Origin of the sequence: Kitasatospora sp. NBC_00240 (assembly GCF_026342405.1) — a bacterium.
Lineage (GTDB): Bacteria > Actinomycetota > Actinomycetes > Streptomycetales > Streptomycetaceae > Kitasatospora.
This window is the reverse complement of sequence record NZ_JAPEMU010000001.1, coordinates 9,337,475-9,383,457: the sequence shown is the minus strand read 5'-3', so window position 1 is coordinate 9,383,457 and position 45,983 is coordinate 9,337,475. Positions and strand designations below refer to the sequence as shown.

Below are 45,983 nucleotides of genomic sequence, written 5' to 3'. Positions count from 1 at the left end.
GCGGGCCGGGTCCGGAGGATCTGGCCGGGGTGTACCAGCAGGTGCGCCGGGCGTTCGAGGAGGCGGGCAACGAGCCGGACGCCGCGGACTTCTACTACGGCGAGATGGAGATGCGCCGCCTCGACCGCCGGCGCCCGCGGGCCGAGCGCCGGCTGCTCGGGGCGTACTGGCTGGTGTCCGGCTACGGGCTGCGGGCGTCGCGGGCACTGGCCTGGCTGCTGGCGGCGATGGCCGCCAGCCTGCTGCTGCTGGTGCTGTTCGGGCTGCCCGACGACACCCCCGACCCGCGGAGCACCGGTACCTACGCGGCCGGCAGTGTCCGGTTGACGACCAGGACCCCGGAGCCGGTGCTGACCCTCCCCTGGGAGCGGCGGGTGACCGGAGCCAGGGTGGGGAGGGCGGCCCTGGTGGTGGTGAACTCGGTGGTGTTCCGCTCCGGCGGGCAGAACCTCACCTTGCCCGGTGCCGTCGTCGAGATGGCCTCCCGGATCGGCGAGCCGGTCCTTCTCGGTCTGGCCGCCCTGGCCGTCCGGAGCCGCGTCAAACGCTGACCGCCCCGGACCGCCGGTGTGCCCGGGACGGTGTGCCCGGGACGGTGTGCCCGGGGTCGGTGTGCCGGGGTCGGGTCTACGGGCGGAAGTGGTCGCGGTGTTCGTCGAGGAAGGCGTCGAGGGTGCGGGGCGGGCGGCCGAGGATGTCGGCGACGGTGCTGGTGGGGGTTTCGGGCCGGGCGACGGCGAGTTGCTGGATCTCCGCCACGTGGGCGGCGAGCCAGGCGGGCATCCGGGCCTGACGGACGAGGTTGTCGCGCAGGTCGTCGGGGGTGAGGTCGACGTACCGGATCGGGCGGCCGGTCAGGGCGGTCAGCCGGGCGGCGAGGTCGGGGTGGGCGACGGCCTCCGGCCCGGTGAGTGTGTAGCTGCCGCCCATGACGTCGGCCCTGGTGAGCGCGGCGGCGGCGACGTCGCCGATGTCGCGGCAGTCGACGTAGTTGCAGGGCGCGTCCCTCATCGCGCCGACGACGAGGCCCTGGGCGACGGTGGGCGCCAGGCGCAGCAGGTTCTGCATGAACGCGTAGGGGCGCAGGACGGTGTGGGCGAGTCCTGAGGCGCGCAGGTGTTCCTCGACGGTGTGGTGTCCGCGGGAGACGGCGACGGGTGAGTGGGGTTCGGCGGCGGGTGCGGAGATCTTGACGATGTGTCCGATCCCGGTGCGGGCGGCGACGTCGATGACGCGGGTTTCGAGTTCGACCTGGTCGGGGCTGTTGGCCATGGCGAGGAAGAGCTGGTCGGCGCCCTGGAAGGCGGTGCGCAGGGAGTCGGGGTCGGTGGCGTCGGCGTACTCGACCTGGACGGGCCGCAGGTGTGCGCCGCCGGCGGCGGCGGGGAGCGGCCGGTGGGGGGTGCGGGTGAGGGCGCGTACGGGGGCGTCGAGTGTGCGGAGGCTGTGGAGCAGGGCGGTTCCGGTGGTGCCGGTCGCTCCGATGACAACGATCATGGTGTGTCCTCGTCGGCTGTGTTCGCCCCGGCGGCGGGTGCTGCCGGGTGGGTTCGGTCGGGTCCGGCGCCGGTGGCCCGGTGGGTGCGGTGCCGGGGGGCTGTGTCCGGGGGTGGGCGGGATGCCGGGTGGGCTATGTCCGGGGTGCGGCGAGGGTGCTGCGCCAGCGCAGGGTGATGACGGCGGTGGCGAGGGCGGCGGAGACGGGCAGGTCGATGCGCAGGCGTTGCAGCCAGAGGGCGGTGGCGAGCGGGGTGTGGGCGGGCAGCCACTGGGCGGCGAACCATCCGGCCGCGGCCGCAGTGCCGGCGGTGGCGACGACGAGCAGCGCGGTCAGGACGAGGCGTGGCAGGGCCGTGGTCCAGGGTCGTGGGCGGCCGCCGCGGCGCAGCCAGGTGCCGACCAGGAGCGCCACCACGGCCGAGGTGCCGGCGATGGAGGTGGCGGCCGCCAGGGTCAGGTCCGGTTGGCCGGTGAGGGCTCCTGCGGTGCCGGCGGTCAGTGCGGGGGCGGCGTAGGCGGTCAGTACCTCGCGCCACAGCGTGAACGGCCGGGAGGCCGCCCGGCTCGGGCGGGTCCTGTCCTTCGTTGCGGGCATGCTGGCCTCTTCTTCTCGTTCGTGTTCCGGCGGGGCGGAAAGGGCGGAAGGGTTCGGCGGGGCGGTCGTGGAGGCCGTCCCGCATATAATTAGGAGGCTAATTATTACGTCGCGAAAAAGGCCCCCACCCGTAGGACGGGAGCCGGGACCGGCCTGCGGCCGGGTCAGTCGGCGGTCAGGGCCGCGCTGCCGCGCACGACGCGGGCGAGCAGGTCCAGGAACACCGTGCGCTCCTGGACGGTGAGCCCGCCCACCATCGCCTCCAGCCGCCCGAAGTGCTCGGGCGCCATGTCGCGCAGGCGCTGCGCACCGCGCGCGGTCAGGACCGCCACCGTGCCCCGCCCGTCCTCGGCGGACGGGCGCCTGGCGATCAGGCCCTCGCGTTCGAGGCCGTCCAGGAGGCCGGTGACCGTGGCCCTGGAGACGCCGAGGTCGGCCGCCAGTTGCGAGGGGGACTTCTCCCCGCCGTGGTCCTCCAGGTCGGCGAGCAGGCGGTAGCGCCCCGTCGACAGCCCGTACCTGGCGAAGTGGACCTCGGTCGCCCGCCCGACCCGCGCACCCGCGGCGATCAGTCGCACCGCGACCAGCACCGCCTGCGGATCGGCCTCCAGGCCGTAGTGCCGCAGCTGCCGCGCGGCCTGGTCCAGCGTGGGCGTCTCGCCGTCGACCCCGTCCCTCGTCATATAACTAATATGGCGGCTAATCACTGGGGCTGTCAAGACACCCGGGCCGGCGCCGCCGGACGCCGGCCGATTCCGCCGGCGACGCGGGCGACGCGGGCGACCGAGGGCGACGCGGGCGACCGAGGGGCCGGACCGGCCGAAGCGGGGCGGGAGCGCGCGGGCGAAGCGGCCCGGGGCCCGGGGCCCGGGGCCCGGGGCCCGGGGCCCGGGGTCGAGCCATGGGGCGCACGTCGGCCACGGCAACGGGCCGGCGGTGCGGCCACCATGACTCCCGACCCGAACGACCGCGGAACCGCAAGCACCGTTCGAAGACGAACCTATGTCGTGCCTGTCGGTGTGCGACCCACTACTGATGGTAGTTTCCAGCTGCCGCCCGGCCGGGGCGGCACTGCCGACCCACCATTCGAAGGAGCGAACCATGACCCAGGTCAGCGCGACCGCCGCGGAGACCAAGAAGTCGATGGCCAGGGAGGCCGCGGCGACGAAGACCTGGCGCCACGTCATCCAGCCGGACGCGGACGCCGCAGCCAACTACCTCAACCTCGACCCCGCCCAGGGACCGGGCGAGGCGACCATCACCACCCGACCCGACGGACAGATCGACGTCCTCGTCCTGCTCTGAGGACAAACCCCCGAACACCGCCGGTACCGCGGCGCTCCCCTCGCGCCGCGGCACCGGCGCGAGCGGCCACCGCCGCCGACGGCCTCACCGGCGGCCGGAACGCCGGCCGAGTACCCTCCGGCAGATGATCCTGACGGTTCGCCGGGCGAGTCCGACCGGCCGGAGGTGACACGTCGGCTGCGGGCGTCGCGACCGTCCCCCTCACGGCAAGGCCGTCGCCATGGTCGTCGTCGGCGCCGGCGCTCTCCCGGACGTTGATCCAGCCGTGGTACTCGAACATGGGCGCAGACCACTGCCCGCCCCGGCGTCCACGACCGAAAATGGCATGTCCGCGCCCGAATATTGCCTGGTCACAAGCCTTTTCGGCGGGCTCGTGCGGGTCTAGCATTCCCGGCACGGCAGCCCCACCATCCCCACCGGACGGGCTGCCGAGCAGCCCGGCCGCTCTCCCCCGTGCGGCCGGAGCCTCCCACGGCCGGGACCCGGGCGCCCCCCTCCCGCGGTCCCGGCCGGCACTCACGACCGGCCCCGCCGGACGCCCGCCCCCTGCGCCCGGCCGTTCGCCGGCTCCCTTGCGCCGGCCCGGCGAACGGCGACACCCCGGACGTCCGGACCGGTGTCGGTCGGGACGTACGGGGTGTCACGTGTGCGGGCGCGGCTGCCGGAACTGCCGACGGCCGGCTGCGCGGCGGGTTCAGTCCAGCGAGGTGGCCAGTTCCCCGCCGGTCTCGTCGGGCACCACCACGAAGGCCGCCTCGGGCTCGGGGCGCGGGCGCAGGCCGAACCAGATCAGGGCCACGCTGACCAGGGTCACCGCGACGTTGACGCTCAGGGCGAGGTGGATGCCGGTCAGTTCGGCGCTCCGGGTGGCGGCGATCGAGCTGAGGATCGGGATACCGACGGTGATGGCCACCTGCTGGGTCATCGAGGTCAGGCCGGTGGCCAGGCCCTGCTCCTCGTTGGGCAGGCCGGAGGTGCCGGTGACCGTGTACGCCACGATGGAGGTGACGTGGCCGAAGAAGCCGATGAACAGCGCGGGGATCAGGACGGCGAGCGCGATCCGGGCGTCGCCGACGAAGACCAGCGGGAGGGTGGCCAGGCCCTGCACGGTCATGCCGACGGCCAGGACCTTGCGGCTGCCGTAGCGCCCGATGGAGCGTCCGGCGACCACGCCGGCGCCCACGGCCGCCAGGCCCGGGACGCCGAAGATGAGGCCGGTGACCAGCGGGGAGAAGTGCAGCACGTTCTGCAGGTAGAGCGTCATCAGGAAGATCATGGCGGTCTCCATGCTGAAGACCACCAGCCCGGCGTAGTTGCCCCACTTGACGGTGGGGCGCTTGAGGATGCGCACCGGGGCGAGGGGTGCGGGCGAGCGGAGCTCGATGGCCCAGAACGCGCCCAGCAGCAGGACGCCGACGACGGCGGCGGGGATGCTGCCCTCGATGACGGCGTAGACCACGGCCAGCAGGCCGCCGCTGGCGGTGACCGCGCCCGGCACGTCGAGCTTGACCCGCTCGGGCAGGGTGCTCTCGCCGATCACGTAGGGGGTGACCACCAGGATGACCAGGGCGACGGGGATGTTGATGAAGAACGCGGCCCGCCAGCTGAACAGGCTGACCAGGGAGCCGCCGACCAGTGCGCCGACGGTGAAGCCCGCGGAGAGCAGCGCGCCGTTGAGGCCGAGGATGCGGTCGCGGACCGGGCCCTCGGCGAAGGTGCTGGTGAGCAGGGCGAGCGAGGCGGGGGTGGCCATCGCGGTGGCGAAGCCCTGCAGGACGCGGGCGGTCAGCAGCATCTGGGGGTTGGAGGCGAACCCGCCGAGGAAGGAGGCCCCGATCAGCAGGGCCGCCCCGGACAGGAACATCCTGCGGCGCCCGAACAGGTCTCCCAGGCGGCCGAAGAGCAGGGTGAAGCCGGCCGCGGGCAGCGCGAACGCGGAGGCGATCCAGGGCAGTCCGGTCAGTCCCAGTCCGACACCCTCGCCGACCTTCGGCAGTGCGACGTTGAGGATGGAGAAGTCGACGGACAGCATGAACCCGGCGCCGAGCAGGAGGAAGAGGATTAACCGTTCCCTGCTGGTGATGCGTGGGGTCGGGGCGGTGTCGGTGGTCATGGGACGTTCCCTTCTTCAAGGCTCCGGTGCCGCCGGTGACCGGCGCGCCGGCCGGGCGGGCCGCCCTGCGGCGTCGCTCCTGCGGGTGCCCGCGGACACCGTCCGGGCCGCGCCGACAGCGGGACGGCGGCCGCGGCGGCCCGCGGTGCGTGACGGGCGGTACGGGCGGTACGGGCGGTACGGGCGGTACGGGGGCGGGGCGGGGGGACGGACGGGACGGAACGGTTGCGTGGGGCGGGCGGGTCCTGGGGGCCGGGGTGGGTGCCCGGACAGCTGGAGGACCGGGTGCCCGGGGTGCCGGGGCCCCGGGGGCCGGAACGCTCGTCCGTCCGGTGGCGGTGCGTCAAACTGCTCTGCGTACGGTGGCTTTGCTTCCGGCGGCCGTGCCTCCGGCGGACCGGCGGCCGGGTCACCGGCCGTGCATCTGCGCAATACGGCGGTCTTGCAGGGGAGTTGGCCGGTACGGCTGCCGGGTGGAGCCGGACGGGCGGGCCGCCGCGGGCGGCGGGCCCGGGGTGTCCCGGCCGGGCCGGTTCCCGCCGCGTGTCACGGCGGGAACCTTCGGCCGGGCTCTACCGGGAGTCGCGTTCGGCCGCCTCGGCGACGCGTTTGACGTCCGCCAGCCGGTGGTCCCAGTCGGCGGCCAGCGCGGACATCCACCGCGCCGTGGTGTCCAGCGCCGCGGGCCGCACCGCGTACCGCACCTCGCGTCCGACCCGGTTGCCGGCGACCAGTCCGGCCGCGTCCAGGACGGCGAGGTGCTTGACCACCGCCTGGCGCGAGACGGGCAGCCGTTCGGCCAGCGTCGTCGCGGTGACCTGGCCCTGGGCGGCGAGCAGGTCGAGCAGCTGACGTCGTGTCGGATCGGCCAGCGCCGCGAGGACGCTGTCGACCGCCGCGACGGAGCCGGGGCGTTCCTCCGTCACACGGACGTTTCCTCGACGCGCTTCTTGAAGGCACCCAGCACCTGCGGCCAGCCGCCGGCGTTGTCGTTCAGCGCCTTCTCGCGCACCTCCTCGGAGGCGGCCAGCTGCCCGAAGCCGCTCTCGACGACGCGCAGGCGGGTGTGGCCGCCCTCGGGGATCAGCGTGAACTCCACCAGGGTGCTGTTGTTCTCGCTCAGCTCCTCGCCGGGGAACGCGCTGGCCCAGCGGTAGGCCACGTACGTCGGCGGCTGGACCTTCTCCACCCGCACCGGGAACGAGCCGTACTCGGCGTTCTTCGCCACCATCGACTCGCCCTCCTTGGCGACGGTGCCGGCCAGGCTCGCCTCGTCGGCCACCCAGAAGCCCGGCTGGGCCACCAGCGACCAGACCCGCTCCAGGGGGGCCTCGATGAGGGTTTCGCGTTCGATCAGTTCCGCGCTCATAAGGGGACTCCTTCGCTACGGCCATTGAATGCACCCTTATGGTTGCACGTCCCTCCTCCATCCGCAACCAAAGAGTTGCACCCCGATCGGGTGAAACCCCAGCCCCGGGCCCCCGCTCCGGGCCCCCGCTCCGGGCCCCCGCTCCGGGCGCCGTCCCCCGCCGCCGCCACCGCCCTCACGCAGCCCTGTCCGGCACCCTCCGCCCCTGTTACGTGCCCCGCCCCGCGCCCCTGCCTCCCGCCCGACCGCCCGAAGCCGGGCAGCGGCGCGGGCAGCACGAAGCGGGGCGGGAGGGGGCGGGGCCCGTCCGCCCTACGGCGCGCCCCGCCCCCTCCCGCCCGCCCGGCCCGCCCCGGCCGCCTCCGGCGCCCGCACCGTCGCCCCGACGGACGGATCCCGGACCCGATCCCGGACCGGATCCCGGACGCCCGGACCCCCGAACGTCCCTGTACGGCGGGCGTGTTGTGCCGGGCCGGACGGCCGCCGCGCGGGGCCCACCCCGGCCCGCCCGGCACCGGTCCCGACCCGGCACACGGCGAGTATGCGGGCCGCGGCGGGCCCGGCGACTACCTCCGGATTGCCCCCCTCCGGTGCGGGCCGGACGGCGCCGGTACACGCGGCGGAGGCAGAAAAGGAGAGCACGATGGAAGAGGTGGCCGGACGTCAGAGCCACTGATGATGGCTCATGGTCACGGTGTGACAAGGCGGTTCACCCGCGGCCGTCCCGGGACAGATCCCCGGGGCACCGAATCGGAGCACGGCTCGGCAGACATGTCCCGGCCGCCAGGAAAGAGGAATGGGAACAGTGACCACGAACACGCCCGAGGAGGGCACGCCGGCAACGGGCGCGGCCGTCCCCACCGACGCCGAGCTCGCGCAGTCGCTGGCCGGGAACTTCCGCAGCGACCACATCACCGTGGAGGGCCTGCGCCTGCACTACGTCGCCGGCGGGGAGGGCAGGCCGCTGGTGCTGCTGCCCGGCTGGCCGCAGACCTGGTGGGAGTTCCGCAAGGTGATGCCCGCGCTCGCCGAGGCCGGCCGCCGGGTGATCGTGCTGGACCTGCCCGGCATGGGCGGCTCGGACAAGCCCGCCGGCGGATACGACAAGAAGACGATGGCCGGCGTCGTCCACGGGTTCATCCGCGCCCTGGGCTACGACCAGGTCGACATCGCCGGCCACGACGTGGGCTCGCAGGTCGCCTTCAGCTTCGCGGCCAACCACCCGCAGGCCGTCCGCAAGGTCGCGCTGCTGGACGTGCTGCACCCCGACGCCTCGCTCTACCAGATCCCGATGCTCCCGGCGCCGGGCATGCCCTTCCACCCGTGGTGGTTCGCCTTCAACTCGGTCGCCGGCCTGCCCGAGCAACTGCTCGCCGGACGCGCCCGCCACCTGGTGGACTGGGTCTTCGACGGGTTCCTGCTGGACCGCGGCGCCGTCGACGAGCAGGCCCGCGCCGTCTACACCCGCGCCTACGACACCGCGGACGGGATCCGCGGCGGCAACGGCTGGTACCAGACGTTCGGCCAGGACATCGTGGACCTCGGCACCTACGGCAAGATCGCCGCCCCGGTGCTCGGCCTGGTCTCCAACCTCGCCGACGGCCTCTTCGCCGCCCAGATGCAGGCCACCCTGCCCACCCAGGCCGGCGACGTGCGGGTCGTCGTGGTCCCCGACGCGGGCCACTACTTCGTCGAAGAGGCCCCGCAGGCCGTGATCGACGAGTTCAACACGTTCTTCGCCTGACCCGCCCGTCCCCGCCCCGGCCCCTCGCACCGGACCGACCCGCCCACCGCCACCGGCGGCAACGGCGGTGACGGCAACGGCCACCGGCAGCCGGCAACGGCACGACCGCGGCGGCGCGGTGCGGGACACCCCGGACCGGACGCCCCGCACCGGAGCGCGCACCGCGCCCGCCCGCGCCCGCCCGAACACCCCGTACCGACCCCGTACCGACCCCGGCCACGAGCGGCCGCCGACGCGGCATGCCCGCGTCCGCTCCCGGCCGGGCGGCCGCACCGGGCGGCGGGCGGGCGCCCCCGGTGCCCGGGCGGCGCGGCCCGGGTGCCGGCGCGGTGGCGGGGGGCGTGATCAGCGGATTCCGACAGATCCAGTTGTTCCGGCTAAATCCAGTAGATCCAGCCAAGGAGAAGGCATGTCCACTTTCGCCGTCCCGTCCCGGGACGACCTGCTGCGGCGGGTGTCGGAGACAGCGCCCGTGCTGCGCTCCCACGCCGCGTGGTCGGCGGAGAACCGCCGGCTGCACGAGGAGACGGTCGAGGCCCTGAGCGGGGCCGGCCTGTTCCGGATGCGGATCCCGCTGCGCTACGGCGGGTACGAGGCCGACGCGCGGACCATGGTCGACGTGGTCACCGAGGTCGCCCGCGCCGACGGGTCCGCCGGCTGGGTGCTGGCCAGCTCCCTGATCGCCGGCTGGGGCCTGGGCCTGTTCCCCGACGAGGTCCAGGACGAGGTGTTCGCCGACCCCGACGTGCGGGTCTGCGCCACCATCGGACCGGGCACCGCGACGGCCGTCCCCGTCCCCGGCGGCATCCTGGTCAACGGCTCCTGGCCGTTCATCAGCGGCGCCCTGAGCAGCCAGTGGCAGCAGAGCGCGGCGATCTTCCTCGACCCGGCCGGGCAGCCCTACCCCGTGATGGCGCCCGTCCCGATGGCGGAGCTGGAGATCGTCGACGACTGGCACACCAGCGGCCTGCGCGGCACCGGCAGCGTCACCACCACCGCCAAGGACGTGTTCATCCCCCAGGAGCGCGTCCTGCCCGCGCCCGCCGTCCTCGGCGGCCAGTCCGTCTCCAAGCTCAACGCCGACACCCCGATGTACCGCGCCCCGTTCATCGTGGTCGGCGCCGCCACCACCGTCGGCGTCGCGGTCGGCCTGGCCCACGCCGTCCAGGACGCCTTCTTCGAGCGGCTGCCCGGACGCAAGATCGCCTACACCGAGTACCCCAGCCAGAGCGAGGCCCCGGTCACCCACCTGCGGGTCGCCGAAGCCGCCATGAAGATCGACGAGGCCCAGTTCCACGCCCAGCGCCTGGCCGCCCTCGTCGACGCCAAGTGCGCCTCCGGCGACAGCTGGGAGATGACCGAACGCGCCCGCAGCCGCGCCGACGAGGGCGCAGCCGCCCGCCTCACCCTGGAGGCCGCGCAGATCCTGGCCGGCTCCAGCGGCGGCTCCTCCGCCTACACCAAGGTCCCGTTGCAGCGCATGGTCGGCGACCTCCAGACCTTCAACCTGCACGCCATGATGAACCCCGACGTCAACGCCGAGACCTACGGCCGCGTCCTGTGCGGGCTGGAGCCCAACACCTACTACATCTGAGCACCGGCCGGCCGGGCCCGGCGTCCGGGCACCGCACCTCGTAATTCCGGTGCCGGTGACCGGAGTTCGGGACCCGGGCCGGGGGCGGTGGCCGGCTTTCGACGGTGGCCGGGGCGGTGGCGGTGCCCGGCCACCGCCACCGCCGGACCGCGCCCCCGGCCGCCCCGGCCCCGCCTGCCCCGGCCCCGGCCGCCGGCCGGCGGCCGGCGGCCGGCGGGCGTCGCCCCGATCCGTCGTCCCGGCCGCCCGCACGGCCGCCCGCACGACGGGCCGCCCGCCGGCACCCCAATGACCACAAGTCCCAACCCACGAAAAGGAACCGAGACATGCCCACCCTTGGAATCATCGGCAGCGGAAGCATGGGTACGGCCATCGCGAGGCTCGCGGTCGCCGCGGACGTCAAGGTCGCGATCGCCAACTCCCGCGGCCCCGAGACCCTCACCGCGCTCGTCAGCGAGCTCGGCCCGCTGGCCGGCGCCGGCACCGTCGAGCAGATCGCCCAGGACGCCGACCTCATCGTGCTGGCCGTGCCGATCCTCGCCTACCGCAGCGTCCCGGCCGCGCCGCTGCGCGGCCACACCGTGCTCGACACCAGCAACTACTACCCGATCCGCGACGGCCGGATCCCCGAGCTGGACTCCGAGAAGCTGACCACCAGCGAACTGGTGCAGCAGCACCTGGAGGGCGCGCACCTGGTGAAGGCGTTCGGCAACATCCTCGCCCACCACATCACCCAGCTCGCCCGCCCCAGCGGCGCCCCCGATCGCACCGCCCTGCCCATCGCCGGCGACCACGCCGCGGCCAACACCGCCGCCGCGGCCCTCGTCGACCGGATCGGCTTCGACACCCTCGACACCGGCCCGCTCGCCGACAGCTGGCGCTTCGAGCCCGAGACCACCGCCTACACCTGGCTCTACATGGCCGACCAGAACACCGCCTTCGAGGACCGCTTCGAGGCCCCCGGCGCGCCCTTCCCGATCGCCTCGCTGCGCACCGCCCTGCTGGACGTCAAGCGCGTGCGGGTCGCCGAACGCACCTTCTGACCCCGCACCACCACGCACCACCGCGCACCACCGCGCACCGACACCGACCTCCCCGTCAGGGTGGGTGCGCGGCGCACCGGCGGGGCGGCGGCGGGGCAGCGGGGCGGCGGGCCACGAACGGGTGAACGCGGCGCACCCGCACCTGTCCAAGGCCGCGCCGCGCCCGTTCCCCGTCCCGCAGCACCCCGGCCGCCGGGTCCCGGCCGGCCGGGACCGAAGGACCGTACCGGGCAGGGTGGTTGGTCCACCCGGCCCGGACGTCCGCCGGCCCCGGCCGCGGGCCACGGCGCGGACCCGTCCCGCTCCGTGCGGCGCTCCCGCGGTCCGCGTGCCGCGGTGGTGCGCCCGCCGGGCGCATGACATATTGCTGGGCACACAACCGAGCCAGGTCCCGGGGGGACACACCGATGAGCGACACCGACCAGCAGCAGACCCACACCGGCGGCTGCCTCTGCGGGGGGATCAGGTTCACCGCCACCGGCGCGCCCTTCTACCCCCATGTGTGCAGCTGCGACCACTGCAAGAAGCTCTCCGGCGGCCCGATGATGACCTGGGTGGGGTTCCCCCTGAAGGGCTTCAGCTGGGACGGCGAGGGCGGCGAACCCACCTGGTACGCGGAGTTCCCCGGTGCCGGACGCGGGTTCTGCCCCACCTGCGGAAGCCGGCTGTGCGCACTGGACGACGGCTCGGACGCGGTCTTCGTCACCCTGATGAGCCTCGACCGGCACGCCCTCGTGCCGGAGAACCAGCACTTTCGCGACGACGCCGTCAGCTGGCTCCCCCAGGTGCCGCACAAGGACCCCGCCCCCACCCCCTGAGCCGGGCGCCGCGGCGGGGGCGCAGCCGACGGGGGCGGTGCCCGGTCAGGGGATCAGCAGCAGCTTGCCGATCGAGCGGCGCTCCTCGAGGTCGGCGTGCGCGGTGGCGGCCTGCGCCAGCGGGTAGGTGGCGCCGATCGGGACGGTCACGCCGTCCGTGTGCACCCAGGAGAACACCTCCTGGGCGCGGGTGAGCAGTTCCTCGCGGGTGGTGATGAAGTCGGGCAGGGTGGGGCGGATCAGCCGGATCGAGCCCCGCGCGCCCGGCCCCATGTCCAGCGGGGGGACCACGCCGCTGGGCTGTCCGTAGAGTGCCAGGGTGCCGCCGATGCGCAGGGACGCCACGCTGCCGTCGAAGGTGGCGACCCCGACACCGTCGTAGACCACGTCCACGCCGCGGCCCTGGGTCAGCCGGGCCACCTCCGCGACGAAGTCGACCTCGGTGTAGCGGATGACCTCCTGCGCGCCCGCCTTGCGGACCGCCTCCTCCTTGGCCGCGTTGGAGACCGTGCCGATCACGCGGGCGCCCAGCAGTCGCAGCACCTGGGTCAGCAGGAGGCCCACGCCGCCGGCGGCGGCGTGCACCAGGGCCGTCTCGCCCGCGCGCACCGGGTGGCTGTCCCGGGTCAGGTAGTGGACGGCGAGGCCCTGCAGGAACACCCCGGCGGCCTGCTCGGCGCTCAGTCCGGCGGGCACCGCCACGACGCGTTCGGCGGGTGCCACGACGTGCTGCGCGTAGGCGCCCGGTGCCGACACCTCCATCGTGACGACCAGGTCCCCCACCGCGACGCCGTCGACACCGGCGCCCAGGGCGGCCACCACTCCCGCACACTCCAGTCCGGGCACGAACGGAACGGGTCGTGGATAAAGTCCGCTCCGCTCGTAGAGATCGTGGTAATTCACGCCGATCGCCGCCACGTCGATCAGTACCTCGCCCGGGCCGGGAGTCGGGACGTCCCGGTCTGTCGACACCAAAGCCCCAGGACCGCCGGTCCCGTTCACCACAACAGCACGCATCTTCTTTTTCCCTCCGAAGGTCGTGACTCGAATGTATGCAGCGCCCCGGACCATCACTTCTTCCGAATTGCCCCCCACCGTCCCGGTGTTACGCCTTCGTGCGGGAAATCGGATCCCTCACCCCGTCCGGCGCTTCCACCAGACAAGCCCCACCGCTCCCACGGATGTGCCCCGCGCGCCCGCCGGCGGGCACGGACGGCGGGACGGACGGCGGGCGCGGACAGCGGGCGCTTCGGTGACGGGCGCTCAGGCGCCGGGCGCTCAGGCGCCGTACGCTCAGGCGCCGTACGCTCAGGCGCCGTACGCTCAGGCGCCGTACGCTCAGGCGCCGTACGCTCAGGCGCCGTACGCTCAGGCGCCGTACGCTCAGGCGCCGTACGCTCAGGCGCCGTACGCTCAGGCGCCGTACGCTCAGGCGCCGTACGCTCAGGCGCCGTACGCTCAGGCGCCGTACGCTCAGGCGCCGTACGCTCAGGCGCCGTACGCGAGGCGCCGGCGCCGCCCCGGGTGCCGGCACCGGCATCCCGGCGTGTGCGGGGGCGCCCGGCGCGGAACCCGCCTTCGGGAGGATGGGACGGGACGACCGGTCAGCGGGGGCGCAGCCCGTCGAGGACGACCTCGAGGATCCGCTCCCGGGCCGCCGGGTCCGCTGCGAGCTGTTCCATCGCCTTGGTCGTGCCGGTCAGCAGGGCGATCAGTTCGGGCAGGCCCAGGTCGGGGCGGACCGCTGCGGCCCGTTGTGCCCCGGCCAGCAGTTCGGTCAGCTGTTCCTTGATCACCGTGCTCGACTCCCGCAGGGCGGAGTGCGCGTCCATGCCGGCCGCGGCGAGTGCCCGGGTGAACTCGTCCTTGCCCGCGGACTGTTCGACCACCAGGCGGAAGCAGTCGAAGAAGGCGTCGGCGGGCCGGGATTCGGCGGCCAGCCGTGTGGTGCGGGCCGCCAGTGTCTCCAGCCTGCTCACCATCACCGCCTCCAGCAGGGCCTCTTTGGTCGGGAAGTGCCGGAAGAGCGTGCCGACCCCGACCCCGGCGGCCCGGGCGATCTCCTCGGTGGTGACGGCGACGCCCCGGGTGGTGAACTCCTGGGTGGCGATGTCCAGCAGTCTGGCCCGGTTGCGGGCCGCGTCCGCGCGCAGCGGGCGTTGTCGGTCGCCGGTCATGCCTGTCTTCCCTTCACGGTCGGCGGCCGGAGGGCCGCCCTGGACAACCGGATTCGCCGGTCCGTATCGTTCTTACCGGAGTCGCCAGTCCGGTTCTGGTGACGATCCTGCCGGAGGTTGATCATGTCCGAAACGCTGTCGTCGCGCGAGGTCTTCCTGGAGCTGCTCGCGGGCATCACCGCGGGACGGTTCGCCGAACTGGCCGAACTCTATGCCGAGGACGCGGTGGTGGAGACCGTCTTCCAGCCGGTGGGGCCGCGCCGGCTGGAGGGGCGGGCCGTGCTGCGGGCGCGGTTCGCGGAGGTCGCCGCGCACTCGCCGCTGGATCTGACCGCGAGGAACGTGGTGGTCCGGGAGACCGACGACCCGGAGGTGGTCGTCGCCGAGTGGGACTACCAGGTGCACCACCGGGAGAGCGGGCGGGCCTTCGAGGCCGCAAACATCCAGGTGCTGCGGGTGCGCGACGGCCTGATCGTCCACAGCCGGGACTACCACGACCACCTGGCCCTCGCGACGGCCGGCGGCAACCTGCCGCAGCTGGTGGCGGCACTGGAGGGCGAGTAGCGCGAAATAAGGGGCCCCGGGGACCGGCTGCGGGAGCCGGGAGCCGGGGGCCGGGTCGGCGGCGTGCCCGGGCCGCCGCGGGCGCTCAGAGGGGCCGGACCCGGGCCCGCAGAAGGCAGAATTCGTTGCCCTCCGGGTCGGCCAGGACGTGCCAGCTCTCGGTGCCGCTCTGCCCGACGTCGACGGGCCGCGCACCGAGGGCGAGCAGCCGCTCCAACTCCGCGTCCTGGTCCCGGTCGGTGGCGCTGACGTCGATGTGCAGCCGGAGCTTGCCGGTGCGCGGGTCGCCGCCGGGGCTGAGGACCAGGGTGGGCTGCGGGCCGCCGAACCCGGCGTCGGGCGGCCCGATCTCGATGCTCCCGTCGTCCTCCCGGCCGAGTTCCCGGTACCCGAGGACCTCGCTCCAGAACGCGGCGAGCCGCTCGGCGTCGACGCAGTCGATGACCAGCTCACTGATGCGGCATGCCATGCCCGCCAGTGTACGCAAGCCCCCGGAGGCGGCTGACGGGTCGTCCGCCGCCCGGCCGGGCCCCGGATCTCGACACCGGAGCCGGCCGGACGTGCGACGGGGCCGGCGTCGGCTCGCTACGGTGGAAGGGTGCCGTCTGCCGCTCGGGAGGTCCGATGAAGTTCCCGCGGCCGGTGAAGTTCCCGCGGCCGGTGGAGCTGCGCACCTCCCGCCTGGTGCTGCGGGCCTGGCGGCCCGCCGACGCGCAGCCGTTCGCCGAACTGAACGCCGACCCCGAGGTCATGGCGCACCTTCCGGCGCCCCTGGACCGGGCGGCCAGTGATGCCCTGGCCGACCGGGCCGCCGCCGCGCTCCGGCGGGAAGGCTGGGGGTGGTGGGCGGTGGAACTGGCCTCCACCGGCGCCTTCATCGGCTTCACCGGCCTGTCGCGGACGACGTTCGAGGCGGCCTTCACCCCGGCGGTGGAGGTCGGCTGGCGGCTCGCCAGGCCGGCCTGGGGGCACGGGTACGCCACCGAGGCGGCCACCGCGGCCGTCGGCTTCGGCTTCGAGGCGCTGGACCTGGCGGAGATCGTCTCCTTCACCGCGGTCGGCAACCTGCGCTCGCGTGCCGTCATGGAGCGCCTGGGCATGACGCACGACCCGGGCGAGGACTTCGACCATCCGCGACTGCCGGCCGGGCACCCCCTGCGCCGGCACGTGCTCCACCGACTCACCCGCCCGGCGGCCGGCCCGCGCCCTCCCGGGCACTGACCGCGTGGCGCGCACGACCCGGCACGCGGCGCGACGGCCCGGAACGGCCGTACGCGGCGGTGGGACGGCCCGCCGCCCCGGCCGGTGGTCGGGGCGGCGGGCCGTCGGTGGTCAGGAGGGCTGCGCCGGTCCGGCGGCGGTGATCACCGCGAAGGTGCCGCCCTGGGGGTCGGCGAGGACCGCCATCCGCCCGGCCGGCATGTCGAACGCCGGGGCCATGACGCTGCCGCCGGCCCGGACGGCGGCGTCCTGGACGCTGTCGACGTCGTCGACGCTGAAGTACGACAGCCAGTGCGGCGGCACCCCGGGCGGCAGGGCGGAGAGGTTCATCATCCCGGCGACCGCGCGGTCGGCGACCTTGAACTCCGTGTACCCCTCGGCGCCCGGCATCTGTGTCGGGGCCGTGGTGATCGGCAGCACGGCCGTGTAGAACGTGGCGGCGGCGTCGGTGTCGCCGGTGTTCAGCTCGTTCCAGGTCAGCGCGCCGTGCTCGTTGACGATGCCCGCGCCGTCGAAGGTCCCCGGCTGCCAGAGGCCGACGACGGCGCCGGTCGGGTCGGCGACGACCGCCATCCGTCCGAGGTCCATGACGTCCATCGGGCCCATCATGACGGTGCCGCCGGCGTCGGTGACCGTCTTGGCGGTGGCGTCGAGGCCGTCGGTGGACAGGTAGGTGGTCCACACCGTCGGCGGCATCGGGTCGGGGGTGGAGCCGTCGGGGTTGGAGGCGCGCATGATCCCGGCCACCGGCTTGCCCTTGAGGGTGCAGACCGAGTAGCCGCCGGTCTCCGGCGGGCCGATCTCCCCCTGCCAGCCGAACAGATCGCGGTAGAAGTCGAGGGCGGCCTGCTGGTCGGGGACCATCAGGTCGATCCAACAGGGGGTACCGGGCTTGTAGGGGCCGTTCATGTCGGGCACGGATGCCTCCGAGGCGATCGCTTACCGATGAGGGACGGGCGGTTGCCTCCATACCCGACCAGCGCGGGCCGAATCGGGCCATCTGGCTGATTCTGGCCCCGGTGCGGCCGGTGCGGCCCGACCACGGGCGGGAGCCGCCGGGGCGGGAACGGCCGTGGGAGACCCGCGTTCGGCTCTCCCGGTCGCGCACGACCGGGGCCGGGGGCGGCCGAACGGGCGAGCGCCGTGGCCGGGCGGACGTCCTGCCCGGCGGTGCGGGGAAGAGCCCCCGCGGTGCGGCGGAGGGCGCCGCGGGTGCCTGCGAGCCGGCCCGGGCCGATGGTGTGTCGCAGCGCCCGCGACGGTCGGCCCGGCGGCGAGGATGGGCCGCAGCGACGAAGGAGGCTGCGGTGCGGGCGAGGAATCTGCGGAGATACGAGGAGCGCGCCGCGGACCGGATGATCTTCTTCTCCGACGCCGTGGTGGCGATCGCCATCACCCTGCTGGCCCTCGAACTGCCGGTACCCGAGGGTCCGACGGTCCCGGCGTTGCGGACCGCGGTCCGCGAGAACCTCGACCACTACCTGGCCTTCCTGATCAGCTTCGCCGTGATCGCCGGCGCCTGGGGCCAGCACAACCGGATCTTCCGCTACACCGAACGCACCGACGCCAGGCTGCGTACGCTCAACGCGTGCTGGCTGCTGACGATCGTGCTCAACCCGTTCGCGACCAAACTCCTCACCACGGAGGGGGACGACACCGACACCGTGGGCCTGCGGTTCGGCTTCTACGCGCTGCTGCAGTTCCTGGCGCTCGCAGCGGTGATCGCCATGGAGCGCCGGATGACCTCGCGCCGGCTGCGCGACCCGGAGGTCCCCGCCGAACTGGTCTCGGCCGGGGAGCCGGTGCTGTACGGGATGCTGCTGGGCTTCGGGCTGTCCGTCCCGGTGTTCTTCCTGACGCCCTACGGCTGGGTCCTGTGGATCGTGCTCCCGCAGGCCGCCGGGCGGCTGTTCCGGAGCCGACCGCACCCGTCGGCCGGCGGCTGACCGGCGATCGCGCCGGTCGGCCCGTCAGGACAGCGAGCGGGTACGGGCGGTGCGGCGGGGCCGCCCCGCCCACCCGAATCCTGCGCCATCCGTCCTCGGCCCACGGCCCGGTGCCGGGGACGACCAGGTCGGGGCGCAAGCGGTCCGTCGGGAACTGCTCGGCCCGCCGGTCGCCCGCCCGGTGGTCCTCGGCCAGGTGCCGGTCGAGCGCGGCCGGCAAGGCGGTCGTGGTGAGCAGCAGCAACGGGTAGCCGTCGACCCTCCACCGGGCGGGCCCCGGCGGCGCGGATGCGGTCCGGGACGGTCCGCGCGGCTTCGGGTGACGGCCCGCACGGAAGCCCGGGCCGACGAGCACGTCGCGTTCACCTCACCGCGGCTGCCGGCCGGCTTCGAGGCCGAGGGCCGGCACCGCCCGGCCCCGGAGTTCGTCGAGGGAAGCCCGGTCGACCTCGCACCGGGCGCCTGCTGCCCGCCCGGATCGCCGCCGAGGAGCCGGTGACCGTGATCCTCCCCGGCGAGCTGCCGGTCCACGCCTTCGGCCGACCCGCCCGGGGGATCCGACGCGCGCCTGCCAAGGGCGCTTCGTGTACAACGGTAGCGTCGAGCGAGGCGGACGGAGAGGCACGTATGCGGACACGGGTACGGGGTGCGGTCGGGGTGGCCCTGATGCTGGCGGCGGTACTGACCGGCTGCGGCACGGCGGACCAGCCACCGACAACGACCAGTACGACGGACGGCGGTGGCGGCAGCGGTGGGACGGCACCGGGGGCGAACGAGTTCTCGCAGTTGCCGACACCCAACGTGAGGACCAACCCGGGCAATCCCGGGGGCGGCGGCAACCCGTCCGTCGGGGTGGGCTGCCCGCCCGTCCCCTCCCCGTCCACCGGGACCGAGCCGCCCTGTCCCTCGCCCGACCCGAGCGACGAGCCCGGCACCGGGGGGAGCAGCGAGCCGGGCGTAGGGGAGAGCAGCGAGCCGCCACCGCCCGGCACGTGACCGAGGCCCCCACCCGGCCGACGGCGGACACCGACTCGGCGACGCCCGTCGGCCTGATCAAGTCGGTGGTCGCGCAGGCCTCCTTCCTCGCGGCGCTGATGTTCTACGCCGGCGTGCTCTACGACAGCGCGTACTTCGGCTACTTCCACCTCTCGTCGCTGTCGATCGGTTTCACCTTCGCCGAACTGGTGGTCCAGAGCCTGCGGCTGATGGCCGTTCCGCTGCTCGCCCTGCTCGCGGTCGGCCTGCTGCTCATGCAGGTGCCGGACCTGGTGCGGCGACTGCCCGGCCGTTTGGCGACCATCGACGTCGGAGCCTTCGCGGCGACGGCCCGCTGCCACGCGCTGGTGCTACTGGCCGGCGTACTCATGCTGCTGTTCTGGCGGCCGCTGCAACTCCACGGCTGGGGCTGGGTCGCCCCGGTCACCATCGCGGCCGGTCTGCTGCTCGGACAGACCAGGGCGGCCAACGGCGGGCGGAGGCCGCACGGGCTGTTCCGCCACGCCGTCCCCATTTTGGCCGCCGGTGTCTTCCTGCTCTGGGCGGTCGCCCTGATCGCCGCGCTGACCGGCCACAGCGACGCCGAGGCCGACGCCCGGCGTATCGAGGATCGCCCCGCCGTGGTGGTGTTCAGCTCCAAGAGCCTCAAGCTCAGCCCGCACCCCGAACTTCACGAGCAGTGCCTGGCGGCCGAGTCCGACACCCTCTACCGCTGCCGCTACGTCGGCCTGCGCCTGCTGATCACCCGCGGCGGCCGCTACTACCTGTTCCCGGTCGGCTGGCGCCACGACACCGATCCGGTCTACGTCCTCCAGGAGGGCGGGGGCCTGCGCGTCGAACTCCTCCCCGGCACCCGCTAGCGGGCACCGGACCGATCCCTCACGGCGAGCCGGGCGGCCGGCACCTGGGCGTAGCGGTGGACCGGGCGGCGAGTCAGCGCGCCGCCGGCCCAGCCCCGCCCGCCGCCACCCGCCGCCGGACGGCGCCGGGACTGCGGCGGACGGCGCCGGACGGCGGCGGGACAGCGGCGGACGGCGGCGGGACAGCGGCGGACGGCGGCGGACGGCGGCGGGACAGCGGCGGGTGGCCGACGGCGGGCGGGGTGTCGGCGCAGGGCCCGTCCGGTCAGCCGGCGGGCGCGGGGATCGGGTTGTCCGGCGCGAAGCGGGCGGCGATCTGCGCGGCGATCAGCTCGGCCGTGTTGACGTCCGGCGAGTCGGGGCCCTTGGTGGTGGAGACGGCGATGGCCAGGTGCTCGCACGGCAGGTAGGCCTGGATCGCCGCGTACCCGGAGAAGGACGGGTTCTGGAGGATCCAGCCGTTCTCCACCAGGACGGTGAAGCCGAAGTGCAGCGCCTCGGTGTTGTGGAGGCAGACCGTCGGCGGGCAGATGTCGGTCGGCCCGCCGAGGCCGACCGTGCCCGGGTCGAGCTGGGTGCGGAAGCCCTCCGGCGAGAGCAGTTCACCGGTGCCGATGGCCTGCGCCGAGCGGGCCAGGTCGCAGATGTCGGTGGTGATCACGGCGCCCCGCGCGGTCGTCCACGACGGGTTCCAGAAGGTGGACTCCTCGTAGATGCCGCGGTCCGAGGTGAAGGCGTGCAGCACCGGGGCCGGGATCTCGGGGGTGAAGTTGTTCCGCGTGTTGCGCAGCCCGAGCGGGCCCGTCACGCGCTGCTCCAGCAGCTCGTCCAGCGGGGTGCCGGTGATCTTCTCCAGGGCCTCGCCGAGCAGCACGAAGTTGGCGTGCGAGTAGCTCCAGTTGGTGCCCGGCTCGTACCAGAGCGGGTGGCTGTAGGGGTAGGCGAGCACGTCGTCGTCGGTCCAGTGGCGGAACGGGTGGGCCTCCAGCTCGGCGAGGAAGGCCGGGTCGGTGACGTAGTCGTGCAGGCCCGAGGTGCTGGAGCCGAGCATCCGCAGCGTGATCCGGTCGGCGTGCGGCACGTCCGGCAGCCAGCGCGAGATCGGCTCGTCGAGGCCCACCACGTGCTCGTCCACCAGCTGCAGCAGCACCGTGCCCATGTACGCGATGCCCACCGAACCGGCCCGGAAGTGCATGTCCGGCTCGGCCGGCACGCCCGTCATGGACTCGCCGAGCGCGGTGGTGATCAGGTCGTGGCCGTCGACGGTGACCTTGAGGAGCACCGAGTTGAGGCCGTACTGCTCCTTGCTCTGCCGGGCGATGTCGAGCACCGCCGCGGCCGGCCCGGAGGAGGGCTCCGGGGAGCGGACGCAGGCGTGCCCGCCGTGGGCGGAGCCGGTCAGGGCGAGGGCGCCCGCGGTGCTCGGCAGGGACGTGGCGATCATGATGGCGGCGGCGAGAGCCAAGGCCGCTCTGGTGCGTGTCATTCCGCACTATCTACGGACGGATGCAACGAAACCGGGCAGGACACTCGGCGCGGTCCTCCATCCGGCTGACACCCGCCGCACCACCGCCCGCACCCGGGCGGGGCCCACCCGCCGCGAGGCCCACCCGCCGCGAGGCCTTGACCGCCTACGACGCGGGACGGCGACGCGGGACGGCGACGCGGGGCGGCGGAGGTCGGTGCCGCGGTCCGCCGGGCGGTGACGACCCCTCGGGCGGTGACGACCCCTCGGGCGGGAGCGGCCCTTCGGGCGGGAGCGGTCCTTCGGGCGGGAGCGGACGGGGTCGGGCCCGGGTGGGGCCGGGCCTGGGTGGGGTCGGGAAAGGGTGGGGTCGGGAAAGGGTGGGGTCGGGAAAGGGTGGGGTCGGCGAATTCTTGACAGCAAGGCAAGGCTTGCCTAACTTAACCTCTCATGTCTTGGAACTTCTCCGGCCCGGCGGGTCCGCCCCCGGCCGCGCACGAGCCCGCCGGTGCCACCGAGCCCCCCGCCCCGGGGCAGGGGCGCCGTGCCGGGTCCTCGCGCCCCGGCGCGGACCGGCGTCGGCCGCTCCCGCGGGTGCCGGCCGGCCGCGTGGGTGGCGGCGAACTGCCCGGCGGGAGGCGCTGACATGCTCCCCATCGATCCGCAGGCGGACATCGGCCGGCGCGCCTGGGCGCCCTGCCCGACCTGCCGCACGCACGAGACCTGCGACTCCTGCCGTGACGGGCGGAACTGCGCGGACCACTGGCGCTACCTGCTCTCCAACACCGGCAGCCTCCTGCACCTCCAGTGCCCCGGCTGCACCGACGTCTGGGACCACGAGACGGGCTTCGGGGCCACCCGATCCGGCCTCGGCCGGCTCCTGCGACGGGCCCTCGGGCCCGGGTAGCACCCGGACGTCCGCCCGCCCCGGGCCGGCCCGGGGCGCCGTGCCACCGCGCCGAGGAGCAGGCGGCGGCGCACCACCGCCGGGGGCCTCGACCCGGGTCGCCCGCGAGAAGCCCACCCCGGCCCCCGCCCCCTGCCGGAGACCGCAGCGCGGTCTCCGGTGCCGTGGGTTCGGCTGCCGTGGACTCGGCTGCCGCCGGCTCAAAGGCTGCGAGCGGTGATGTCGCCGTGGGCGGTGGTCGCGTGGACGGTCAGCTCGGCGGCGCCGCCGGTGTTCCGGAACGCGTTGTGGATCCGGCCGTAGGAGGTGCCGGCGTCCAGGGCGGCGCCGACCCCGCGGGCGGCGCCGATCGTGATGTCACCGGCCAGGGTGCGCAGTTCGACGGTGCCGCGGACCGCCTCGGTGATCGTGATGTGGCCCTGCTGGGTGCTGATCCGCGCGGGGCCGCCGAGGCGGCCGACGGTGATGTCGCCGGCCTGGAGGGTGAGGTGGGCGCCGGCGGTCTCGTCGAGCTTGACGGTGCCCTGCGCGCCCTCGAAGGTGACCTCGCCGAGGCGCCCCACGCCCCGCAGTTCGGCGGCGGCGGCCTTGGCCTCGACCCGGGAGCCGGCCGGCAGCCGGACGGTCACCTCCACCGACCCGGAGTTGCCGAGGATCCGGTTCTTCGCCGGCACGGCCCCGATCCGCAGCACGCCGTCCGCGTACTCGACGGTGATTCGCTCCGCCGCCTTCACGTCCCGCCCCTTCGAGGCGTCCGCCGCCAGGACCTCCACCGTGCTGTCCGCCCGGTCCGCGGCGATGAACCGGATCCGCCCGGCCGGGATGTCGAGGACGGTGGTGATCGAGGTGGGGGTGTCGAACTTCAGCATCGCCGTCTCCTTCGTCGGTGGCGGGCGCTCCGTCGGCCCGCTGTTTCCGATGAGGGAAAAGCTACGTTGCGTTCATAGATCTGGCAACGCATTCGTTGCGCACAGCGCCTTTCACTGCAGGCCGAGGACACTATTTCATTGCAATGGCCTCAAGGGTAACGCAACAAACCCGATCAAGACGTTGCAATGGAATGAGCGTGAACGCTATAGTCGGGGACACCACGGACGACGAAGGAGACCGCGATGCCGGGAGGCAGGCTCACCCAGCAGGAACGTCAGCAGATCGCGCTGGGACTGGCCGACGGCCTCGCCTACGCCGAGATCGCCAGACGCCTCGACCGCCCCACCTCGACGATCACGCGCGAGGTGATGCGCAACGGCGGCCCCACCGGCTACCGCGCCGACCTCGCCCACCGGGCCACCGAGCACCGCGCCCACCGGCGCAGGCAGGCAGCCCCCCGGGGGTCGGAGGCGCTCCCGCAGGCCCACGGGCGCGACGCCGAGGCCGTGCGCCAGTACGAGGAGGTCTTCACGACCGTCATGATGCAGTCGGGCATGCCCCAGATGACGGCCCGGGTGATGACCGGCCTCCTGCTCTCCGACACGGGCAGCCTCACCTCGGCCGAACTCACCCAGCGTCTCCAGGTCAGCCCGGCGTCCGTCTCCAAGTCGATCACGTTCCTCGAAGGCCAGGGCATGGCCCGCCGGGAACGCGACGAACGCCGCCGTGAGCGCTACATCGTCGACAACGACATCTGGTACCAGTCGATGATGGCCAGCGCCCGCTCCACCGCCCAGATCGTCGAGACCGCACGGCAGGGCGTCAGCGTCTTCGGCTCCGACACCCCCGCCGGCGCCCGCCTCGAAAACGTCGCCCGCTTCCTCGACTTCGTCTCCGAGAGCATCGCCCGCGCCGCGGAACAGGCCCGCGAGATCCTCCACGCGATGCCGACGACCACGGACGGCGCCGCCCCGCCGGATCCGGACGGCGCACGGACGGCCGTCCCGGACGAGGACTGACACCACGCGCCGGTCCGGGCCGCCGGCCGCCACCGGGAAGGACGGTCGCCCCCCGACCGGGCCCCGAGCGGCAGGCCCGGCACACCGGTCGGACCGGCTCGGAGCGTCGGGGGGCGGGGCGTCCGGGCGGCATCCACACCGGCGGCCACTCCCCCACCCGGTTCGTCCCCCACCGCACCGGGGCAACGGCGCCCGGGCGCAGGTCCGGCCGGCGCATCCAGGCGGCCCGCCGCTGGGCGGCCGGGTCCGGGTCGAGGACCAGGTACAGTCGCGGCCCGGCCAGGCCGGGCAGCACACCGGGGTCGTGGCGCTGCAGGCGGTACCCGTACAGGCCCGCCGCCCGGAGCTGCTGCGCCAGCTCGGCGCCCCGGCAGAAACTCCTGACCGTGACCTCGGCGCTCCTGCCGTCCAGCCGGTGGACCAGCGCGGAATGGTCCATCACCTCGCCCACCGCCCCCGGCGGCCTGCTCCGCCCGCTCCGACCGCTCCGACCGCTCCGCCCAGGAGCGGGCCGGGGCATCGCGGGGCTCGCACCGCCCGGTCCGGCGACGGCGCAGCGGGGCGCCGCGCGCCCGGGAGGGTCTGCCCCTCCCGGGCCGCGGGCCGCCGCGGATCCGGGTCAGGGCCAGGGTCAGGGTCCTGCGGTTGACCGGTCCGGTGCCGGGACGTCCCCTGCGTCACCATGCCCCCCCGGCAAGGTCGTACGGGCACCGGCCGCACCCTGGCGCGGCCATCGCCTCGTCGTCATGAGCTACGGACGTCCGCGGAGGGCGGCCGGTTGCGGCCGTGCTCCCCTGACCCGGGGCCGTACGGACCGGGGTCCGGGACCGTACGGACCGGGGTCCGGGACCGTGCGCACCGGGGTCCGGGACCGGCGCCGGCGTCGCCCGCGGCCGCCCGGTGCACCACGTCCGGGTCGTTGCGCCACCGGGTGTGGTGCTGCGCGTCCTCGGGGCGCAGCGGGCGCAGTCCTACCAGCGTTCCATCGATGATCATCACGAAGTGGTGGGCGGCGCTCCTGCGGTCGGGGTCGGGGCTACTGCTTCCCGGTGGGCGTCAGGGGGCGCTTGTAGTACCGCCAGGGGAACCAGCCGGCGCCGACGGGGATCCAGCCCTCCGCCTCCATGCGGCGGTGGCGGCCGAGGGCCGCGAGGGTGACGCGGCAGTGCTCCCAGGGGTGTTCGGAGGCTTCGACCTCGTGGTACCAGGCTCCGTAGCCGACCAGGTGCCAGCCGTCGCGGCCGGCCTCCGTGAGGGCGGCCATCTCGTTGAAGGCGGTGAGCGGGGTCAGGATGCGGCGTTCGGGGTCGTGGGGGCCGGTGGTGGCCGGGTGGGGCGGGGCGGCGTTCGCGCCCTTGTCGGTGAAGCGTTGCTGGGCGGCCTGGCGGCTGACTCCCAGGACGCGTCCGACGGTGTCCCAGCTGTGGCCGGCGGCCCGGGCGCCCTGGACCGCCTCGCGGAGCAGTCGGCTGCTCTCCTCGGCGCCGACGCGGGTGGCGTCCACCAGGCGCAGGTAGCCGGCGGGGTCGTGTTCGAGGGAGTCGGCCAGGCCTTCGGGGGCGGCGAGGACGGTGGCGGCGATGCCTTCCCGGATCCGGGTGATCTCCTCGGGGCCGAGCAGTGGTTCGTCGTTCATCGCGTGGTGCTCCCGGGGGTGGTGGGGCGCAGGGGTTCGAGGCGGTCGAGGGTCTCCTGGTCGCGTCGGGCCTGGTCGCGTCGGGCCCGGTCGGTGGCGCGCGTGCCGGTGGCGCCGGTCGTGGTCCCGGCCTTGCGGCGGGCGACCAGGGTGCCGGCGGCGGCGATGAACGCGAGGTCCGCGCCGATCAGGGCGATCGATGCCGGTGTGCCGAGCCGGTCGGCGAACAGGCCGGTGAGGGCCGGCAGGATCACCGTCAGCGGGACGAGGGCCGGCAGGGCGGGGGCAGGCACGGGGTGGGGCGTCGTCGACGGCGTCAGGATCGGCATGTGTCAAGGAAACCTTGACACCCTCACCCTTGTCAAGACTTCCTTGACAAGGGTGGGTCGGCGGGGCGGGGCCGCCCCTCGCGGGGAGCACCGGTCCGACCGGGCGGGCCGTCCGGGCAGGCTGACGGGCCGTCCGGACGTACTGACGTACTGACGTACTGACGGAGCGTCCGTCCGCCCGGGTCCGGCCCGGCGCCCCGGGAAGGACGGGGGCCGGCGGGGCGACGGCGAAGGCGGGGCGACGGTTCCTCCGGCACCGCCGCAGACGCGCGCGGCGGATCGGTGACCCACCGTCGGCGGCCCGGCCCACCGGCCCGTCCAAAGCGGCCCGGGGAGAGTCGGGAACGCCCGCTCGGGGCCCGTCCGCAGGCCGGAGGTAACGATCCGGCCACGCACCGGGACGGGACAGCGGCCCGGCCCTCTTGGATGGGCGTAACACCTCGACCCGTCCAAGCCGCCAGTCACAGGGACCCCCATGCCGCGCCGTCCGTCGCCCTCGCCACACCACCCCGGTGCCCCGGCTCCGGAACCCGCACCGGCCTCCGCACCAGCACCGCCGTCCGGACCGACACCGCCGGCCGGCCCGCAGGCGCAGCGGCCGGCCGGTGCCGAGGCGCCGGAGAGCGACGAGCGGCTCACCGCGCGGGTGCGGGCCGGGGAGGAGGGCGTCGTCGCCGAGCTGTACGAGCGTCATCACGGTGCGGCCACCGCCTACGCCCGTACGCTGACGCGCACCGCCGAGGGTGCCGAGGACCTGGCGAGCGAGGCTTTCGCCCTCACCCTCCAGGCCGTCCGCAGCGGCGCCGGCCCGGACCAGAGCTGGCGGCGCTACCTGCTCACCGTCGTCCGCAACACGGCCGTCGCCTGGAGCACGGCGCAGCGCCGGACCCTGCTCACGGCCGACTTCGGCGACTGGGCGGACCGGCAGGACGAGACGCCGACCCCCGACGAATTGCTGGCCGCCGGCGCCGAGCACCGGTTGGTGGCGGCCGCGTTCGGGGAGCTGCCGGAGCGGTGGCGGACGGTGCTGTGGCACGCGGTGGTCGAGCAGCAGGCGCCCGAGCGGATCGCGCCGCTGCTCGGTCTGACGCCCAGTGGGGTGTCGTCGCTGGTTTCGCGGGCCCGGGAGGGGCTGCGCGAGGCGTACCTGAGCGCGCACGTGCGCCGGGCCGACGCCTCGCCGGAGTGCCGGGCCTACGCGGACCGGCTGGCGGCGCTGGTGCGGCGCCCCGAGCAGCGGCAGCCCCGGAGCCTGGTACGGCATCTCGACGGGTGCGAGCGGTGCCGGTCCTGCGTGGAGGAGATGCGGGACGTCAACCGGCGGCTGCGGGCGGTGGGCCTGGCCGCCTTCCTCCCGTGGGGCGGCGGGCACGACTACCTGGCGGCGGTGTCGGGGGGCGCCGTGCCGGCCGGTGCGGCGGCGGGCGCCGGCGCGCCGCCGGCGGGCCTCGGCGCGAAGGCCGTGGCCGGGAAGACGGTGGCTGGGAAGACGGTGGCCGGGGTGGCCGCGGTCGCGGTCGGCGCCGTCGTCGCGGCCGCCCTGGGGGCCTCGGCCTCCCACCCCCGCCCCGCGGCTGCGCCGGCCGGCGGCGGGCGGGCGGCGGCCGCGGCGGCGCCCGGCGCAGCGAGCGTGAGCCCCGTGGTCGCGCCGGCCCAGGCCGACCCCGTGCCCGCCGTGGCCCCGACGTCCTCGGGCGGCCCCACGCCCGCCGTGGCCCCGACGTCCTCGGGCGGCCCCGCGACCGGCCGGGCCACCGCGGGTGCGCGTGCCACCACCGGGGCGGCCTCCCGCGCGCCGGCGGCCAAGGGCGGCGGGCTGAGCGCGACCATCTCCGCGGGGACGACGCCGGCCCCGAGCCAGCCCGGTGACCAGGTGGTCGAGCTGCGGTTCGCGGCGCAGAAGTCCTGCGTGAGCGTGGAGGGCTACGAGAGCGTGGAGGGCTCCGCCCCCTACTTCGTCCCGTGCGAGTCGACGACGGACCAGCGCTGGTACCTGCGGCCGGGTCCGTCCGGCGGACGGCTGCGGGTGGTCAGCGCGGGCAACGGCGGGTGCCTGCGGCCCGGCAGCGGGTCCGGCCCGGCGGTGGAGGGCACCTGCGGCAGCGGCACCAAGGAGGAATGGCAGACGGTCTCCCTCGGGGGGAAGGACGTCGCCCTGCGACACGTCGACACGGGGCAGCTCCTGGGCGCCGCGCGGGACGGGAGCGACGACGACGTGCTCGTGCTCCACCCCGCGACCTGCGCCACCGACGCCACGTGCAAGGACCAGGTGACGTTCCTGCTCTGAGCCCGACACCCCTTCCCCGACCGCGAGGGGCCCGGCCCGGGGAGGGCCGACGCCGGAACCGCCCGGCCCGGGAACCGCCCGACCGCGAGGGGCCCGGCCCGGGGACCGCCCGACCGCGAGGGGCCCGGCCCGGGAACCGCCGACGCCGGAACCGCCCGGCCCGGGGACGGCCGGCGCCGGGCGGTCCCCGGGGGCTTCAGCGGTCCCCGGGTCGTTCAGCGGGCGGGGAACTCCCGGGCGGGGGCGTCCCCGTGGTGCCGGCGGAGGAGGGCGAGGGGGCGGGCGGCGCGCTGCTCGGGGAGGACGTCGGCTGCCGGCTGGACGGCGCCGCCGTCGGGACGGACGGGGCGCGCGGCGAGGGCGGCGCGTCGCGGACGACCGGCGGGAGCCCGGTGACCGCCGGCACCGGCCGCGGGCTCACGGACGTCGCGGCCGGGCCCCGGGAGGCGGGCGGCGAGGACGGCCGCGGGCTCACGGACGTCTCGGCGACGCCCGTGGGACCGGCGCTCTGCGCCGCGGGCGGCACCTCCACCTGACCGGGGGGATCGGAGTGGACCGCGCCGGTCGGCGAACCCGACACCGCGGCCGCCGCGGCGGGCGGAGAAGGCTCTGCGGGCCGCTGCGGGGCCGTCGGCCCGAAGCTGCGCCGGCCGTTTCCCCCGCCCTCGTGCCCCGGAGCCACCGCCAGTGCCACGACGGCGCCGGCCGCGGCCGACGCGGCGAGCACCCAGACCGTCGCGCGTCGCGGCAACCGCCACACGGCCGCCGGCGGGACCCTCAGCGGGGTCACCCTCTCCCGCACCGGCGACGCGAGCGGCGCCCGGACGACACCCAGGACGAGCGTGTCCTCCTCCGGCCCCTGCCCGCCCCCCGACCCCGTACCCGCGCCCGTGCCCGCGCCCGTGCCCGTGCCCGGTTCTGCTTCCCTGGCCGTCTCCGTCTCCGTGCCTGCGTCCGCGCCTGCGCCTGCGCCTGCGCCTGCGGGCGGGTCGGCCTGCGCGGCCGGCCCGGGAGGCAGCGCCGCGCCGCGCGCCGCCCCGGGCCGCAGGCCCGTCGCGCCCTCGGGCCCGACACAGAGCAGGCAGCCACCGCGCCCCGAAGGGGGCGGTGACGGCGCGTCCTCCCGCCGGCCCGCGGCCTCGCCCAGCGCCGTCGCCACCTGCCGGCACGCCTGATCGGCGATCCGGACCAACCGCGCGCGCACCTCGTCCACCTCGTCCTCGAAGCGGGAGCGGCCCGGGGCGCCGGACAGCCCGCCCGTACTCGCCCCCGGGCCCGGGTCCCCCCGCTGCGCCGCCGCCAGTGCGGCACGCAGCAGGGCCACCCGACAGTCCTCGGGAGCCGCCAGGACGGCCCGCAGGACCATCGCCTCCCGGCGGGTGCGGACGGTCGACGGCTCAAGCACCTGACCGCCCTCGGACGGACGGACGGCGACACCCGGGGGCGTACGGACGGCGACGCCGGCATCGGCGGGCGACCGTTCGCCCGGGCGACCGGGCGACCCGTCCGACGCGGGCCGAACGCCCGGCACCGGGACGGGCCCGGACGCCCGGAGGTCGACGGCGGCGCGCTCCCCGCCCTCCCCCTGAGGAACTCCGGCGGGGGACGCGCTCACGTTCGGCCTGAACGCGTTCCACGAGACGGGCTCTGACACGGTTCTCCTTACGTCGGATGCTGGGGGGTGCCTCGACGGAGCACGGCGGCTCCTCGCGCTGGCGCAGCGGTGCCGGATGCGGTGCCGCACGCGGTGCGCTCCGGGCCGCTCCGGGCGATGCCGGACGGGGACGGACGGGGACGGGGGCGGGGCCGGACGGGGCCGGACGGGGACGGACGGGGACGGGGGCGGGTTGCGCGGGCCGGGGCGGTTCAGCCGTGCCGGGCCGCGGACCTGCGGCGGCGCAGCAGCACCAGGGTGCCGGTGCCGAGGGCGAGCGCGGTGGCGCCGGCGGCTGCCGTCAGCAGGGTGCTGCCGTCGGCGCCGGTCTGGGCGAGGTCGCGCTCCAGGGTGTCGGCGGTGGCCTTCGCCCTGGCGACCGCGGCGGGGGTGATCTGCAGCGGAGGGAGGGCGGGGAGGCTGACGGGGAAGGCGATCGGCAACTGGTCGGGGTCGATCGGGGTGGTGACCGGCTGCGGCGAGGCCGAGGCCGAGGCTGTGGCTGTGGCTGTGGCTGTGGCTGTGGCTGTGGCTGTGGCTGTGGCTGTGGCTGTGGCTGAAGCCGGGGCGGGGCCGGCGGATGAGGCGGACCTGACCGCGCTCGGGCTCGGACTCCCGGCTGCGGTGGCCGACTTGACCGTGCTGGGTGTCGGGCTGGACGGGGCCGTTGTCACCGCGCTCGGGCTCGGGCTCGGGCCGGGGCTCGTACTCCTGCTCGGGGTAGGGCTGGGGCTGGGGCTCGCGGCGGGCCGGGTCGAAGCGGGTGCCGCCGGGGTCGACTTCACCGGGCTCGGGCTCGGGCTGGGGCTCGACGTGACGACGGGGGCGGGTGCCTTGATGGTGAATCCGGCGCCGATGACGCACTCGCAGGCGTAGCTCCCGACGCCCACCGGCTCCCCGGTCCGGTCGTCGAGCGGTGTGGAGAAGAGGACCGGCACCACGCCGGCCGGGCCCTGGGGGGCGTCGGCGGTGAAGGAGGCGCGCACCTTGACGGACACGTTCCTGGACTTCCTGACGGCGAGCAGCGCGTCGTCGGACGGGTGGCCGGCCGGGTCCTGGGCGCCCAGCAGGAACAGCGCGCCGCCGTCCGGGCGTCCGTCGGCGCCGCCGCCGGGGGCCACGGAGGCGGGCAGCCAGGCGCGGGTGCCGAGCGGCTGGTACTCGACGTGGACGGCCGCGGGGCTCAGAATTCCGCTGCTGCTCCGGAATTCGAGCAGCGGAAGGGCGACGAAGTCGTTGCCCGCGCGGTTGTCGATCCTGAGGGAGAATTCGCGGACGTCCCCGCCGGCGACGAATGTCCTCGGTACACCGACCATCCACAGGTCGAGATGACGGCCCAGGGCGGCCCCCGCCCACGCGGTGTCGGGCGACGGGGACCCGGCGGCAAAGGCGGTGGAGGCGTCGGCGCCGGCCAGTCCCACGGAGGACGTGAGCGTGGCGACGGCGGCGAATTCGAGTATGCGGCGAACAGGCAAGGGGAACCTCGTTGAGGAATGGGGTTAATGCCTTTGACAGGTGCTCGACTGCGGCCCGAAGTACCGTGGCCCATTTTGGGCGTTGCCGCGATCCGCGGGGTGCGGGCAGCGGGACGCGAAGGACCCGCGGATCGGGTTGCCGCAGTGTGCGGTTCGCCACTTTGCACGGGATCGGCGCGTGATGCAACCGCCGGTTCGCGGGCCCGACGCCGCTCAACTCGGTTGCGGCCCGGCGAATCTCACGCGCCGTCAAAGCCATTGATAACGTTGCGATAAACGTCCGGGACGGGCGCGGCGGGCCGTTCTCCTCTCACGGTGACAGCGCACCCCACCACTTCGCCGGAGGACTCTCATGCCGCCCACCGCGACCGCCCGCCCCACGCCCCGCGCCGGCCGGCTCGCCCGCCGGGTCGCCCGCCCCGCGGCCCGGCGGAGCGGCCCGGCCGGCACACCGGCCCACGTACCGGCGGCCGTACCTGCTGGTACGGCCGACCTCGTGCCGTACGACGCCGCGGCGTACGACCTGGCGGCGTACGCCGTGGCGGCGCCTTCGCCCGGGTCGGGCCCCTGCGCGGCGATCGACGGCGCGGGGCCGTCCGCCCGGTCGCCGCGACCCGCACGGGGTGCGGGCACGGCCGCCGGGTTCCACGTTCCCGACGACGGGAATTCCCTCCGGGCGGAACGCCCCGGCACATCGGCGCGGTGCGACCCGGCGCCGCTTCGCTTTCGCGTCCCGACGGCCGGGCGATTGCAGGTTTCCGCCTCTCGGTGCGATCCCGCGCCCGGCGGTTCGGTGCCCGGATCGGCGAACCCGGGCGTGAAAGCGGTGACGGCGCTGTGCGCGCACGACGGCGGCCGGCTGCCGAATTGCACCGGCAGCGCGGCGGGACGGCCCGGGAGGTCCATCTGCCGCTCGGCGCGGCGCGGTTCGGTCACGGGAACCGGCGGCCTCTCGGCATTCTCGGCAGCACCCGGGCGGCCGCGCAGAAACCCGGCGCCGTCGTGGCGGGAAAGGGGTCCGCGGCCACCTCCCGGCGCGGGACCGACAACGACCACCACCGCGATCCGCCGGCGATTCCGCTCAGGACGGGAATCCGTCACCGCTTCCGGCGGCCGGAAAGGAACACCGGCCGCGGCGCGGGCACACCGGGGCTGAATTCCGTTCGTCGACGCCGTCAACGTCACCGACGGTCCGGTGAATGCGCCGGAACAGTCTCCGGATTCGTCGCGGGCGGTGTCGCGGGGACGGTGCGGACGCTCCCTTGGCGAGCCCGGCCACCGCCGCACCGGCACCGGTGCGGGCGCGGAGCGGCCGGCGGTGCGGGCGCGGAGCGGCGGTGCGGGCGCGGAGCGGCGGTGCGGGCGCGGAGCGGCGGCTGCCGGGGCACGGGCACCGGCGCCGGCGCGGGGTGCCGGGCCCCGGCAGCCGCCGCTCCGCCGAACAGCTGACATCGCGTCGGCGGGACGTGGCGTTGCCCCGTGCCGCTGCGACGTCCGGGCAGGGTCGGTGGGTGGACCGGGCGCGGTCCCGCGGCCCGGCCCCCGGCCCGGTCGGGGGCGGCTTCCTCCCGGTCGTCAGGCGTGGGGCCGGCGTGCGGCGGGCCCGAAGGACGGAAGGACGAGGCGGATGGCAGGCCGGCGGCCCGACCCCACCCCGCAGGGCTGCGCGCCCGTGGCGGCCAGCCAGTCGCTGACGCTGGCGGCGATGCTGTTCGCGGTGTCGATGACGTTCATCGACCAGACGATCGTGTCGATCGCCGCGCCCGACATCATCCGCGAGCTGGGCCTGTCGGCGGTCGGCATGCAGTGGGTGGTGAACGCCTACCTGCTGTCGCTGGCCGCGTTCTTCGCCCTGGGCGGGCGGCTGGCGGACGTGCTGGGCCACAAGCGGATGATGCTGGTCGGGACGCTGACCTTCGTGGTCGCCTCGGCGCTGTGCGGGGCGGTGCCGTCCGGGGAGGGCGCCGAGACCTGGCTGATCTGCTTCCGGGCGGTGCAGGGCCTGGGTGCGGCCCTGATGTTCCCGGCGGCGCTCGCGGTGGTGGTGGAGGTGTTCCCGGTGGAGCGGCGCGGGCGGGCGCTGGCGCTGTTCTTCGGGGTGGCGGGCGGGCTGACGGCGATCGGCCCGCTGCTGGGCGGCTGGCTGACCGGCTGGACCTGGCGGGCGATCTTCTGGGTCAACGTGCCGGTGGCGGTGGTCGCGGTGGTGCTGACGGTGCTGGCCGGGATCCGCAACACCGCGCGCCGGGAGCCGATCGACTGGACGGGCGCCGTCCTGGCGGCGGCCGGGATGGGGCTGAGCGTGCTCGGCCTGCAGCAGGCGGCGTCCTGGGGCTGGGGCAGTTGGGCGACCTGGCTGTGCATCGTGGGAGGCCTGCTGGTGCTGGCGGTGTTCGTGCTGGTGGAGCTGGGCACCGAGCATCCGCTGATCAAGCTGCGGGTCTTCGCCGACCGGGCGTTCGCGGCGGACAACGCGGTGCTGTTCTTCGCCATGATCGCCTTCGTGCCGGTGTTCTTCTTCGCCTCCGTCTACGCCCAGGTGGCGCTGGAGCAGTCGCCGAGCGAGGCGGGGCTGTACCTGCTGGTGTTCTTCGCCGGTTTCGCCCCCGGCTCGCAGGTCGGCGGGCGGATGCTGGACCGGCGCGGCGCGCGCCCGCCGATACTGCTGGGCACGGCGGTGTCCGCGGTCGGCTTCGCGCTCTGGGCCTGGAAGATCACCGACCTGTCGCTCGGCGCGCAGTGGCCGTACATCGTGCTGGCGGGCGCGGGGATCGGACTGCTGCTGACGCCGGCCTCGACGGACGCGGTCAACCGCGCGATCGACGCCTCCTACGGCGAGGTCACCGGGATCACCCAGACCGTGCGCAACTACTCGGCCAGCCTGGGCCTGGCCGTGCTGGGCACCGTCCTGCTGCACAGCACCACCCGCAACGTGCAGCAAACGCTGGTCGCCGGCGGCGTCCCGGCCGACGCCGCGCCCGCGGTGGCCGCCACCATCACCGGGAGCATCACCGGCCACGGCCCGGGCGGGCAGAACCCCGCCACCGGCGTCGGGACCACCCTGCTGGACGCGATCCGGCACGACTTCGCCGAGGCGAACGCGCCCGTGCTGTACGGCATGGCGGCGGCCCTCACGGTCGCCTTCCTGTGCGCCCTGGCACACCCGGGCACCCGGGTCACCGCCGCCGGCGGCGACGCGTCCGCGCAGGCCGCCGCCCGCGCGAGCGGGAGAACGGCCTGACCGCAGGGCGGCGGCCCCAGGCCCGGGCCCGGCGACGCCGGGCCCCCGACCGGGGACGGGAGGACCCAGACCGGCGGCGCAGGGTCCCGACCAGGACGCAGGTCCCGACCAGGACGCAGGTCCCCCGGTGGGGCCGCCGTGACGGCCGGCCCGCCACCGCCCCGGGGCCGGTCTCCTTTCAGGAATGATCAATTCCCGTAGGCGCCTGACAGGGCATCAGCTCAGCCCCTAATCTGGCGCGTGCCACGCCCGGTCAACCTCCAAGGGGGGCGACGTATGTCCCGAAGCCGCAAGCTCCACCGCCTCAGCAACCCCGACACCGACGAGCGCCGCGCGCAGCGGATGCTGTTCCGTCACCTGCGCGACGACACCAACGCCAATCGCGGCCGGATGACGAAGCGGGTGCACGAGCTGCAGCTCCTGCTGGCGATGGACCCGGTGGAGTTCGAGCAGCTGATCGCCCGGCTGATGGAGGCGATGGGCATGAAGGTCGAGCTGACGGCCCGCTCGCGGGACGGCGGGGTGGACGTGCGCGGCATCGACACCGACCCCTTCCGCGGGGGGAACGTGATCGTGCAGGTGAAGCGGTACCGGGACACGGTGACACCGTCGGCGGTGCGGGACCTGTACGGCACGCTGCAGCACGACCGGGCCGCGACGAAGGCGGTGCTCGTCACCACCAGCAGGTTCGGGCCCAGCTCGCACCAGTTCGTCGCGGGCAAACCGATCGCCCTGATCAACGGCGCCGAGCTGGTCGGTCTGCTCAAGCACCACGGCTTCCACGAGGTGTTCGCGGCGGCCCGGTTCGGGGGCGCGGGCGGCGGGGAGGAGCTGCCCGAGGTCGAGGTCGCCGCCGAGCCCGCCCGGCTGCTGCTGCACTGGACCGGCGAGCAGGAGTACGACATCGCCGCCCTGGTGTGCCGGGGCAACAGGGCACTGTCGGACGAGCACCTGGTGTTCTACAACAACGGCTCGACGCCGGACGGCTCGGTGCGGCTGGTCACCGGCTACGGCGACGCGAACGCCTGCCTGATGGTCGACTTCGACGCGCTGCCCGCCGACGCCGACCGGCTGGTCATCGTCGCCGCGGCCGACACCGGCAACCACCCCGCGGCGACCATGGCCGGGTTCGCGGGGCCGGCGCTGATCCTGGAACCCGGCGCCGACCAGGCCCCGGCCGTGGTGCACCTGGCCGACGGCGCCCGCACCAACACCGCGATGCGCCTGGGCCGCTTCGACCGCGACAGCGCCGGCGACCGGGACTTCACCCCCGCCCTCGCCGGGTACCCGGGCGGACTGCACCAGGCCGTGGTCGCCTACGGCCTGGAGGTGGACGACGCGTAGCGGACGGGCGGGCCGGCCGGCGCCGGCGGGCCGACGCGGGCGGGCCGACGCGGGCGGGCCGACGCGGGCGGACCGGCGCGGGCGGACCGGCGCGGGCGGACCGGCGCGGGCGGACCGGCGCGGGCGGACCGGCGCGGGCGGACCGGCGCGGGCGGGCCGGCGCGGGCGGACCGGCGCGGGCGGACCGGCGCGGGCGGGCCGGCGCGGGCGCGCGACTCAGACCGGGTAGCGGACCAGGTCGCCGGTGGCCAGGTCGAAGGCGAAGGGCGCGGGGATCGGCACCAGGTCGCCGAAGCTGCCGCTCCAGCGCTGGCGGTGGACGCCTGCGGCCGGTGCCGGGTACAGCACGATCGCGCCGTCGCGGGGATCGATCAGCAGGTACAGCGGAATGTGGCTCCGGCAAGATTTTCGTAGCCGGAGATCGTTTCGCCCCGGCGGTGGGCAGCCTCTCACGGTGTTCTATTGAACTGACCTCGCTGTTGCCGCACTTGGCTGATGTGTTGGTGGCCTCGGTCGATGCATCCGGTCCTGTGGTGGTGGTCCAGGCCCGTACTCGGTCCCGGGATCCGGCGGGGTGTACGGGCTGCGGGGCGTTGAGCGAATGGGTGCACAGCCGCTATGTGCGACACCTGGCAGACGCGACGGTCGGCGGCCGGCCAGCCCGGATCGACTTGAGTGTGCGACGTCTGTACTGCGAGGAGCCTGCCTGCCCGAAGGTGACCTTGCCGAGCAGATAGCGGGACTGACGGTGCGCTACCAGCGGCGGACCCCGCTGCTGCGGGACCTGGTCGAGGCGGTCGGTGTCGTGCTGGCAGGCCGGGGCGGGGCCCGGATGCTGCGGATCCTCAACGTCGTACTCTCGCGGTGCACCGTGCTCGCCCAGCTGATGCGGATGCCGCTGCCGGCATCGGTGACACCCCGGGTGCTGGGGGTGGACGACTTCGCGCTGTACGGAGACACCTACGGCACGCTCCTGGTCGACGCCATCACCCGCCTGCCGGTGACGCTCTGGGAAGGCCGGGACGCCGAGCAGCTGAGCCGCTGGCTCCGTGAGCATCCCGGTGTGGAGATCGCCTGCCGCGACGGATCGCTCACCTACCGGCAGGGCATCGCCGCCGGCGCCCCCGACGCTGTCCAGGTCAGTGACCGGTTCCACCTGTGGCAGGGCCTGTCCCGTCGTGTTCAGGAAGTCGCCGCCACCCACCGCGGCTGCCTGCCCGCCGCACTCCCACCCACTGCACTGCCCGGGGCAGAGACTCCCGAGGATGCGCAATCGGATCCCGGACCGGCGGACACTCCGGCCGCCCGTCATGCCCAGCGGTTGTTCGAGGCGGTGCACGCTCCGACCGATGCGGGCCGTCCCTACAGCGCGGTGGCGCGCCAGCTCGGGCTGGACCGCCGCACGGTCCGCAAGTACGCCCGCGCCCGCACCTGGCACGAGGTGATGCGCCGCGCTCCCCGCCGCCCCTCGGCCCTGGATCCGTACCTCGACTACCTGCAACAACGCTGGGACGAAGGCGAGCACAGCGCGAAGATCCTGCACCAGGAACTCCTCGACAAGGGCTACCTGGGCCACTACCAGCGCGTGAAGATGGCCCTCGCACCCCTACGGCGCGGGCTGCCGCTGGACGAGCCACGCGAACGACCGCCCTCCCCACGCGAAGCCGCCCGCTGGATCATCACCGCACCCCACCGGCACAGCCTCCAGACCGGACAACGCCTGAACCGACTGCTCGACCACTGCCCCGAACTCCACCGCACCCACGACCTGGTCCGCCAGTTCGCCGCCATGCTCGACACCCGCGACGCCACACCCCTCCCGGGCTGGCTCGACCAGCTCACCACCAGCGGACTGCCATCCCTCGCCGGGATCGCCACCGCCCTTCGCGAAGACCAGGAAGCGGTCCGCCAAGGGATCACCACGCACTACAACTCCGGCGTCAACGAAGGCCGCATCACCGACGTGAAGCTCCAACAACGCATCATGACAGGACGTGCCGGAGTCCCGCTCCTGCGCCACCGGGTCGTCCTGATCGCCCACCTCCGCCGCCGCTACGCGGCCTGAGGACCACGTCTGAGATCTCAACGCGGGCGCGGCCACGCCCCGCCTCCCGAAACCCGGAACCCGGAACCCGATTGACCTGCGGTGAATGATGGAAGTGTGATTTCCAAGGAACGCGCCGTCGAGCTTGTCGAATCCCTACTGGCCCGAGAACGGCTGACGTGGGCAGGACCGCTCCTCGAACTCGCCGTCTGCGCCGTGGAGGAGGGTGCAGTCGGCTGGCTCGTCTTCTGGAACTCCGCGGAGTACGCACGCACCCGTGACCCGCGTCACAGCCTCATCGGCAGCGGCCCCTATCTGGTGGACCGACACGACGGCAGCATCCACCACATCCCCACCACTACGTGGATAGCCGAGAACTGGGAGGAGCTCTACCTCCAACAGATCAAGGGCATCCGACCGCCTGACCCACTGGTCTCGTCCGTCCGGGCACTCGTACACTCCGCCGGTGTCGTGGCCGCGATGAGCCACCTGCGGAAGCAAGCCCCGCAGCTGAGTCTGCGGGAAGCACGGGCCTACGTCGATGCCCTTCAAGGTGGCGCCGAACCCTCGGAAGAGCTGGCAGGCCGCACCAGGACGCAGGAGGGGTGCCCGCGTCTGTCGATCGAGACGTTGACCGGTCCGACCCAGTAGCCGTACGACCATCCAGGTCGGTGGAAACGGCAGACCGCAACGCGGTTCGAGCACCCACCGAACCAAGACGATCTCCAGCTACGAAAATCTTGCCAGAGCCCGGAATGTGCATCAGCGGGTGGTCGCGGACCTTGCCGATCAGGTCGTTCTCCGGGTTCGAGGAGGACACGATCTCCACCGCGACGGCCGCCGGCTCCGCCGGAACGTCGTTGCCACCGAGCTCGACCGCCGAGACCGGGATGCAGGTCAGGTCCAGGTTGCGGAACTTGCCGACGTCCGGGGACGCCAGGTCCGTGTTCTCGCTCGGCATCATCCCGGCGGGCCGGTGCGCGTCGAACTGCCCACGGACCATCAGCAGGTTGCGCCGATGAACGACGGAAGGGCCTGCCGTCATGATGATCTCGTCGCCCGACACCTCCACCTTCCACCCCGACGGTGGGGTCAGGCTCCGGGCGTACTCCAGCAGCCGGGCACGACGCTCGAGGATCGGGAACTCGGCCATGACCTCATCCTCCCACCCGTGACGGACGGCCACCGGCCGCGGGCGCGAGGACCACGGCGCGTGTGGCCGCCCCGGGCGGGCGGTCACAGCTTGGACGGGGCCGACGGCGGAGCGGCGGCGCGGCTACCATCGGCGCTCCTGAACGATCTACCGGAGGTCCCACAATCATGATCCAGCGGTTCGGCACCGGCGAGCGGATGAGCGAGGCCGTGGTGCACAACGGCACGGTGTACCTGGCGGGCCAGGTCGCCGGGGACCTCACCCAGGGCGTCGAGGGGCAGACCAAGCAGGTGCTGGCCGCCGTCGACGGCCTGCTCGCGCAGGCCGGCAGCGACAAGACCAAGGTGCTGCGCGCGGAGATCTTCCTCGCGAACGTCAAGGACTTCGCGGAGATGAACCTGGCCTGGGACGCCTGGGTGCCGGCCGGCACCGCGCCCGCCCGCGCGACCGTCGAGGCGCAGCTCTACCGTCCCGAGGTGCTGGTCGAGATCATCGTGACCGCCGCGCTCTGATCCGGCCCCGCCGTGCCCCGCCCCGCCCGGGCCGGCCGGGCCGGGCACGGCACGCGGGGCGAGGCCGGGCCGGGCGGGGGGCCGGTCGGGCCGGGCCGGGCACGGCACGCGGGGCGAGGCCGGGCCGGGCGGGGGGCCGGTCGGGCCGGGCCGGGCGGGGGGCCGGTCGGGTCAGTCGAACAGGACGTCGCACACCGACACGAAGAACTCGCCCGCGCCGCCGTGGCCGCCGTGGCCGCCCCAGATGTTGACGAAGGCGTGCCGGCCGGACTTCCTCGGGACGGTCCCGATGACGTGGGTCTCGGTCTCGTTGCAGGGCGGCCGGGCCTGCTCGCCGGGGCCGCCGTAGAGGTCGACGAAGAACGGGAACGGCTCCAGGGTCTGCCAGGAGATGCCGTCGTCCGGGTGCCAGCCGTCGACGGTGACGAACCACTGGTGGGTCCAGGTCCAGCCGCGACCCAACACCGCGACCGGGTCGCATTCTGACCACCCGTCGGACACCGGCCGCCGGGGGCACCGAACACGGAGCGCCGGGGGCGGGCGCCGGGGCGACGGGGGCGGGGCGGCGGGGGCGGGCGCCGGGGCGCCGGGGCGACGGGACCGGGCGCCCGGGACCGGCGACGGGGCGACGGGGGCGACGACGAAGGCACGGAGGCAGGCGACGGCAGCGCCCAGGACGACGACCACGCCCCTCCGAGCCCCTTTGCGGGGACGCCCCGACGGACAGTAAGGCCGGGGCAGGTGTGCCGGGACGGCTGGCCGGCGTTCGACCGACGCCCGCCCCGAGGAGAACCGCGAACGGCCGGCACTCCCCCACCGACCACCCCTCACCCGCCGCAGCGGCGCACAGCGAGCACCCGGACCCAGGCACACAGCGAGCACCCGGACCCGCCGGAGCGCACCGACGGCCGCCGGCTCGTCCGCGACCCGGACGACGCGGCCTGCATCACCCTCCTCCCGAAGAGCCCGGAGCACCACGCGAGCGGCCGCGAACCCGAACCGGTCGACCGGGAGCCACTGACGGACCTCACCGCGGCGCTCACCGGCGGGCACCTGCTCAACACCCCGGCCGGCGGCCTCATCGCCCCCGGGCAGAGCCTGGTCACCGTCCACGACCCCTACCCACGCGCCACCGTCCGGCACCCGTACGACATGTGGACGCCCCGCTTCACCCAGCACCGCCGGCGCCACCCCCGCACCGAAACCCTGACCCTGCGGATACCGCTCGGCAGCACCGTCGAGCCGAGCCACCCCCGACAGCCCCGCAACGACGCCCCGCTACGCCCCGCCGCCCACCGACCCACCCCCCGGGCACTCCTTCCGGGAACACCGCGGCCGCAGGGCCCTCGACGCGGCCGTGGCGGACATCGTCACCGGGCGACCCCGACACCCCGCCGCCCGCGGCGGTGGGGCGAGGACGAGTGGGACCGGCGGGTCGGGACCCGGCGGGTCCGGTCGCGCGACGGGCAGCCGCGGGGCCGGCCGGGCGGGCGTCAGCCTCGGCCCCGGGCCGAACGGGCGGGCTCGTGCCAGGTGGTGCGGGACACCGTGCCGCCGGGCAGCAGCCGCTCGCTGCTCCAGGTCCGGCAGCAGCGGCCCGGCCCGGTGCGGGTCCGGTTGCCCGGGGCGGCGGACCTGGCCGGCGCGGGCCTGACGGGTGCGGGCCTGACGGGTGCGGGTCCGGCCTGAAGGGGGGCGGCGGGGACGGGGGCCGGGCGGTGGCGGCGGCGGCCGGCCGAGGAGGTCGTCATGCAACGGGCTCTGCCCATCGCTCGCCCCCACCCAACCGCCACCTCACCCGAACGGCCCAGTCGACGCTTCGCCGGCCGGCACCCCCGCCGGCCCCGGACACACCAGCGGCCCCGGACACACCAGCGGCCCCGGACACACCGGCGGTTCCGGGCGCACCGGCGCGGCCTGCGGCCTGGCGGGCGGATGGTTCGTCGGCCCGGCGCGATGGCCGCGCCACCGCGCAGGTCGCCGTGGGGCGGTGGGCCGGCGTCTGCGCCCGGGACCGTGACAGGACCTCAGGGGGTCAGCGGCGGCTGGTCCCGGCCCGGGTCGGCGGCACGGCGGCCGGCCCCGGTCACCGACCGGCCCGGGTCCGCGGCGGGGTGCGCGGTCGGCGGCGCGGCGGCGGCCGGGTGTGTGGCCGGCCCGGGTCACCGACCGGCCCGGGTCGGCGGCCGGGTGTGTGGTCACCGTCCGGCGCGCGGTCCGCGGCCGGGTGCGTGGTCAGCGGCCGGTGCGGGCCTGGACGGCGGCGACGTAGCGCCTGGTGAGGAGCATCGGGGCGGCGAAGCCGGCGATCTGGACGAGGGTGGCGGTGGTGGAGTGACCCTGGCCGGCGTGGGCGAGGGCGGCCAGGACGACGGCGGTGGCGGCGAAGGCGAGGGTCCACAGGGCGGTGACGACGGTGTTGGTGCGCACGAACAGCGGCTGGTCCCAGATCTGCGGCGGGGTGGACTGCTTGGCGATGCCGAGGGTGAAGGGCCGTCGAAGCACCAGCGAGCCCCCGGCGATCAGGGCGAGCACGCCGCTGGACAGTGCTCCCGAATAGGGGTGCAGGGCGCAGTCGGGGTCGGCGAGGGCGAGGGCCGCGAGGGCGGCGAAGAAGAGGGCCGAGCCGCCCTCGATGATCAGCGCGTCCGGACGGGCCCCGGCGACGCGCCGCTTGACGATCACCCCGAGGGCGACGGCCAGGCCCGCGAGCGCCGCCCACTGCCAGTGGGCGGCGGGCAGGACGGCGTAGACGATCCAGGGCAGGAAGGTGAGGACGTACGTCATGGTGGTGCTCCCCCGTCGGCGCTTCGATCCTACTGATCTGACATGTCGAAAGTAGAACGTCGTGGCTGACATGTCAATACAGGAAGGTAGAGTGGGGGCATGAGCCTTCGCCACGCACTCCTGGGACTCCTCTCGGAGCGCCCCGCCAGCGGATACGACCTGCTGAAACTGTTCGAGACCTCGCTCGCCAACGCCTGGCCGGCAACCCAGAGCCAGGTCTACACCGAGCTGACCAAGCTCGCCGACACCGGACTGGTCACCGTCGCGGCCCACGGCCCCCGCGGCCGCAAGGAGTACGCCATCACCGACCCGGGCCTGACCGAGCTACGACGCTGGCTCACCGAAACCACACCGGTCCAACACACCCGCAGCGACCTGCTCCTGCGGGTCTTCTTCCTCGGCGTCCTCACCCCCGAACAAGGACGCGAGTACCTACGCTGGCTCGCCGACATCTCCACCCGCGGCCACGAACAACTGCGCACCCTCGAGAAGTCCGTGGACTGGGACCACGACAACCTGTCGACATACGGCCGGATCGCCCTCGAATACGGACTCCGCTTCAACGCCATGCGCCGCGAATGGGCACAATGGGCAGCCGGACAGATCTAGGGCTTGTCCGACAACATCGCGACGCTGCGGCTGCGCACCGAGACGAAGCCGACCGACGTCCGGGCGGTGGCGGACACCGTCCAGAAGGTGCCGCTCGGGCCGGTGCCGTCCCGGGCGGGCGCCGGCAGGATCGCGCACTCCCACACCTCGGCCGCCCACGCCGCCGAGATCGGCGGGGACCTCCACGAGGCGGTGACCGTCCCGGGCGGAGTGCGGATCACCGTGGCGGACATCCAGAGCAAGGGCCTGCCGGCGGTGCGCGGAGCCGCCGTGGTGCCGGCGGCCTTCCGGCAGGCCGCCCCGCACGCGGCGCGACCGTCGGGGGTGGACGAGCGGATCGAACAGGCGTTGAAGCGGCGCACCGACGGCGAGCGCCTCGTCACCGCCGTACTCGCCGAGGTCGGGGACGACGGCGGTGTGCGGCTCCTGAACTTCGGGCACCCCGCCCCGCCGATCCGCCGGGGCGCCGGCTCGGTGGAACTGGCCGAACCCCCGGTGCCGGGACCGCCGTTGGGGCTGGACTGCGGGACGGACGCGCAGCCGGGCGCCGGCCGGGTCCGGCTGCGCCCCGGGGACCGGATCCTGTTCCCACCGACGGCCTGACCGAGGCCCGCGACCCGCGCGGCGCGTTCTACCCCGTCCTGGAGCGCGCCGGCACGTCGCTGTCCGAAGCGGACCCGGACCGGGTGCTGTCGCTGCTGCGCGCGGACGTGGCCCGGCACACCCGGGCGCCGCTCGCCGACGACTCGGCGTTCCTCCTGCTGCACCTCGCCGCCGCCCCCTGACCCGGGGCCGGCCCCGACCCGGATCCGCCGCTCCCGCGGCCCGGGTCCGTCGGCGGGCCGCCCCGGTGGCCCGCCGACGGACGGGCGGTGGCGGGATATGACAGAAAGCCGTCATTGCGGCCATGGGTGGGGCGCACGACGATAGGGGCATGCCCACTTCCCGCCGTGTCGTCATCGTGGTGTTCCCCGACGTCGACCTCCTCGACGTCACCGGCCCGGCCGAAGTCTTCGCGCTCGCCAACCGGGAGATCGCCGCCCTGGAGGACGCCGGCCCGCCGGACGGCGGCCGGGTGGACGGCGGCCCGCAGGACGGCGACCGGGTGGGCGGCGGCCGGGTGGACGGCGGCCGGATGGGGTACCGGGTGCAGCTGGCGGGGCCGGCGGGCGGGGCGGTCACCACCTCGGCCGGGGTGCGGCTGCTCGCGGACCTGACCTTCGCCGAGGTCGGCGGGGTGCTGGACACGCTGCTGGTGCCCGGCGCGGTCGACGCGGGGCCGGGCGGGCCGGTGGCCCGGATCGACCGGGAGGTGGTGGAGTGGGTGCGGGCGACCGCGCCGCAGGCCCGCCGGGTGGCGTCGGTGTGCGTGGGTGCGCACCTGCTGGCGGCCGCCGGGCTGCTGGACGGCCGCACCGTCACCACGCACTGGTCGACCGCCGCGCAGCTGGCCGCGGACCACCCCGCGGTGACGGTGGACCCGGACCCGATCTTCCTGCGGTCCGGGAACGTGTGGACCGGCGCCGGGATCAGCGCCTGCATGGATCTCGCGCTGGCACTGGTGGCCGAGGACCTGGGCGAGGAGCTCGCGCTGGCGGTGGCCCGGCAGCTGGTGATGTACCTCAAACGCCAGGGCGGGCAGAGCCAGTTCTCGGTGCCGCTGAGCCGCCCGCCCACGGCCCGCCGGGACATCGACGAGCTGAGGATGTTCATCGCCGACCATCTCGACGCCGACCTGTCCGCCCCCGCCCTGGCGCGGCGGATGCACCTGAGCGAGCGTCACTTCGCGCGGGTGTTCCGCCAGGAGACGGGCACCGGCGCGGCCTCCTACGTCGAGGCCGCCCGGGTGGAGGCGGTCCGGCGTCTGCTGGAGAGCACCGACCAGCCCTTGGAGCAGGTCGCCGCCGCCTGCGGGATCGGCTCGGTGGAGACCCTGCACCGGGCACTGCGCAGGCGGACCGGCACCTCGCCGGCCGCCTACCGCCGCCGCTTCCGCACCGCCGGCTGACCAGCCGGCCCCCTCCTCGCCCCTGCGTCGCCGGGCGCGGCCGCACCCGGCCCTCCCCTGCCTGCCTCTCGTACCCCGTTGCCCGCCACACCCGTGCCCGGCGCGGCTTCGCCGTGCCCTCGTCCCCCTTCCGGAAGGAACCCCCGATGAACGCCTCCACGACCCTGCGTGACGTGTTCGGCCTCGACAGCCGGCCGCCGCGGCTGGCCGGCAGCACCCTCGTCATGATCGATTTTCAGCAGACCTACCGCGGCGGCGTGCTGGCCCTGGAGGGCGCCGAACAGGCGCTGGCGGCCGGCGCCCGACTGCTGGCCGCCGCCCGAGCCGCCGGTGTGCCGGTGGTGCACGTCGTCAACAACGGCGGTGCGGGCACCCCCTACGACGTCCGGGCGCAGATCGGCGCGATCAGTGCCGAGGTCGCCCCGGTGGAGGGGGAGCCCGTGGTCGTCAAGCGGGTCCCGAACGCCTTCCACGACACGGAGCTGGAGAAGACCCTGCGCGCCCTGGGAGCCGGGAGCGAGCTGGTGCTGGCCGGTTTCATGACACACATGTGCGTCACCTTCACCGCCCAGGGCGCCTTCCTCGCCGGCTACCGGCCCACCGTGGTCGCCGAGGCCACCGCCACCCGCGCGCTGGCCGCCCCCGACGGTGGCGTCCTGCCCGCGGCCGTGCTGCAGAGCGCCGCCCTGGCCACCGTCGCCGACCTGTTCGGCACCGTCACCACCACCGTCGAGGACCTCCTCACCACCCCCTGACCCGACGCTCCCCGACCTGCCGCCGGCCCCGCGCCCCGGCCGC

General features: G+C 75.0%; 46 protein-coding genes. 28 read left to right on the top strand and 18 right to left on the bottom strand.

All coding sequences use genetic code 11. From position 1 onward, the window contains the following. On the top strand, nucleotides 1-551 hold a 551-nt coding region (locus OG689_RS40055; protein WP_266326756.1), incomplete at its 5' end, for a hypothetical protein. Nucleotides 552-627: 76 nt separating this feature from the next. On the opposite strand, the gene OG689_RS40050 is transcribed toward OG689_RS40055, so the two are convergent. The 3 genes from OG689_RS40050 to OG689_RS40040 form a co-directional block, all read right to left on the bottom strand. Beyond that, nucleotides 628-1,497, bottom strand: coding sequence for an SDR family oxidoreductase (locus tag OG689_RS40050; protein ID WP_266316444.1), 870 nt, complete (start codon nucleotides 1,495-1,497; stop codon nucleotides 628-630). 133 nt (nucleotides 1,498-1,630) lie between these two features. Next, nucleotides 1,631-2,095 (bottom strand): hypothetical protein, encoded by a 465-nt coding sequence (locus tag OG689_RS40045; RefSeq protein ID WP_266316445.1) that lies wholly within the window; start codon nucleotides 2,093-2,095, stop codon nucleotides 1,631-1,633. A gap of 164 nt (nucleotides 2,096-2,259) precedes the next feature. Continuing rightward, the gene (locus OG689_RS40040; RefSeq protein WP_266316447.1) at nucleotides 2,260-2,778 is read right to left on the bottom strand and encodes a MarR family transcriptional regulator; all 519 of its coding nucleotides are present in this window, start codon (nucleotides 2,776-2,778) and stop codon (nucleotides 2,260-2,262) included. Nucleotides 2,779-3,196: 418 nt separating this feature from the next. Between OG689_RS40040 and OG689_RS40035 the strand changes: the two genes are divergently transcribed. Further along, nucleotides 3,197-3,400, top strand: a complete 204-nt coding sequence (locus OG689_RS40035; RefSeq protein ID WP_266316448.1) for a hypothetical protein — start codon at nucleotides 3,197-3,199, stop codon at nucleotides 3,398-3,400. A 694-nt stretch (nucleotides 3,401-4,094) separates the two neighbouring features. Here OG689_RS40035 and OG689_RS40030 read toward each other — a convergent pair. The 3 genes from OG689_RS40030 to OG689_RS40020 all read right to left on the bottom strand — a co-directional run bounded on the left by OG689_RS40030 (nucleotide 4,095) and on the right by OG689_RS40020 (nucleotide 6,882). Then, nucleotides 4,095-5,513 (bottom strand): MFS transporter, encoded by a 1,419-nt coding sequence (locus OG689_RS40030; protein WP_266316449.1) that lies wholly within the window; start codon nucleotides 5,511-5,513, stop codon nucleotides 4,095-4,097. 572 nt (nucleotides 5,514-6,085) lie between these two features. Then, a complete protein-coding gene (locus OG689_RS40025) occupies nucleotides 6,086-6,439 on the bottom strand; it encodes a helix-turn-helix transcriptional regulator (RefSeq protein ID WP_073925854.1) in 354 nt (117 codons plus the stop codon). Then, a complete protein-coding gene (locus OG689_RS40020) occupies nucleotides 6,436-6,882 on the bottom strand; it encodes an SRPBCC domain-containing protein (RefSeq protein ID WP_266316453.1) in 447 nt (148 codons plus the stop codon). The genes OG689_RS40025 and OG689_RS40020 overlap by 4 nt, the downstream gene beginning before the upstream one ends. 805 nt (nucleotides 6,883-7,687) lie before the next feature. Here OG689_RS40020 and OG689_RS40015 point away from each other — a divergent pair. From OG689_RS40015 to OG689_RS40000, 4 genes are all read left to right on the top strand, one after another. Continuing rightward, complete coding sequence (locus OG689_RS40015; RefSeq protein WP_266316455.1) at nucleotides 7,688-8,626, top strand: alpha/beta fold hydrolase; 939 nt, start codon at nucleotides 7,688-7,690, stop codon at nucleotides 8,624-8,626. Nucleotides 8,627-9,035: 409 nt separating this feature from the next. After that, nucleotides 9,036-10,220, top strand: coding sequence for an acyl-CoA dehydrogenase family protein (locus OG689_RS40010; protein WP_266316457.1), 1,185 nt, complete (start codon nucleotides 9,036-9,038; stop codon nucleotides 10,218-10,220). Nucleotides 10,221-10,324: 104 nt separating this feature from the next. Further along, the gene (locus OG689_RS40005) at nucleotides 10,325-11,263 is read left to right on the top strand and encodes an NAD(P)-binding domain-containing protein (RefSeq protein ID WP_323189371.1); all 939 of its coding nucleotides are present in this window, start codon (nucleotides 10,325-10,327) and stop codon (nucleotides 11,261-11,263) included. A gap of 407 nt (nucleotides 11,264-11,670) precedes the next feature. Beyond that, nucleotides 11,671-12,081, top strand: a complete 411-nt coding sequence (locus OG689_RS40000) for a GFA family protein (RefSeq protein WP_266316459.1) — start codon at nucleotides 11,671-11,673, stop codon at nucleotides 12,079-12,081. 45 nt (nucleotides 12,082-12,126) lie between these two features. Here OG689_RS40000 and OG689_RS39995 read toward each other — a convergent pair whose 3' ends face one another. Together OG689_RS39995 and OG689_RS39990 are read right to left on the bottom strand one after the other, a co-directional pair. Beyond that, entirely contained in the window at nucleotides 12,127-13,053 is a 927-nt protein-coding gene (locus OG689_RS39995; RefSeq protein ID WP_266316461.1) for a quinone oxidoreductase, read from the bottom strand. 632 nt (nucleotides 13,054-13,685) lie between these two features. Then, nucleotides 13,686-14,258, bottom strand: coding sequence for a TetR/AcrR family transcriptional regulator (locus tag OG689_RS39990; protein WP_266316463.1), 573 nt, complete (start codon nucleotides 14,256-14,258; stop codon nucleotides 13,686-13,688). A gap of 123 nt (nucleotides 14,259-14,381) precedes the next feature. Between OG689_RS39990 and OG689_RS39985 the strand changes: the two genes are divergently transcribed. Then, nucleotides 14,382-14,822, top strand: a complete 441-nt coding sequence (locus OG689_RS39985) for a nuclear transport factor 2 family protein (RefSeq protein WP_266316465.1) — start codon at nucleotides 14,382-14,384, stop codon at nucleotides 14,820-14,822. A gap of 85 nt (nucleotides 14,823-14,907) precedes the next feature. On the opposite strand, the gene OG689_RS39980 is transcribed toward OG689_RS39985, so the two are convergent. Continuing rightward, the gene (locus tag OG689_RS39980) at nucleotides 14,908-15,291 is read right to left on the bottom strand and encodes a VOC family protein (RefSeq protein ID WP_266316467.1); all 384 of its coding nucleotides are present in this window, start codon (nucleotides 15,289-15,291) and stop codon (nucleotides 14,908-14,910) included. A 155-nt stretch (nucleotides 15,292-15,446) separates the two neighbouring features. Between OG689_RS39980 and OG689_RS39975 the strand changes: the two genes are divergently transcribed. Continuing rightward, entirely contained in the window at nucleotides 15,447-16,043 is a 597-nt protein-coding gene (locus OG689_RS39975; protein ID WP_266316469.1) for a GNAT family N-acetyltransferase, read from the top strand. A 111-nt stretch (nucleotides 16,044-16,154) separates the two neighbouring features. On the opposite strand, the gene OG689_RS39970 is transcribed toward OG689_RS39975, so the two are convergent. After that, nucleotides 16,155-16,952, bottom strand: a complete 798-nt coding sequence (locus OG689_RS39970; RefSeq protein ID WP_266326760.1) for a VOC family protein — start codon at nucleotides 16,950-16,952, stop codon at nucleotides 16,155-16,157. 398 nt (nucleotides 16,953-17,350) lie between these two features. On the opposite strand from OG689_RS39970, the gene OG689_RS39965 reads away from it, so the two are divergent. The 4 genes from OG689_RS39965 (at nucleotide 17,351) to OG689_RS39950 (ending at nucleotide 19,845) form a co-directional block, all read left to right on the top strand. After that, entirely contained in the window at nucleotides 17,351-17,989 is a 639-nt protein-coding gene (locus OG689_RS39965) for a TMEM175 family protein (protein ID WP_266316471.1), read from the top strand. 319 nt (nucleotides 17,990-18,308) lie between these two features. After that, entirely contained in the window at nucleotides 18,309-18,488 is a 180-nt protein-coding gene (locus OG689_RS39960; protein ID WP_266316472.1) for a hypothetical protein, read from the top strand. Between the two features lie 128 nt (nucleotides 18,489-18,616). Beyond that, a complete protein-coding gene (locus OG689_RS39955) occupies nucleotides 18,617-18,985 on the top strand; it encodes a hypothetical protein (protein WP_266316474.1) in 369 nt (122 codons plus the stop codon). Continuing rightward, nucleotides 18,982-19,845, top strand: coding sequence for a hypothetical protein (locus OG689_RS39950; protein WP_266316476.1), 864 nt, complete (start codon nucleotides 18,982-18,984; stop codon nucleotides 19,843-19,845). Before OG689_RS39955 ends, OG689_RS39950 begins: the two co-directional genes overlap by 4 nt. Before the next feature lie 265 nt (nucleotides 19,846-20,110). Here OG689_RS39950 and OG689_RS39945 read toward each other — a convergent pair whose 3' ends face one another. After that, on the bottom strand, nucleotides 20,111-21,331 hold the full coding sequence (locus OG689_RS39945; protein ID WP_266316477.1) for a serine hydrolase domain-containing protein: 1,221 nt from the start codon (nucleotides 21,329-21,331) through the stop codon (nucleotides 20,111-20,113). Between the two features lie 625 nt (nucleotides 21,332-21,956). Here OG689_RS39945 and OG689_RS39940 point away from each other — a divergent pair. Beyond that, nucleotides 21,957-22,217 carry a hypothetical protein gene (locus OG689_RS39940; RefSeq protein ID WP_266316478.1) on the top strand — a complete coding sequence of 87 codons (261 nt, stop codon included), beginning with the start codon at nucleotides 21,957-21,959 and terminating at the stop codon, nucleotides 22,215-22,217. Between the two features lie 200 nt (nucleotides 22,218-22,417). Here the strand turns inward: OG689_RS39940 and OG689_RS39935 are convergent, their stop codons facing one another. Then, complete coding sequence (locus OG689_RS39935) at nucleotides 22,418-23,086, bottom strand: DUF4097 family beta strand repeat-containing protein (RefSeq protein ID WP_266316479.1); 669 nt, start codon at nucleotides 23,084-23,086, stop codon at nucleotides 22,418-22,420. A gap of 243 nt (nucleotides 23,087-23,329) precedes the next feature. Here OG689_RS39935 and OG689_RS39930 point away from each other — a divergent pair, with 243 nt between their 5' ends. Beyond that, nucleotides 23,330-24,106, top strand: coding sequence for a helix-turn-helix domain-containing protein (locus OG689_RS39930; protein ID WP_266316481.1), 777 nt, complete (start codon nucleotides 23,330-23,332; stop codon nucleotides 24,104-24,106). Between the two features lie 1,036 nt (nucleotides 24,107-25,142). On the opposite strand, the gene OG689_RS39925 is transcribed toward OG689_RS39930, so the two are convergent. Beyond that, entirely contained in the window at nucleotides 25,143-25,742 is a 600-nt protein-coding gene (locus tag OG689_RS39925) for a hypothetical protein (protein ID WP_266316483.1), read from the bottom strand. Then, on the bottom strand, nucleotides 25,739-26,071 hold the full coding sequence (locus OG689_RS39920) for a hypothetical protein (RefSeq protein WP_266316485.1): 333 nt from the start codon (nucleotides 26,069-26,071) through the stop codon (nucleotides 25,739-25,741). The genes OG689_RS39925 and OG689_RS39920 overlap by 4 nt, the downstream gene beginning before the upstream one ends. A 475-nt stretch (nucleotides 26,072-26,546) precedes the next feature. Between OG689_RS39920 and OG689_RS39915 the strand changes: the two genes are divergently transcribed. Next, nucleotides 26,547-28,358 (top strand): sigma-70 family RNA polymerase sigma factor, encoded by a 1,812-nt coding sequence (locus OG689_RS39915; protein WP_266316486.1) that lies wholly within the window; start codon nucleotides 26,547-26,549, stop codon nucleotides 28,356-28,358. A gap of 251 nt (nucleotides 28,359-28,609) precedes the next feature. Next, a complete protein-coding gene (locus tag OG689_RS39910) occupies nucleotides 28,610-28,894 on the top strand; it encodes a hypothetical protein (RefSeq protein WP_266316488.1) in 285 nt (94 codons plus the stop codon). 1,330 nt (nucleotides 28,895-30,224) lie between these two features. On the opposite strand, the gene OG689_RS39905 is transcribed toward OG689_RS39910, so the two are convergent. Continuing rightward, entirely contained in the window at nucleotides 30,225-31,487 is a 1,263-nt protein-coding gene (locus tag OG689_RS39905; protein WP_266316489.1) for an LPXTG cell wall anchor domain-containing protein, read from the bottom strand. Nucleotides 31,488-33,114: 1,627 nt separating this feature from the next. On the opposite strand from OG689_RS39905, the gene OG689_RS39900 reads away from it, so the two are divergent. Both OG689_RS39900 and OG689_RS39895 read left to right on the top strand, forming a co-directional pair. Then, nucleotides 33,115-34,728, top strand: coding sequence for an MFS transporter (locus OG689_RS39900; protein WP_266316491.1), 1,614 nt, complete (start codon nucleotides 33,115-33,117; stop codon nucleotides 34,726-34,728). 276 nt (nucleotides 34,729-35,004) lie between these two features. Continuing rightward, the gene (locus OG689_RS39895; RefSeq protein ID WP_266316492.1) at nucleotides 35,005-36,072 is read left to right on the top strand and encodes a restriction endonuclease; all 1,068 of its coding nucleotides are present in this window, start codon (nucleotides 35,005-35,007) and stop codon (nucleotides 36,070-36,072) included. Between the two features lie 216 nt (nucleotides 36,073-36,288). Here the strand turns inward: OG689_RS39895 and OG689_RS39890 are convergent, their stop codons facing one another. Then, nucleotides 36,289-36,420: a hypothetical protein gene (locus tag OG689_RS39890; RefSeq protein WP_266326753.1), complete on the bottom strand. Its 132-nt coding sequence runs from the start codon at nucleotides 36,418-36,420 to the stop codon at nucleotides 36,289-36,291. Between OG689_RS39890 and OG689_RS44950 the strand changes: the two genes are divergently transcribed. From OG689_RS44950 to OG689_RS39870, 4 genes are all read left to right on the top strand, one after another. Continuing rightward, a complete protein-coding gene (locus tag OG689_RS44950) occupies nucleotides 36,405-36,809 on the top strand; it encodes a transposase family protein (RefSeq protein ID WP_323189370.1) in 405 nt (134 codons plus the stop codon). The genes OG689_RS39890 and OG689_RS44950 overlap by 16 nt on opposite strands. 11 nt (nucleotides 36,810-36,820) lie before the next feature. Beyond that, nucleotides 36,821-38,137 carry an ISL3 family transposase gene (locus tag OG689_RS39880; RefSeq protein ID WP_266326751.1) on the top strand — a complete coding sequence of 439 codons (1,317 nt, stop codon included), beginning with the start codon at nucleotides 36,821-36,823 and terminating at the stop codon, nucleotides 38,135-38,137. Nucleotides 38,138-38,233: 96 nt separating this feature from the next. Then, nucleotides 38,234-38,767, top strand: a complete 534-nt coding sequence (locus OG689_RS39875; RefSeq protein WP_266326749.1) for a YrhB domain-containing protein — start codon at nucleotides 38,234-38,236, stop codon at nucleotides 38,765-38,767. A 669-nt stretch (nucleotides 38,768-39,436) separates the two neighbouring features. Next, nucleotides 39,437-39,781 carry a RidA family protein gene (locus OG689_RS39870; RefSeq protein ID WP_266326748.1) on the top strand — a complete coding sequence of 115 codons (345 nt, stop codon included), beginning with the start codon at nucleotides 39,437-39,439 and terminating at the stop codon, nucleotides 39,779-39,781. Between the two features lie 171 nt (nucleotides 39,782-39,952). Here the strand turns inward: OG689_RS39870 and OG689_RS39865 are convergent, their stop codons facing one another. Then, complete coding sequence (locus tag OG689_RS39865) at nucleotides 39,953-40,246, bottom strand: lytic polysaccharide monooxygenase (RefSeq protein ID WP_266326746.1); 294 nt, start codon at nucleotides 40,244-40,246, stop codon at nucleotides 39,953-39,955. 276 nt (nucleotides 40,247-40,522) lie between these two features. On the opposite strand from OG689_RS39865, the gene OG689_RS39860 reads away from it, so the two are divergent. After that, nucleotides 40,523-41,470 carry a hypothetical protein gene (locus OG689_RS39860; RefSeq protein WP_266326744.1) on the top strand — a complete coding sequence of 316 codons (948 nt, stop codon included), beginning with the start codon at nucleotides 40,523-40,525 and terminating at the stop codon, nucleotides 41,468-41,470. A gap of 546 nt (nucleotides 41,471-42,016) precedes the next feature. Here OG689_RS39860 and OG689_RS39855 read toward each other — a convergent pair. After that, nucleotides 42,017-42,568, bottom strand: coding sequence for a hypothetical protein (locus OG689_RS39855; RefSeq protein ID WP_266326742.1), 552 nt, complete (start codon nucleotides 42,566-42,568; stop codon nucleotides 42,017-42,019). A 99-nt stretch (nucleotides 42,569-42,667) separates the two neighbouring features. Here OG689_RS39855 and OG689_RS39850 point away from each other — a divergent pair, with 99 nt between their 5' ends. From OG689_RS39850 to OG689_RS39830, 5 genes are all read left to right on the top strand, one after another. Next, entirely contained in the window at nucleotides 42,668-43,177 is a 510-nt protein-coding gene (locus OG689_RS39850; protein WP_266326740.1) for a PadR family transcriptional regulator, read from the top strand. Nucleotides 43,178-43,180: 3 nt separating this feature from the next. Then, on the top strand, nucleotides 43,181-43,780 hold the full coding sequence (locus OG689_RS39845; protein WP_266326738.1) for a SpoIIE family protein phosphatase: 600 nt from the start codon (nucleotides 43,181-43,183) through the stop codon (nucleotides 43,778-43,780). Further along, on the top strand, nucleotides 43,699-43,962 hold the full coding sequence (locus tag OG689_RS39840) for a SpoIIE family protein phosphatase (protein WP_266327769.1): 264 nt from the start codon (nucleotides 43,699-43,701) through the stop codon (nucleotides 43,960-43,962). The genes OG689_RS39845 and OG689_RS39840 overlap by 82 nt, the downstream gene beginning before the upstream one ends. A gap of 149 nt (nucleotides 43,963-44,111) precedes the next feature. Continuing rightward, entirely contained in the window at nucleotides 44,112-45,185 is a 1,074-nt protein-coding gene (locus OG689_RS39835) for a DJ-1/PfpI family protein (protein WP_266326736.1), read from the top strand. A 146-nt stretch (nucleotides 45,186-45,331) separates the two neighbouring features. Then, complete coding sequence (locus OG689_RS39830) at nucleotides 45,332-45,940, top strand: isochorismatase family protein (protein WP_266326734.1); 609 nt, start codon at nucleotides 45,332-45,334, stop codon at nucleotides 45,938-45,940. The last annotated feature ends 43 nt before the right edge of the window (nucleotides 45,941-45,983 follow it).

Coding starts and splice junctions, on each gene's coding strand:
- OG689_RS40050 (WP_266316444.1), bottom strand. CDS start 1,497: ATGATCGTTGTCATCGGAGCGACCGGCACCACCGGAACCGCCCTGCTC.
- OG689_RS40045 (WP_266316445.1), bottom strand. CDS start 2,095: ATGCCCGCAACGAAGGACAGGACCCGCCCGAGCCGGGCGGCCTCCCGG.
- OG689_RS40040 (WP_266316447.1), bottom strand. CDS start 2,778: ATGACGAGGGACGGGGTCGACGGCGAGACGCCCACGCTGGACCAGGCC.
- OG689_RS40035 (WP_266316448.1), top strand. CDS start 3,197: ATGACCCAGGTCAGCGCGACCGCCGCGGAGACCAAGAAGTCGATGGCC.
- OG689_RS40030 (WP_266316449.1), bottom strand. CDS start 5,513: ATGACCACCGACACCGCCCCGACCCCACGCATCACCAGCAGGGAACGG.
- OG689_RS40020 (WP_266316453.1), bottom strand. CDS start 6,882: ATGAGCGCGGAACTGATCGAACGCGAAACCCTCATCGAGGCCCCCCTG.
- OG689_RS40010 (WP_266316457.1), top strand. CDS start 9,036: ATGTCCACTTTCGCCGTCCCGTCCCGGGACGACCTGCTGCGGCGGGTG.
- OG689_RS40000 (WP_266316459.1), top strand. CDS start 11,671: ATGAGCGACACCGACCAGCAGCAGACCCACACCGGCGGCTGCCTCTGC.
- OG689_RS39990 (WP_266316463.1), bottom strand. CDS start 14,258: ATGACCGGCGACCGACAACGCCCGCTGCGCGCGGACGCGGCCCGCAAC.
- OG689_RS39985 (WP_266316465.1), top strand. CDS start 14,382: ATGTCCGAAACGCTGTCGTCGCGCGAGGTCTTCCTGGAGCTGCTCGCG.
- OG689_RS39980 (WP_266316467.1), bottom strand. CDS start 15,291: ATGGCATGCCGCATCAGTGAGCTGGTCATCGACTGCGTCGACGCCGAG.
- OG689_RS39975 (WP_266316469.1), top strand. CDS start 15,447: ATGAAGTTCCCGCGGCCGGTGAAGTTCCCGCGGCCGGTGGAGCTGCGC.
- OG689_RS39970 (WP_266326760.1), bottom strand. CDS start 16,952: ATGAACGGCCCCTACAAGCCCGGTACCCCCTGTTGGATCGACCTGATG.
- OG689_RS39955 (WP_266316474.1), top strand. CDS start 18,617: ATGCGGACACGGGTACGGGGTGCGGTCGGGGTGGCCCTGATGCTGGCG.
- OG689_RS39945 (WP_266316477.1), bottom strand. CDS start 21,331: ATGACACGCACCAGAGCGGCCTTGGCTCTCGCCGCCGCCATCATGATC.
- OG689_RS39940 (WP_266316478.1), top strand. CDS start 21,957: ATGCTCCCCATCGATCCGCAGGCGGACATCGGCCGGCGCGCCTGGGCG.
- OG689_RS39935 (WP_266316479.1), bottom strand. CDS start 23,086: ATGCTGAAGTTCGACACCCCCACCTCGATCACCACCGTCCTCGACATC.
- OG689_RS39930 (WP_266316481.1), top strand. CDS start 23,330: ATGCCGGGAGGCAGGCTCACCCAGCAGGAACGTCAGCAGATCGCGCTG.
- OG689_RS39925 (WP_266316483.1), bottom strand. CDS start 25,742: ATGAACGACGAACCACTGCTCGGCCCCGAGGAGATCACCCGGATCCGG.
- OG689_RS39920 (WP_266316485.1), bottom strand. CDS start 26,071: ATGCCGATCCTGACGCCGTCGACGACGCCCCACCCCGTGCCTGCCCCC.
- OG689_RS39915 (WP_266316486.1), top strand. CDS start 26,547: ATGCCGCGCCGTCCGTCGCCCTCGCCACACCACCCCGGTGCCCCGGCT.
- OG689_RS39900 (WP_266316491.1), top strand. CDS start 33,115: ATGGCAGGCCGGCGGCCCGACCCCACCCCGCAGGGCTGCGCGCCCGTG.
- OG689_RS39895 (WP_266316492.1), top strand. CDS start 35,005: ATGTCCCGAAGCCGCAAGCTCCACCGCCTCAGCAACCCCGACACCGAC.
- OG689_RS39870 (WP_266326748.1), top strand. CDS start 39,437: ATGATCCAGCGGTTCGGCACCGGCGAGCGGATGAGCGAGGCCGTGGTG.
- OG689_RS39855 (WP_266326742.1), bottom strand. CDS start 42,568: ATGACGTACGTCCTCACCTTCCTGCCCTGGATCGTCTACGCCGTCCTG.
- OG689_RS39850 (WP_266326740.1), top strand. CDS start 42,668: ATGAGCCTTCGCCACGCACTCCTGGGACTCCTCTCGGAGCGCCCCGCC.
- OG689_RS39835 (WP_266326736.1), top strand. CDS start 44,112: ATGCCCACTTCCCGCCGTGTCGTCATCGTGGTGTTCCCCGACGTCGAC.
- OG689_RS39830 (WP_266326734.1), top strand. CDS start 45,332: ATGAACGCCTCCACGACCCTGCGTGACGTGTTCGGCCTCGACAGCCGG.